A 53,019-nucleotide genomic window follows, 5' to 3' on the forward strand; every position below is an offset into this window, starting at 1 on the left:
AACCGTTCTACCGGGTTCTGCCCTCAGGTGAGGGCAGAACCCGAAGACTGATCGCAACCTCACACAGGCCCTAGGACTTCAACGCCGTTGCGTCCACCGGCGGCGGCGTGCAGCAGAACGGTGCAGCTGATCCGCTCCGTGGCCGGACCCGGCCGCCGAGCATCTGGCCGACCGGGGAGATCCTTGGTTCAGACCTCGCCGAACTCGTCACTGCGGAGAGTGGTGGCGAACGGTTCCCAGGCCTTGGCGGCAAAGATCAGGGCCGGTCCGTTCGGGTCCTTGGAATCGCGGACGGGCCTCACGTCGGGGAATCCGGGCGCCACCTCGACGCAGGTGCCCCGTTGTTGCCGTACCCGGACCTGTGCCAGCTGGCGTCGGTGCAGCGCGGATCACGTCGAGCGAAGCCACCTTGGACAGAGACTCCGTCCGGAGCTGATCGTCGTGCTGTCGGATCGGGCCGCCCACACCACTCGCTCCTGGCTCCCGCGCAGGAAGTCGGCGGGGTCGACTTCCTGCGCGGCGAGGCTGGCCGTCCCCTGGTTACGGGGTGAGTCGCAGGTGGATCGCGAGGACGCCGAGCTGCTCCTTCTCAGGTGGGTAGATCTCGCGGCAGGCGGCGAGGAGTTCGGTCCGGCTCATCCCCTCGGAGCCGATCGCCTCCGGGTCCTCGGCGTCGAGCATGGCGTCGAAGCTCGGGTACTCCGCGACGCTGGTGACGAGGGTGCGGCAGTGGGCGTCGCCGGATTCGAAGACGAGGGTCTGTCCCGGATGGATCCTGCGCATGCTGGTGTAGCCGACGCGTACCTCGATGGTCTTGGTGCCGGCGGCGATCAGGTCGAGGTAGGGGCGGCGGATCCGGATGACGCGTTCCTGGTCGGGCACGGGATGGTGTTCCTCTTCTATGCCGTGGAAGGGAGGGGAAAGACGGCGAGGCGCTCATGCAGTTCGCCGACGGCACCATGACGGGGGTATCGGCGGGCGAGGTAGCCGGTGAGGTCGGTGGCGCGGGCGCGTACGGAGTCGACGACGCGCTCGGAATCCAGCGCCTGGTTGCCGAGGGCTACAGCGTTGTCGGGGTCGCCGAGCTGGGCGTGGGCGAGGGCCAGATCAATGCGGGCGATGGCCTCGCGGCTGGGCGAACGGGAAGCCGCCGGGGCGGACTCGTACACGGAGAGCGCGTGTTCTGCATGGCGACGGGCATCCTCGGCCTTGCCGAGCAGGATGCAGGCGGTGGCCGGGTAGGACGTGAGGGCATAGTCGGCGAGTGGCAGTGGGTCGAGGCCGAAACGGCGGGGGATCCGGGCGGGCAGGAACTGGTGGGCGTCCTGGGCGGCGCGCAGGGAGGACACGAAGCCCTCGGGATCGCCGTCTGCGGCCGAGGCGCGGGCGGCCTGGGCGTGGAGACGGACGGCGAGGGGGTGCGTGGCGGGTGCCTGGGTCAGGCCCTGACGAGCGGCAGCCAGTGCCCGATCAGGGCGGTGCTCGTAGAGGTTGATGGAGGCGGCGGCGTCCATGGCCCATCCGCACAGCTCACCGTGGCCGGCCTGCCTGCCGTGTACGAAGGCGTCGTTGGCGAAGGCGAGGCCTGCTCGAGGGCTACCGAGGTCATGGGCCAGCCAGGCAAGGAGTTCGGAGAGCCATCCTGCGTAGGCGAGGAGTTCGCGGCCCTGCTCGTGGGTGTGCTTCGCCTTCAACAGGGCATCCACCTTGCGGCGGTAGTCGAGCGTTTCAGCGAACACCTGTTGCGGCGGCATCACGGAGTAGGCGTCGTTGAAGTCGGTGACCGCTAGCTCCAGGTGGTCGAGTGACCCGACGCCCAGCGAGCTGGCCTCAGCCTGACGCGTGAACTCCATGGCTTCGGCAGCAGCCTGGTCGAGAACCTGGGCGGCTGAGGTCGGGGCCGCGATCGTAAGCCCCGTCAGCATGAGCGCGGTTCGACGCTTCGTGGCCGCCACCTCCTCCAGTTCCGCCCCCGCATGCGTGGAGGTGGTTCCTTCTGGGAGTGTCGCACCTTCCGGGCCGTCGGCTCGGAATGCCACGGGTGTGTAGTCGGCGGCCAAGCCCAGCTGGACGGGACTGGTCTGGAAGAGGCGGCAGAGCAGGTCCTGGTACTCAGGACTCGGCGCCTTGCCGGCCTCCCAGTCCTTCCAGGACCGTTCGGTGAGTCCGATCTTGCGTAGGCGTTCCCGGTCGACCAGATCGTGAGCTTCCTGAACCGCCTCGGTGACAGTCCAGCCCACTGCCAGTCGGAAGGCCTTGAGGCGACGGTGCCCACAATGCGCCTCGATCTCCTTGACGATCAGCTCGACCAAGTCGTACGGCACCTGTTCGGGGTTCCCGGCCTGACCGATCATCCGTTCTCTCATCCGGCGCCCGCACACGGCTGCGTGCGGGCCACCTTGTGATGCTGCGGCGACAGTCATGGGAGACATTTCCTTGCGTGGTGATTCCTGTGCGTCGGTGCGGCGTCATGCATGTCCGGACTCATTTGCTGCTGGTTGGTCGAACCATGACCTCGTGCGATGGGTCTCTTCCTGCCGGAACCGGGCGATGGCCTCGCCCGATCGGGGCGGCGATCTCTCACTACCTGCGATCAAGCTGTAACGCCAGGCTACTGGGTGGCGCTGCATTGGGTGTACACAGCGTGATGTCGCGCCCCTTCTCGCATGTCCCCTCCCCGCTCCCTTCGAGGTCCACCATGCTCAAAGCCCGCCGGCCCCGCGCATTCGTCGCGTGCCTCGACTCCCGCATCGAATCCGCGCCTCTGGCGCGGTACTTGCTCCGGGCCTACCTCTCCGGGCTGCCGTCCGGTGACCGCTACGCCGACACGGCCGAGCTGCTCCTCGGGGAGCTGTTCGCCAATGCCGTCCAGCACTCCGACGGGCCGGACGACTGCCACATCGAGGTTCGCTTCGCCCTCGTCAACTCCCGGCTGCGGCTGGAGGTGCACGACGCCGGTAGTGGCCGTCCGTCCCTCCGTGTCGTTACGCCGTCTGACGAGCGCGGGCGTGGGATGTTCCTCGTCAACGAGCTTGCGGAGCGCTGGGGTTGCTCCTCCCGGCCGGGTGGGATCGGCAAGTTCGTGTGGGTGCTCGTCGCCCCGATCCCCGCGCCCGTCCTCGTCAACGCCTGAGAGTCCGACTGCTGATGAACCTCACGACCCTGGCGCGGCACGCCCTCTCCCGTGGCCGCACGCCCGCCGATACGTACGCGCTCCTCGCCCGCCGTACCGGCAAGCCGCTCTCCTCCGCCCGCGCGGTGTGCCTCGCCCTCGACATCCCGCTCGCGGAGACCGGCCGCCGCCTGGACGAGTGCTACGACGCCCTGCTCTCGGACCCCCGGCCGGACTCCGAGACGGACACCGGCGAACTCCTCGAGGCCCTCGGGGTCTTCGACGTCCCCAAGTCGCTCACCGACACCGAACTCGCCGTCGTCGGCCTGTTCCTGGCCGCCGTCGACGCCATGGGCGGCATCCGTGCCGGCCACCAGCACGGCCTGACCCGCTGGTTCACCACCGGCAACCTGACCACCGCGTACCTCTCGCTTGCCGCCGCCCGGCCCATGCCTCGCACCGGCGATCCCGTCCGCTACTGGTCCACCCTCGTCGCCGCCGGCGAACTCCTCACCACCACCGCCCACTCCGAGATCCGCGTCAAGTACGCCCTCGCCCACTGCCGCACCCAAGCCGCCCGCGCCTGACTCCCGTGCAGAGCGGCCGGATCGGCCGAGCGCGTCCGCTGCCGTAGGCCTGCGAGCAGGGCGAAGGGCAGTTCCGGGCGGAGTCGGCAGACGGCACGAGGGCAGACCGAAGGCGGGTGCCGCCGTGGTCGGCGGCACCCGCGGGGATGGTGGTGCGGGCTCTGGTCAGGCCTTGACGAGGGCGTAGGTGCCGGTGCCGTCGGCCTTGCCCATGCTGTACTGGCGCAGGGGCTGGCCGTCGGCGTTGCGGTCGTGGCCGACCATGTGGCCGGTGTACTTGTTCTGGACGCCGATCTTGTCGCTGCCGGGGACGTCGCGGTAGAAGTAGAACCGCTGCAGGTCGTCGACCTTGCAGTCGGCCTGCTGCAGGATGGTGCCCTCGGTGGCGGCGGTCGCCTCCGGGACGGCCAGGCACTTGTTGGTCGAGCGGTTGATCAGGATCTGCTCCGCGATGCCGTTCGCCGTCGGGCCGCTGCACAGCTGCCACTGGTCCTGGCCCTGCGGCCAGCCCTGGGCGGCGGGCCGCAGCTGGATGTTGTTGCTGCCCCAGTCCAGGAAGCCGGGCGCGGACCAGAACAGCGCGCGGTCGGGTGTGGCGAGCTTGTAGTTGGCCGTGTCGCAGGTGAAGCCGGGCGGTGCGGTGGTGCCGGGGAATCCGGGCCAGTCCTGCTTGATCCCCGCAGTGGTGGCCGCAGCCTTGGCCGGAGCAGCCGGAGCGGCCGCATCGGTGCGGAGCGGGGCGGTGCAGCCCAGGATGTCCTGCGCCCGGCGCATGATGCTGTTCGCCGGTACGGCGTCCTCGCAGCGCACCGCGCCCTCTTCCAGGGTGGTGAAGGTGGTGTAGCTGCCCCCGCCCGGGCCCTCGACCCACTTGGTGGCGTACGTGCCGTTGCCCGCGTCGACGCGGTTGCAGTTCAGGCTGCCGTACTGGCCGGTGACCTTCCGCGTTCCCTCGTACAGGGCGTAGTAGCCGGGCTTCTGGAAGTTCCAGGTGATCGACTTCGACTCGGTGCTGGTCGTGGAGGACTCCAGCTTGACGCTCAGTTTCGCGCTCGCCTCGACCTTGGCGAGGGTCGCGATCTCGAAGTTGCCCGTGATGGAGGCGTCGAGGCCGACCGAGACCGTCACCACCGACTGGGTGGTGGCCGTCACCGTCTGGGAGCCCGTCGCGCCGTCGGTGACGTACCAGCCCTTGAAGTGGGTGATCGTCGGGACGACCTGGAGGGACTTGATGAACGGGTAGCGCTTGCCGAGGTCCGCGGCCGTACAGGTGTCGCCGAGCGCGGGGTCCCCGGCCACGGCGGCGGCCGTCCGCGCCGGGGTGGCGGCCGCGGCCGGGGCCATGGCCGCCATGGTGCCGAGCGCGGAGACCGCGGCGAGGGCGACCAGCCCCGCGCGCCGGCGTCCGGATGAGCGTGAGTGACGCATCGTTGTTCCCCCCTGGCGCCCGGACTCCGCGTCAGGACAGGCGGGAGCCCGGGTGGTGGTGTGGTCGGTGTGGTGGTGCCGGTCGCAAACGAACATAGCTGCGGGATTGTTGACGGGACCATGCCAGAACAGGTCAACGGGCCGCCGGTCCGGGACGGGTCGGAATGGCCGGTTCCCCGATCGCGCGGGCGGCGCCCGACCGCCACCACCGCGGCCGTGCGGTGCGGGACGCGGGCACGCCGGCCGGGCCGGGGACGGACGCGGCGGCCGGGCGGCCAGCCCTGATCCGACGCAGTGGCACATTCGCCCGCCGAAGGTGCACTTGCCTCCGATCCGGGGCCGGGCCGTCCCCGCCTGCGCGCCGACGCCCCGGGGCGGAGGGATATCCGGTCACCCCGGCCTGGCCGATGTCCTCCCCTCCGCGCACCACGACGGCCCGGCGCCCCGCGCTGCGGCGGGGTGCCGGGCCGAGGGGACGCCGGACGCCCCGCGCTACCCCCGGCCGCTGCTGCGGGTGCGGCGGGTGAGGGAGTCGAGGACGACGGCGGCCAGCAGCACGGCGCCGGTGATCATGTACTGGATGGCCTGGGCGGCGTGGACCATGTCCAGCCCGGTGGTGATGGACTGGATGACCAGGATGCCCAGCAGCGCCGACCAGGTCTTGCCGCGGCCGCCGAAGAGGCTGGTGCCGCCGATGACGGCCGCCGCGATCGCGCTCATCAGGACGTTGCCGCCGCCGAGTTGCTTGTCGGCGGAGCCCTGCTGGGAGGCGTAGAACAGGCCGCCGAGGCCGGCCAGGAACGCGGAGAGGACGAACACGGAGATCCGGACCCGGGCGACGTTGACACCCGCGCGCCGGGCCGCCTCGACGCCGCCGCCGACCGCGAAGACCTGCCGCCCGTAGCGGGTGCGGCGCAGCACGAAGTCGGTGGCGAGGACGGCGCCGAGCAGCACGACCAGGGACAGCGGCAGGCCGCGGTCCTGGTTGAGGGCGTAGGCGGTGGCCAGGGTGAGGACGGCCAGGGCGCCGGCCCGGATCGCGCTGTCGGCGGCCGGCGCGGCGGTGAGGCCGGCGGCGCGGCGGCGGCGGGCGGTGTGCAGGCGGGCGGCCAGGTAGAGGACGGGGGCGAGGAGTGCCAGGCCCCAGGCGTAGGCGATGTCGCCGTCGCCGAGGAAGGTGGTGTCCAGGCTCGCGACGACGCCGTCGTGGCGGTTGTTGACGGTGCCGGCGTCGCCGAGCACGTACTCCTGCAGGCCGCTCCAGGCGAGCATCCCGGCGAGGGTGACCACGAAGGCGGGCACCCCGACGCGGGCGAAGAACAGGCCGTGCAGCAGCCCCATGACGCAGGCCGCGCCGAGGGCGGCGGCGATGGCGAGCCACTCGTTCCAGCCCTGGCGCACGGCGAGCACCGCCGCGATCGCGGCGCTCGCGCCGGCCACCGAGCCGAGGGAGAGGTCGATCTCGCCGAGGATCAGCACGAACACGACGCCGACCGCGATCAGGCCGGGGCCGGCGATGAAGCGGGTGATGTTGGTGAGGTTGTCGGCCTGCAGGAAGTGGTGGGTGACGGACTGGAAGACGATCGCGATGACGACCAGGCCGACGACGACCGGCAGCGAGCCGAGCTCGCCGGAGCCCAGGCGGCGCCGGGCGGCCCGCGCGAGTCCCGCCCAGCCCTGCGCGGGCGGGTGGAGCCGCGGATCGGCGGGCGAGGGGGTGGCGGGTGCGTCGGGGGTGCTCATACGGCCTCGGCCTCCTCGGCCTGCTCGGTGCGGCGGGCCCGGCGGCGGGCGTGGGCGTTGTCGGTGGCGCCGGTGATCGCGGCGACGATCTGCTCCTGGGTGGTGCCGGCCACCGGGAAGACCCCGTTGTTGCGGCCCAGGCGCAGCACGGCGACGGTGTCGGCCACCGCCCGTACGTCGGCCATGTTGTGGCTGACCAGCACGACCGCCAGGCCGCGCTCGCGCAGCCGCTCCACCAGGTCCAGGACCTGGGCGGTCTGCTCGACGCCGAGGGCCGCGGTGGGCTCGTCCAGCACCACCAGGGCCGGCTCGCCGACCAGGGCGCGGGCGATGGCCACCACCTGGCGCTGCCCGCCGGACAGCGCGGCCACCGGGGCGCGCACGTCGGGGATGCGGATGGCGAGGGTGTCCAGGAGGCGGCGGGCGTGCTGCTCCATGGCGACCTCGTCGAGCAGGGCGGGGCCGAGCAGGGCGCGGCGGCGCTTCTCGCGGCCGAGGAAGAGGTTGGCGATGACGTCGAGGTTGTCGCAGAGCGCGAGGTCCTGGTAGACGGTCGCGATGCCGAGGGCGGCGGCGTCCTGGGGGCGGGCCAGGCGGACCGGCTCGCCGTGCCAGGTGAGGGTGCCCTCGTCCACGGGGTGGACGCCGGCGATGGTCTTGACGAGGGTGGACTTGCCGGCGCCGTTGTCGCCGACGAGGGCGAGCACCTCGCCGGCGTGGACGTCGAGGTCGACGTCGGTGAGGGCCTGGACGGCACCGAAGCGCTTGGAGACCGAGCGCAGCTGCAGGACGGGTGCGCCTGTCACGGGAACCACCTTGGGGGAGGGGGTACTTGAAGACCTGGTCGAAGGGTTCTGGTGCGGGGCGGGCTATTTGAGGCTGGCCGCTTTGGTCCCGGCCGCCGGGGGCCGGGCTACTTGAGCCCGGCGGCGGCGCACGCGGCGGCGTAGTCGGCGGTGCAGATGTCGGAGGCCTTGTAGGTGCCGTCGGCCAGGACGGTGGAGGCGATGGTGTCCTTGGTGACGATCTTGGCGTCCAGCAGTTTGGTCGGGATGTTCTTGGCGGTGGCGCTGTCGACGCTCGCGGTGGCGATGGTCTTCACGTCCTTGCCCTGCAGCAGGGCGACGGCCAGTTCGGCGGCGGCCTCGGCCTGCGGGCGGTAGGCCTTGTAGATGGTGTACGCCTGGTCGCCGGCCACGATGCGCTGGATGGCGTCCAGGGAGGCGTCCTGGCCGCCGACGGGGACCTTGATGCCGGCGCCCTTGAGCTGGGTGATGATGGCGGCGGCCATGCCGTCGTTGGCGGAGTAGACGGCCTGGAAGCCGTTCTTGCCGAACTCGGTGACGGCGGCGGAGATCTTCTGCCCGGCGACGACGGGGTCCCACTGCCCGGACTGCTCGTAGACGACCTTCTTGACCTTGCCGTCGAGGACCTTGTGCGCGCCGGTCTTGAAGTCCGCGGCGTTCGGGTCGGCCTCGTCGCCGTCGATCATGACGATGTCGGCGTCGGCGGCCTGCGCGCCGAGCGCGTCCAGCAGGGCCCGGCCCTGGAGTTCGCCGACCTTCTCGTTGTCGAAGGAGGTGTACGCGGCGATCGGGCCGGCCGCCAGGCGGTCGTAGGCGATGACCTTGACGCCCTTGGCGGCGGCCTCCTGGACCCAGTCCTGGGTGGACTTGGCGTTGTACGGGTCCAGGACGATCACCTTGACGCCCTGGGCGAGCAGGGTGTCGAACTGCTGCTTCTGCTTGGCGGCGCTGCCCTCGGCGTTGTTGTACAGCACCTTGCACTGCGCGCACAGGGCCTTGACCTTGGCCTCGATGTACGGGCGGTCGAAGGACTCGTAGCGCACGGAGGAGGCGTTCTCGGGCAGCAGCAGGCCGATGGCGTTCGGGTCGCCGGCGGCGGAGGAGGAGTCGCTCTTGGCGCCGGCGGCCTTGCCGCAGGCGGCGGTCATGGACAGGGTCAGGACGAGGCCCACGGCGGAGACGAGGGCGCGGCGCAGTGCGGCGTTCATCGGATACCTCTCCCTGGGGGTCGCCGCGGCTTCGCGGCGGGGTGGGGGGAGTTAAACCTGGGCGCGTACATGACGTCAATAAGTAAAACCAGACTGCCGGGAATCCACCACTACTCGTTATGTTCGTGAACACGCCTCAGGGGGCACGACGCGCGACAGCGGCAGTGCCCGCCGCTCCCCTCGCGCGGCGGGCACTGCCTGGTGGGAACTGAGTGACTGTCAGGGGCGGTCGAGGGTGATCGAGTTGATCGGCCCCAGGTCGTAGTAGACGCCCTTCGGCGAGGAGAGGTCGTAGACGCAGTCGGCGCCGCCCGAACCGCGGCACAGGCGGGCGTGTGCGCCGCCGGTCTGGTTGTTGAGCACCCAGTGCATGCCGTACTGGCCGCTCAGGTTGTGCGCGCCGTAGCTCCAGTAGACGTCGCTGGGGCTGACCGCCGGGTCCTGGTCCTGCGGGTAGACGCAGACCGCGCCCGACGGGCAGCCCGCCCACGCCCCGTCCGCGGCACCGGCGCCGCCGGCCTCCACGGTGGTCAGGGCGGCGGCGGCCAGGGCCAGGGCGGCGACGGTACGGGTGATCCTGCGCATGGGTGGTTCTCCCTTGGCTGGTACGAGGACGGACGACCGTTGCGTCCGGTGCCCGTCAGCCTAGGAATCCGGTGCCCGCGGCGGTCCCTGACATCTGACAGGGGCGCGCCTCCTTGCCCCCGCAGCCGCAGCCGCAGCCGCAGTCGCAGTCGGAACCGGGGCCCGCCACGGAGCTACGGCAGCGGGAGTGAGGCCGCCCCGGCGACCAGCGCCGGCAGCTCCCGCATGTCCGCGAAGGTCCGGGTGCCGGGCCCCGCCAGCCACGCCTCGGGCGTCAGGCCGCCGTGGAAGCCGAGCGACCGCATCCCCGCCGCCCGCGCCGCCGCCACCCCGTACTTGCTGTCCTCGACCACCAGGCACGCCGCCGGCTCGACGCCCATCGTGGCGGCCGCGTGCAGGAACAGGTCCGGGGCGGGCTTGCCGCGCTCCACGTCCTCGGAGCTGAAGACCCGCCCGGCGAAACGCGGCAGCAGCCCGGTCCGCCCGAGCGTGGAGCGCAGCCGCGCATGGCTGCTGGAGGACGCCACGCAGTCCGCCACCCCGGCCCGCTCCAGGGCCGCCAGCGCCGCCACCACCCCCTCCACGGGGGCGAGTTCGGCGGCGAACACCTCGTCGTACAGGTGCTGGAAGCGCTTGTCCCAGCCCGGCTCCAGCGGCACGCTCGCGTGCGCCTCGATCTCGGCGGTCATGAACGCGTGCGAACGGCCCAGGAACCGCTCGACGATCTCCTCCTGCGACAGCGGCCACCCCACCTCCGCGAGCACCCGCTCGTCCACCCGCACGGCCAGCCGCTCACTGTCGAGCAGCACACCGTCGCAGTCGAAGACCACCAGCTCCACGGGAAGGGACATGCCGCCACCCTACGGGGCGCCCGCGGCGGGGCGGCGGGCGCGTCCGCAGCGGCGTCGCCGGGGGCCCGGCGGGCTCAGTGCGGGTGGCCCAGGTACGGGAAGGCGGGCAGCAGGTCGGTGTGCGGGCCGATGTGGTCGCCGGGCACCTTGCCGTCGGTGAGCATCGTCAGCCGCGCCGAGGTGACGTCGTCGCTCAGCGTGCGACCGTTCGGGTAGCCGGCCGGGCGGGCGCGGTCGTAGCGCAGGATGTCCGGCAGGACGATCCGCAGCTGGGCCTCGGCCGCGTCCGTGGTGTACCCGCCGAAGTGCTGCAGCTTCGCCGTCCACGGCTCCCGGTAGTTCTCCCAGTCGTCCACCGGATCCCCGGCGTTGTACGCCTCCTTGGCGTCCTCCTCGTTGAAGTACGCCGTCAGCGACGGGTGCGCACCGCGGTCCACCGACACCAGGTGCCCGTCCTTGCGCACGCTCACCCGCGCCCACACCCCGATCTCCGGCGCCGGCCCGAACTGCGCGTCCGGCGCCTCCAGCACGATCCCGAACACGTTCTTGTCCGCGCCCCAGTCCACCCCCGTCCACTGGAAGTCCTTCACGATCCCGTCCAGGTCCGCGAAGAACGGGTCGCTGCGCAGCCCCGCGCTGACCCGGTGCGCCCCCGCCTCCACCACCGCGGGCGTGCCCGTGAAGCTCACCGGCGCGTCCGCCACCAGCACCTCGCCGACCGCCTCCAGCCCGCGCGCCCCCTCGCCGGTGGCCCGCCGCACCGTCATGGTCTGCGCCCCGTCCCGCGGCTCGGAGAAGGTGAAGCTGTACGCGAGGTCGGCCCGCCGGTCCCCGTCGGTGTCGATGTCGATCCGGTACACCGCCTGCGGGTGGAAGGCCTGCCCGCCGGACGGCGCGACCGGGTTGACGTTCATGATCAGCACCGTCCGGCCCGGCTCCGGCGCGGCGAAGGCGAACAGGTCGGTCAGGTCCAGGCGCGCGTCACCCTCGGGTGAGCGCAGGTTCGGTCCGCTGAGGTGGTGCGACAAGACGGCCTCCGAGGTCGGGCGGGCTGCGCGGGGACACCCCCCGACCCCCTCGGCCATTGCTAGCACGCCCGCCCGCCCCCGGCCCGCCCCGCTGCGCCACCCGGGCGGGCGCGGGCGGGGGCGCGGCCCGGTGGCGGCGGGCGGGGCGTCAGCTCGCGGGCAGCCGCGCGGTGAAGGGGTCCGCCCCGGTCCTGGCGTCCGGGGCGCCGTAGCCGAAGAGCCAGGTGGTGCCGTCCGGGCCGGTGGTGAACACGCCCGGTTGGGTGAAGGCGAACGGGGCGGGGGCCACCGCCCAGGAGGACCCGGTCCACCGCTGGACGGGGGAGTCTCCGCCGTAGCCCACGCCCCAGACCTCCGTGCCGCGCAGGGACAGCCCGAGGAAGTAGTGCGGGTCGGTGGCCGGCGGCGTGCGGGTGCCGTTCCAGGCGGTGCCGTCCCAGCGGGTGGCGAAGGCGTTCCGGAGGCCGGACTGGCTGTACCGGCCGGTGCCGCCGGCCAGCCACACCTCGGAGGGGCCCGCGACCAGCAGGTCGAGCACCCGCACGTCGAGGTTCGGGTACGACGGCGCGGCCACCTGGGACCAGGCGCTGCCGTCCCAGTGCACGACGAACGGCCGGTACAGCGCGCCGGAGGACGCCTGGTAGTCGCCGGCCGCCCAGACGTCGCCGGGCCCGGCGACCCGCACCGCGGTGAGCTGGGAGGTGCCGGGCGGCAGCGGGAGGGCGGCGCCCTCCCAGGACGAGCCGTTCCACCGCGCGGCGGCAGCGGACGAGCCGGCCCGGCCCACCGCCCAGACGGCGCTCCCGGCCCCGGCCACGGCGAAGCCGGAGAACGCGCCGCCGGCGGTGCCGGGCACCGTGCTCCGGCTCCAGCCCTGCCCGTCCCAGTGGACGGCCAGCCCGCTGTCGCCCACGGCCCACACGTCGGCCGGGCCGGCCGCGGTGGCGGCGTACAGCCGGCCGCTGGCCCCGGTGACCGCGCCCTCGACCTCCGTCCACCGGGCTCCGTCCCAGCTCCACACCGCGGGCACGTCGTACGGGACCGGCCCCCAGAAGGCGACCTGGTACCCGACGGCGAAGCCGGCCGCGGCGCCGGTCATCGCCAGGCCGCTGACGCCGAAGTCGTTCCGCAGCGGGAACGGCGTCACCTGCCACTGCGGCGTCGCCTGTTCCCGCGGTGCCGACCGCTCCCGGGCGGTGGCCGCCGCCGCCCCGGTGGGCGCCGCCGCGCCCCACGCGAGGGCGGGAACGGCGGCCGCGGCGGTCCGCAGCACGGACCTGCGGCTGATGCTCATGCCTCGTCTCCTCTTCCTGTCCCGTCGTCCTGTCCCGGCCGTGCGCTCTCGCCGGCTCACCGGCCATGCTGTCCGGGCGCGCTGACACCGTGCTGACCGACCGACCGGCCCGCGCCGTCCGGACGCCGGAGGGTCACGCCCGCAGGCGGCCCGCCTCGTGGACCAGCGGCGGCGCCACCGCGTCCGCGGCGCGCTCGAACAGGGCGCCGCTGCGGCTGCCGGCCGCGGTGCGCACCCAACGCCAGCCCCGTGCGCGGTAGTAGGCGTGCAGGGCAGCGTTGTCGCTCCACACGTTCGCCCGCAGCAGGGCGGCGCCCGCCCGCGCGGCGCGCCAGGAGGCCCAGTCGCCCAGGCGGGTGCCGATGCCGTGTCCGGCGTACCGGCGGTCCACCGTGAAGGAGCTCACGTAGCGGGCCGGGAGGGCGAGTTCCTCGCCGGTCCACAGCCGGGGGCTGCCGGTGGGGCGCAGCGTGAGGGTGGCGACGGCCTCGCCGTGCGGCGACAGCGCGGCGACCACGGTCAGGCCGAGGGCGATCAGCGCCAGGCCGCGCTGGGCGTCGTACGGGTCCGACCACTGGGCCGAGCCGTGCTCCAGGGCGATCCACGCGGCGGCCTCCGCGCGCAGGGCGGCCAGCCGGGGCAGGTCGGCGGGCACCGCGGTGCGGACGTACAGCGGGTCGGACCGCGGGTCGGGGCGCGGGTTCACCACGGCGCGCGGGGGGCGGCGGCGGAGGGACCCGCGGAGGCGGAGGGGACGGCGGCGGGGCCGGAGGGCCCGGGCAGGCCGTACAGTTCGAGGGGTTCGAGGACGAAGCCCGCGCGCAGCGCGTCCAGCAGCTTGCGTCCTGGTGCGGTGAGCGCGGTGCCGTCGGGGGTGGTCAGCGGATGCCGGGCGACGATCCGGGCGAGCGGCACACCCGGGTGCAACACCATGCCGGGGGAGGGGAGTTGCAGCAGCACGCAGTCGTCGGGCCCGCACTCCAGCAGGCCGAACCCGGCACCGCAGTACCGCAGCCGCCCGTCCTTGAGCCGGTGCAGGCCGCCGGCGGGCGCCGCCGCCACCCGCACCGGGGCGCCGGTGTGCCGCACCACCAGCTGCACGGCGCCCGCCGCGTCCGTACGCGGCTCGCCGCCGGTGGCGTGGCCGTAGAGCTCCAGCACGTGCCGCAGCGCGGACGGCAGCGCGCGCTCCGCCAGCTCCAGCTCGCCCAGCAGCCAGGTCGAGCCCTGCATACGGCAGTTGAGCTCCAGCAGCAGCGGACGCTCGCCGTCCAGGACGAAGTCGGCGCCGAACAGGCCCCGGTAGCCGAGCGCGGCCAGCGCCTCGCCGACGCGCCGCGCCGCGTCGGCGGCCCGGGCCAGGGCGAGCGGCGCCAGCAGGGCGGGGGCCGCGAAGTCGCAGCCGGAGTAGGCGCCGAAGGGCGCGCCGACACCCTCGATACGGGTCAGCTGGACGGACGGGCGCAGCACCCGCACCGTGCTGTCCGCCGACACCAGCACGTGCACGTTGAGCGCGACGCCCTCGACGTAGCCGCTCACCAGCCAGGGCCCGCCGCCGACTTGGCGGATCGGCTGCAGGTCCGCCTCGTCGACGACCAGGTGGGTGCCCTTGCCGCTCGAGCCCACCGGCGTCTGCACCACGTAGGGGGAGCCGAAGCGGCGGCGCAGCTCCCGGTGGTCGAGCGCCGGGACCACCGCGTCCGCCGGGGTCGCGGCCCCCACCGACCGCAGCCACGCGCGCTGCGCCCGCTTGTCGCTCAGCATCGGCAGAGCCGCGAGCGAGGGCGGCTCCAGCAGGCGGGTGCCGAGCGCGCCGAGTGCCGTGCGCCACTCGGGTTTCATCGCCGAGTAGGGCAGCAGCGCCAGTTCCCGGCCCCGCCAGCCGCCACCCGCCGCGCCCGCGCCCCCGTCCGCGCCCCCGTCCTCGTCGAAGGTGCCGGCGAGCGCGCGGAGCACCGTGTGGACCCCGGCCCCCGCCGGGGTGTGGTCGCGCACCCCCCGCTCCGGTTCCAGCGCGTGGAAGGAGGCCCCGAACTCGCCCGCCCAGCCCGTGTCCGGGCCCTCCACGCTCACCACCGCGGACAGGCAGCCGGTGCGCAGCAGCGGCAGCACGTTCAGGGGACGGGCACAGCACGACAGTCCGGGCAGGGCCCGCAGCCGGGCCACCGCTTCGTCACAGGATGTGATCACCCACGCGATTATGGAGAGCCCGGGACGGCGCTCGCCGCCACCGCACGCCCCGCCCCGCCCCGCACGAGGCACGCCCCGCCCCCGCCCTCACCCGAACGAAGGAGCCCCCCGTGTTGACGGCCCGTCGGGCCCGCTGTCGGCACCCGGCAGTACCGTGCACGAATGACCAGCAGCACCGCCCCCGACCCGAACCGCCCCGCCGAACACGCCGCCACCCGCACCGCCGCACCCACCTGGCGGGTCACCGAGACCGCCGGCCTGGAGACCTCCTGGATCGACCTCGGCCCCACCTCCCTGACCGCCCACGGCCGCGCCGCCGCCGCCGCCGAGCCCGCCCCGTACTGGCTCGACTACCGGCTCGACACCGGCGACGGCTTCACCACCCGCCGCATGCACGTCACCGCCCGCACCCCCGACACCACCCGCACCCTCGACCTGCGCCGCGACGAGACCACCGGCCACTGGACCGTCGACGGCACCCCCCGACCCGACCTCGACGGCGCCCTCGACTGCGACCTCGGCCTGTCCCCGCTCACCAACACCCCGCCCGTGCTGCGCCACGGCCTCCACCTGGGCCCCGGCGAGCACCACTTCCTGATGGCCTGGATCCGCGTGCCCGAGCTGGTCGTCGTGCCCTCCCGCCAGACCTACACCCACCTGCGCCGCCACGAGGACGGCCGCGCCACCGTCCGCTACGCCTCCGGCGACTACCGGGCGGACCTGCTGCTGGACGCGGACGGCCTGGTCGCCGAGTACCCGGGCCTGGCCCACCGCATCGCCTGACGGGCCCGGGCCCCGGGGCCTGAGGCCGGGGGGTGTTCAGACCGCGGTGCGCCCGCCGTCCACCGGCAGGAGGGCGCCGTGGACGAAGCCCGCCGCGTCGCCGGCCAGGAAGACGACCGCGGCGGCGATCTCCTCGGCCTCGGCGGGCCGGCCCGCCGGCGCCTCGGCCGCCAGGTCGCCGAGGCCCTCGCCCATGACCGCCGTGCCCTCGGTGCGGGTGGGCCCCGCGCCGACGGCGTTGACCCGCACGCCGCGCGGCCCGTACTCGGCCGCCCAGGTGCGGGTCAGCAGGTTGACCGCCGCCTTGCTGGAGCCGTACAGGGACGTGTCCGGCGCGCCGTGCGAGGCGGCCTGGGTGCTGATGTTGACGATCGCCCCGGCGCCGCGCGCGGCCATCGCCGGGGCCAGCTCGGCCACCAGGAAGTAGGGCGCCCGCACGTTGAGCGCGTAGACGGCGTCGAACTCCTCCTCGGTCGTCTCCTCGGTCGGCCCGAACGGGTAGACGCCGGCGTTGTTGACCAGGATGTCCACCCGGCCGCCGCCCAGCGCCGTGGCCGTACGGGCGAGGCGCCGCACCGCGGCGACGTCGCGCAGCTCGGCGGCGACGAAGTCGGCCCTGCCGCCGCCCGCCCGGATCGCGGCCACCACCGCCTCGCCGCGCGCCGCGTCGCGGCCCGCGACCAGCACGTGCGCGCCCTGCTCGGCCAGCGCGGTCGCGGTGGCCGCGCCGATGCCGCTCGTCGCGCCGGTCACCAGCGCGACCCTGCCCGCGAGGGAGGAGGAGATCATGACCACGGCCCTTCGGAGAACGGGGTGCTTCGCAGCGGGGGCGGGCGGGCGCTCGGCGCCCGCCCCTCCAGCGAACCACGCCCGGCCGCGCGGCGCCCCGTCGTCCAGGCGGCGCGGCACGGGCGCACGCGCCCGCCGCCCGGGTGCCCCGGCCCCGGGGCTCAAGTGCCGTGGGCGTGCGGGAAGACGTCCACCGCCTCGGCGGCCACCTCCCGCACGTCCGCGTCCGGCCGGTGCTCCAGCGGCCCGGTGAGCGGGGCGAGGAGGTGCCCGGCGGCGGCGCGGTCGGGGTCGCGGGGGCGGGCCGGGGCGGGCCGTTCCGACCATCCCCGTGAAGGCCTCACGCGTACGAGTGAACGAGCTGGACCGGACGCCTTTCGACCACGTACAACTGCGCCCACAGGGCCTCCCGTTGAGCGATCCGCCTCCCTCCGGCCCTGCCGCCCCACGCACCCCGAGGAGGGCCCGATGGCCGCCGAGATCACCTACGAGGAACTCGCCACCCTGGTCAGGACCCGCGCCGGCGTCCAGGTCACCGCCGAGGAACTCGCCGAACCGGGCCGCATGTTCCTCGACCTCGGCGTCGACTCGCTCGGCGTGCTGGGCGTCCTCGCCGACGTGGAGAACCGTTACGGCGTCTCCGTCGACAGCGCGGAGCTGCTCGGGCGTCCCGTCGCCGAGTTCCTCAAGGACGTCAACGCCCAGGTGGCGTCCGGCTCCTGAACGGCCCGGAGCGGGGAGTCGGCCCGGCCGTCCGGGCACCGGCCCGTACGACTCGACCGCCTCGGCGGCGCCCGGCGTCGTGATCATGGAGAACGGCAGCAACTTCCAGCAGGTCCGGGACCCGCAGGGCGGCCAGTGCTACCCCGGCCTCGGCGCCGACACCGCCATCGCCAACCGGACCGGCGGCACCATCCTGCTCTTCCCCGACGGCAACTGTCAGACGAGAATCCTCAACCCCCTGGGGCCGGGCGAGTTCCGGCCGGACGAGAACGTCGGCAGCTTCCTGGCCCTGGACTGACCTCGCGCCACCCCCGTCCGTCCGCCCGCCCTCCGGCCCGAACACCGGAGGGCGGGCGGACGGGCGCGTCCGGCCCCGCGCGCGTGCCTCAGATCGCGAGCGGGTCCGCGCACACCGCCAGGTCGTGGACCGTCGTCGCGAAGCGGGGCGCCACCGTGCCGGGGCCGAGGACGTCACGGGCCGCCGTCAGCAGCGCGTTGCGCAGCCGCCCGTGCGCGGCGAGGTAGCCGAGCTGGGTGAGCGCCGCCGACTGCAGCGCCCGCGCCCGCCGCTCCACCGGCGCCGGGACGGCCGACGGGATCGCGCAGGCGCCGACCACCGGGTCCAGCAGCAGCACCGCCCGCGCGTAGTCCGGCACCGCGCCCCCGCCGCCACCGCCCCCGCCGTCGTACGCGCGCTGCGCCGCGTCCACCGCCCGCCGCGCGCCGTCCTGTTCGGAGCCGTACCGTTCCGTGCCGTCCCGGTGCGCGCCGTCCGCGGCCGCGAGCTGCGCCCGGGCGGTGACGGCCGGCCGGGCGGCGCCCAGGGCGGTGCCGGTCAGGCGCGCCCACACCTCGCGCACGGTGCGGGAGGGGGTGTCCAGGTGGCCGGGGGCGGCGAGCAGCGGGGCGACGGCGCCGGCGTCGGGCAGGGTGCCGGCGGCGGCGCGGTGGGCGGCCAGCCACGCGGACACGTACGGGGCGCCCCACACCGGGTGCCCGTAGGCGCCGAGTCCGACCTCGGCCGGGGTGCCGAAGGCGGCGGCGGTGGCGTCCAGCAGTTCGGCGCGGGCCGGGCCGGGGGCGCCGAGCAGTCCGGCGCCGGCCAGGTACACGGCGCGGTGCGCGGGCAGGTAGAGGTTCAGTTCGGCGGGGGAGGCGTGCCCGCCCGCGGGCCGCAGGACCATCCGCACCCCGGCGGCCTCGACCGCGTACAGGCCCTCCTGCCAGGGGATCCCGGTCCAGGCGGGCCAGTGGGCCCGGGGCGTCGGGGCGGACAGCGGGCCGCCGACGGTGTCGGTGGGGGCGAGGAAGTCCGGCCGGCCGGTGGAGACGGTGCGGCCGAGGTCGGAGCCGGCCAGGGCGAGCGGGCCGATGCCGAGCCGGGTGCCGTAGGCGTAGTCGACGAGGCGGGCCTGCCGGGCGCCCTCGGTGACCTGGCGCAGCACCGCGTCGGCGAGGAACCCGTCGGGCGCGTACACCGCGAGGTCGGCGGGCGGTCCGGCGGGCGGGCCGGTGCGGGATCCGGTGAACAGCCCGCGCACGCCGCCGAAGTGGTCCACCCCGCTCTGGGTGTGGACCACGGCCCGCACCGGGCGGGTGTCCCCGGTGGTGGAGCGGTACAGGGCCAGGGCGGCGCGGGCCGTCTCGTACGAGCCGAGCGGGTCGATCACCAGCAGGGCGCGGGGGCCGGTGACGACGGTCAGGTTGGCGAGGTCGAAGCCGCGTACCTGGTAGAGGCCGTCGGCGACCCGGAACAGGCCCGAGGGGAGAGCGAGCCGGCCCTGGCGGCGCAGCGCAGCCGCCACCGGGGAGTCGGCGTCGGCGGGGGTGTCGGAGGTGTGGAAGTCGAAGGCGTGGAAGTGCCAGACCGCCTCCTCGCCGTCCAGGGACGGCAGGGCCCGGTAGGGCGGGGCGGCGAGCAGGCCGCGCTGGGCGTTCTCGAAGTCGGCCGGGGCGTCGGGGAGTTCCTTGGCGCCGGCCAGGTTCCGTCGCGTGACGTACGCGGTCGGCTCCATGGGCACGAAGGTGTCGGCCACGGGCTTGCCCTCCTCAAGGCGTGACGGTCTCCGCGCGCTGCCCCGCGCGCGGAGACCGCCGACACTAGGGGTGACGGGCCGTATACACAACGGCAGGGGTGTGTGGAATGCGTGCGGGGTCGCGGCCGGTGCCGGGCTGCGGGGGTCCATCACCCGTTCGGGTGGCCGCGTGGCGGCTTCCGGTGCGGGCGGCGGGCGCGTGGGTAGCGTCGGGCCATGATCGCGGACTCGTCAACCGTCCTGACGTGTCGACGATTTGACTTATTGTCACATCAGTTAAGAGGCATCGTCGCATGGCAGAGAAGCGCCTGAAGTCCTGGGGCAACAACCGCTCCGGCCAGCTCGGGGACGGCACCTGGGCCGACCTCCGCACCACGGCCACCACCGTCCTCGGGCTCACCAGCACCGAGGTGGTGAAGATCGCCGCCGGCGGCGCCGGTGCGAGCCTCGGGTACGGGCTGGCCCTGCTGACGGACCGTACGGTGCAGTCCTGGGGCGTCAACGGCTCGGGCCAGCTCGGCGACGGCACCGTGTTCAGCCACAACGCCCCCGGCCAGGTGGTCGACGTCTCCGACGCCACCGACATCGCGGCCGGCGGCGCGCACAGCCTCGCCCTGCTCGCCGACGGCACCGTGGTGGCCTGGGGGCAGAACACCCACGGCCAGCTCGGCAACGGGACGAACTCCGACAGCGGCGTCCCGGTCCGGGTCGAGGGCCTGCACAAGGTCGTCGCCATCGCCGCCGGCCTCCACCACAGCCTGGCGCTGCGCGAGGACGGCACCGTGTGGGCCTGGGGCTACAACGGCAACGGCCAGCTGGGCGACGGGACGTCGGCGAGCCGCGGCCTCCCGGCGCCGGTCAGCGGCCTGACCGGCGTGAGCCGGATCGCCGCCGGGGCCGGCCACAACCTCGTCCTGGTCGGCAAGCCGGGCGCCGGCGCCTCGGTGAAGGCCTGGGGCTACAACGCCACCGGCCAGCTCGGCGACAACACCACCATCAACCGCTTCACCCCGGTCGCCACCCGGCCGACCTGGTCGGGCGGCGTCTCGCAGATCGCGGCCGGCTGCAACCACAGCATGGCCGTGGTCGACGACGACAGCCGCCTCAAGGCCTGGGGCCAGAACACCGCCGGCCAGCTCGGCGACGGCACCACCGTCTTCCGCGTCCTGCCCGTCACCGTCCCCGGCCTGACGGACGTCCGGCTGGTGGCCGCCGGCCGGGAGCACACCGTGGCGCTGTCCGGCACCAGCACCGTGCACTCCTGGGGCAGCAACGGCTCCGGCCAGCTCGGCGACGGCACCACCACCGACAGCAGCACCCCGGTGCCCACCCTCACCGCGCTCACCGGCATCGACAAGATCGCCGCACCGGTGGGCGGCGACTTCAGCCTCGCCAACTGAGGCCCCGGGCGGGCGGCGTGGCGGGTTGTGCGCTCAGAGCGGGATGACGTCGACGGCCTGCGGCCCCTTGGGCCCCTGCTCCACCTGGTACTCCACCCGCTCGCCCTCCGTCAGGCTCCGGAACCCGCCCCCGATGATGCTCGAGTAGTGGACGAAGACGTCCGGGCCGGGGATGTCCGGCGTGATGAAGCCGAACCCCTTCTCGGCGTTGAACCACTTCACGGTGCCGAAGTTGACCAGGGCCCGGCGGCCCTGCGCCGCCACCGGCCCGGGCGCGGCCCGGTTCGCGCTCGCCTGCGCCGCGGTCGCCTGCGCCGGGGCGCAGAGTGCGATCAGGGCCGCGAGGGCGAGGAGCGGCACGCACACCACGGCCGTCACGCGGCCGCGGACAAGGGAGAGAGGGGACATCGCGCACTTCCTGACGGGACGTAGTCGATCGCCCACTCACAGTGCGGGCGGGGGCCCTTCTCCCGCAAGCGCCCGGAGCGGGAAGTCGGCCCGGCCGACTTCCCGCGTCCCGGCGCCACGACGGGAACCTCAGCAGCCCCGGCCGCCCCTCCTGCCACAATGCGCGGTGAGCGTTCTCGTAGCCGCCACCATGCAGACAGTGAGGTCATCATGTCGAAGGTCAAACTGAGTACCAACCACGGCGACATCGTCCTGCGCCTCGACGCGGAGAAGGCCCCGGCGACGGTGGAGAACTTCCTCCGGTACGTCACGGACGGCTTCTACGACGGGACGGTCTTCCACCGGGTCATCGACAACTTCATGGTCCAGGGCGGCGGGATGGAGCCCGGACTGAAGCGGAAGGAGACCCGCGCGCCCATCGAGAACGAGGCCGACAACGGCCTGAAGAACGTCAAGTACTCGGTGGCGATGGCCCGCACGGGGGACCCGCACTCGGCCACCGCCCAGTTCTTCATCAACGTCGCCGACAACGACTTCCTCAACCACAGCGGCAAGAACCCCCAGGGCTGGGGCTACGCCGTCTTCGGCGAGGTGGTCGAGGGCCAGGAGGTCGTGGACGCCATCAAGGCCGTCGCCACGGGCTCCAGGGCCGGCCACCAGGACGTCCCCAAGGAGGACGTGGTCCTGGTGAAGGCCGAGGTCGTCGAGTAGGGCGGACGAGCGGGCGGGGAGCGGTCGGGAGTGGGAAGTCGGCCCGGCCGACTTCCCACTCCGCGCGGCGCGCCGGAGCAGGGCCGGGAAAGCCCGGAGGCCGGAACGCGGAAATCCGGATGACCGCGGCCGCCACCGCCCCCGACAATGGCGCATGCTGACCGACCACTGGCCGCTGCTGGGCCTGCGCCTGCGCACCCCCCGCCTCGAACTGCGCCTGCCCGCCGACGACGAACTCGCCGCCCTGGCCGACCTCGCCGCCCAAGGCGTCCACGAACCGGACCGGATGCCCTTCATCGTCCCGTGGACCGACCTCCCCCCGGCCCAGCGAGCCCGCTCCGTGGTCCAGCACCACTGGCTGCGCCTGGGCAACTGGTCCCCGGACGACTGGGCGCTGAACCTGGCCGTCTTCGAGAACGGCCGGGTCGTCGGCCTGCAGACCGTCGCCGCCCGCGACTTCGCCGTCCTGCGGCAGGCCTCCACCGGCTCCTGGCTCGGCGTGCGGCACCAGCGGCAGGGCATCGGCACCGAGATGCGCGCCGCCGTCCTGCACCTGGCCTTCGCGGGCCTGGGCGCGACGGAGGCGGTGTCGGGCGCCTTCGAGGACAACCCCTCCTCGTACGCCGTGTCGCGCAAGCACGGCTACGAACCCGACGGCGTCGACCGCCACCTGGTCCGCGGGCGCGGCGTGACGGAGCGGCGGCTGAGGCTTACCCGGGAGCGCTGGCAGGCGCGGCGCGAGGTCCCCGTCACCGTCGACGGACTGGCGCCCTGCCTGCCGCTGTTCGGCCTGCCGGGCGGCTGCGGCGAGGGCATTTCAGACCCCGCGTGAGTGGGAAGCCGGCCCGGCCGACTTCCCACTCACACCGAGCCTTTGGGACGGTACGGTCAGGGGACGTACACGCTGCCGCCGAACCGCACGATCACCCGCGGCTGTCCGTTCACTCGTCCGTGAGCACCGGAAAGCGGCGCCGAGGCCTGGCAGACTCGACCGCATGCCCGAACAGACCCCCGTCCCGGCAGCGGACGAGGGCGACGCCCTGCGCCCCTACGCGGCCCACTACCCCGACGTGGCGCGGGCCGGGTCGCTGCTGAACGCCCTTCGGGCACAAGCCGATCGGGCGGGGCTCCGGCTCGGGGGCGAGCCGGCCGCCGAGCCGGGCCGGCGCCGGACGGCGGCCCGGGTGACCACCGGGGACCGGTTGACACGGGTCGGGATGACGGCGAGGGAGCGCAGCTTCGACGTCAGCTGCTGGGTGGGCGGAGTCCACCTGGCCACCGGCAGCACCGGCGACCTCGCCGAGGCCGCCGGGGCGGTGGCCACCTGGCAGGCGGGGGCCCGCCTCGCCGAACTCCTCGCGCGGTGGCCCTTCCTGCGGACCTGGGGACTGGCCGAGGCCCACGAACGGGGCGACGCCGTGCCGGTCCGGTGGCGCCGACTGCGCGAGTCCGCCACGCACGAGCGCCGGCACGAAACCGGCCTGCGGGAACTCGTCGAGGCGGCCCACGCGCAGCCACGCCTGCGAGCCCTGTCGCCGGGCCGGAGCATGTACTGGCTCACCTTCAGCCGCCGGGCGGCGCCGCCGATCTCCTACGACCTGCCGAGGGTCGCGCCACTCGGCGACGGCCGCTACCGGGTGCGGTTCGACGACGGGCGGCTGCAGGATGTCGACGGCGCGGAGGCGGCCGTCGCGGCGGTCGTCGACGCCCTGCCCGACGACGCCGTCCCCTCCTGAGCCGCCGAACGCTACGAGTTCCTGGCCACCTGCCGCGCCACTGCGGTCCCCTGGCCGCCCGCGAGCGCCGTCGTCAACTACCGGGCCGGGCCGTCTGCCCCGCCCCGCGTGCTGCGGCCAGGCGGGCGCGCGGCCTCCCGGGTGCGCGAACACCATGTGCGTCGACAAACGATGAACCGCACATGTCACGGCGTTCACCGCGCCGTCCACCGTTCGTTGACCGGCCGGCCGGATCGTTCACCACGGCGCGGAACACAGCCCGCGCAACCCACCCACGACCCACGGAATCGAGGGAGACCATGCGTATCTCCGCACGTACCGCCGCGCTGGCCGCGGTGACCGCCATCGGGCTCGGCACCATCGCCACCGGCACCGCCCAGGCCGCCCCGGCCCCCGCCCAGGCCGCCCTCTCGGCCGCCCGCAGCACCACGGTCCACCTGCACAACGGCACCGGCTGCACGCTCAACCGGACCGACTACTCGCTGTCCCACGGCATCTGGACGCAGGGCCAGGAGCCGCCGCAGTGGCTGGGCAACACCGGGGACGCCGTCTTCCAGTCGGAGAGCAACGGCTTCATGACCGGCACCGAGGGCTCGGTGACGTTCCAGGCGTCCAACTGCGAGGAGGGCTGGCGCAACGGCGCAACCGTCAGGCTGCACTGGAACAACCCCTACACCGGCTCCAACGGCTACGACGACAACGGCACCACCCAGGGCATGTTCCGCACGACCCGCGACAGCGGCTCCGGCAACAACGCCGACGTCTACTGGGGCGCCTGGAAGGCCTGACCGGGCCCCCGGGCACCGCCGGCCGACTCAGGAACCGACCCCCCTCCGCCCGTGCCGGATGAACGGTGCCCCGCGACTGGATGCCGAACGGCCCGGACAGCCCGGGCCGTTCGGCACCCGGAGCGACGGTCGGGTGCCCCGGTGCCCCGGCGCCCTGGGGAAGGGAAGCGTTCCAGGACTTCCCCGCCGAGCACTGGGTCCACCCGCGGACCACGAACCCCGTAGGGTCGACCTTCGCCGCCGTGCGCCCGCGCACCGGGGTGGCCAAGGGGGCCCGGCTGCCGGACCGCCGGGTCGGCCGTAGTCTTCAAGTCGATCGAGTCGGCTCGGATCTCGTTGAAAGGCAGGACCAGGTCGCATGACGGGCACCGAGGACAACGACTACTGCGCGGTCTTCGTGCAGGGCGCGAGCCGACAGGACGTGACCGGGCTCGTGGCAGCAGTGCTGGGCGTCCCGGCCGACGAGTACACGGTCCGGTTCGGTGACCTGGAGCTCGACATCCAGCCCAACCCCGACGCCGGACTGGCCGACGACTTCGTCGGCTGGCCGCTCAAGATCGACGTGGAGGGGCGGCGGGCCACCATGGTGGATGCCGTCTCCCGATTCCTCACAGCGGCGTGGGACGCCGGATACCAGGCCGTTGCCGCCTGCGACTTCGAGAGCGAGCTCCCCGAACTGGGCGGATACCCCCGCTACCGCGCCTGACCGGATCAGCTGATCCACAGGTACCGACGGCTGCTCCCGGCCGGGCCCTCGCCCACCTGCTGGCGGCCTCGGAACGCCGTCCGGTGACCGCCCCGCACGGCCCGGCCGCGGAGGTGTTCCAACGCGCCCTCGACGCCCTGCTGCCCGCGGGCCCGTCGCCGCTGCGCGCCGTCCTGGCCGGACCGGGACTGCCCGCCCCCGACAGCGGGGCCGACATCCTCCTCGTCCCGACCCACCCCCGGACGGGAGAAGCCTGGGCCCCGCCCGCTCAGGCCTCCCACGCGTACCCGGTGCCGCTGCCGGTCGGGGTGTGGCGGTGGCTGGCCTTCCCCGAGCCGCACCTGCCCGTCCCCGCGTCGGGCGGCATGCCCGACAGCGTCCTGCGCGACGACCCGCCCGCTCCGCGCGCCCGTTACCCCTTCCGGGCCGACGAGGGCGTGTTCCGGCACACCCTGGCCCGGCTGCCAGCCGTCCGGTACCCGTGGTTGCGGGAGATCCTGGAGAACCTTGACCGGTACGTGTGCGCGGGCCTCTTCTGATGTAGGCCCCGGGCCCGAACGGACCCTCGTGTCGATGAGCGCGAGGGTCCGTCATCCCACTCCGGGCCCGCGGCGAGGCTGCCTGTTGCCCACCGGTATCCGACGGAGCACCCCGCCCCGTGCTCGGAACAACGAGCGGGGCACGCTGCTGCCGTCCCGCTCGGAGTGACGTGCCGTCACCACGCCACGGGAGGCGCGGGAAGTCGGCCCGGCCGACTTCCTGTGCCGGAGCGCCGCTCAGCGGCGCGCGCGTTCGTGGTGGACGAGGCCGGCGCTCGTGCAGGTGGGGGTGAAGCCGGCCTTGGCGAGGACCCGGCCGGAGGCGGGGTTGGCCTCCCGGTGGACGGCGAGCACCCGGGCGGGCAGGCCGTCGCCGGTGAGGAACTGCCGTACGGCGGCGGTGGCGTGGCCGCTGCCCCGGGCGTCCTCGCGCACGACGTAGCTGAGCCGGCCGGTGCCGCGGCCGGGGTCGAGCCGGAGCCGGACGACGCCGAGCAGGTCCCCGCCCACCTCGATGCCGCGGACGAGGAGCCCGGGGTCCGTGGCGGCCTCGCGGACGTAGGCGAGGGCCTGGACGCCGGTCATCGCGCCGAACCACACATCCGTGGCGGACCCGTCGGCATGGATGCGGCGAACCGACTCGGCGTCGCCGTCGGCCAGTTCACGCAGCCGCAGCACCGGAGCGGGCCGCCGTATCAGGCGAAGACGAGGCGGAAGACCTGGTTGTAGATGAAGAAGCCGCCCGGCTGGCCGGGGATCGGCTGCAGGTTGAAGGTCTCGGTGAACTGCATCGGCTTGTCGAAGGCGTTGTCGACGGCGAGGTGGCCGGTCACCAGGACCAGGACGCCGCCGCCCGGGGCGGGCTGGGCGTCGGAGGAGGTGACGCTGTGCTTGACGACGGCGAGTTCGGGCTTGTTGATCGTCTCGATGATGCCCGCCTGTCCCTGGACCTGCTTGCCCTCCCAGGTGAGCATCGACTCGGGGCGGTAGAGGCTCGCCAGGTTGTTGCGGGTGGCGCTGCCGCCGTCGAAGGTCGCGTAGTAGTGCTGGACGAACGAGTTCGCGATGCTGGTGAAGTCCATGGGCCGGAACGTAGCAACGCGATCGTGCCGAGCACCCGCAGTGGACCGTTCTTGTCGTGCTCCGGTCGCCTGTGTGGTAGCGAGTGGGAAGTCGGCGTGGCCGACTTCCCACTCCGGCGCGGCCGTTCTAGCAGGGGCTGAGCCAGTAGACCCAGCCCCAGGGGGCCGCGCGGTCCTCGCTGTAGCCGCCGGGCGAGGTCCAGCCGACGTTGCCGTCGGCGCCGTAGAACCTGGCGTACAGCGTGGACCGCTGGTTGTTGATCCACGATCCGGTCCCGGTCCAGTAGATGCGGACCGGGTAGTTGCAGGTGAACAGGCGCAGTTCCTCGCCCGTGAAGTTCGTGCCGCTGTACGCGCACACGTAGGTGTACGGGCAGCCCGAGGACAGGGCGGGGGAGTCGCCCTTGGCGGCGAGGTCGCGGGCCCGCTCCTCCCCGGGCAGGGGGAGCAGCAGCTCGCCGCCGGGCAGGGCGATCTTGTTGACGGCCACCTGGCTCGCCCCGGGGGTCTTGGCGAGGTAGTCGTCGACCCGGTCCTGCAGGCTCCTGGCCTGGGCACCGCTCAGCCCCAGGTCCCGGGCCTGCGCCGAGAAGCCGGCCTGGCCGGCGCCCGAGCCGCCAGCGCCGGTGGCGGCGGACGCGGCCGGGGCGACGCACACCGCCAGGGCGGCCGCGACGGCGAAGGGCACCGCGAGCAGACGCTTCTTCATGGTTCCCGCTTTCAGGCGTTTCAGCATGAAACCTCCTTGTAGGGGTCCTTCGGAAGCCCATCCTGTCCGGGCGCGGAAGCGGCGGTCTTGTAGGAATGCGTACGGCCGCTTGGCACCGGGGCGCGTGGAGCCGTGATCACGTGGCCGGGGAAAAGGGTTGGACGGGACGAGGCCCGGGCTTGTAGCTTGCAGTCGACCGTGACACCGCCCGAGGAGGTGAGACCCATGACCGCAGTACCGATATGGGTGCTCCCCTTGGGGTTCACGGCCGGCGACTGACGCAGGGTGTCGCCGGGAGCGCCGCGATGAGCAGGCAACTCCCGAAAGGCCACACCGATGCACTCTTCCCAGCCCCTTCACTTCACCGCCGAGTCCACGGCGGACGGCATGACCGAACGCGACTTCACCGTGGGCGGCGTCCCCGGCGTGCTCTGGTCACCCGCCTCCCCTGCCACCGGCACCGGTCGCGCACCCCTGGTCCTGATGGGCCACGGCGGCGGCGCCCACAAGAAGCACCCCTCCATGGCGGGCCGGGCGCGACTCCTGACGGCCGACTGCGGCTTCCACGTCGCCGTCCTCGACGCACCCGGGCACGGCGACCGGCCGCGCAGCGCGCAGGACGAGGCGGACATCGCCGAACTGCGCGCGGCGCAGGCGGCGGGCGAGCCGGAGGGCCCGGTCGTCGTCCGCTACAACGCCCGCCTGGCCGAGCTCGCCGTACCCGAGTGGCAGGCGGCCCTGGACGCCCTCCAGGAGCTGCCGGAGATCGGCGCCGACGGGCCGGTGGGCTACGTCGGCATCGCCATGGGCACCGCGCTCGGCGTGCCGCTGGTGGCGGCCGAGCCCAGGATCACGGCCGCGGTCTTCGGGCTGATGTGGCCCGACGCCCTGGTCGAGCAGGCGCGGCGGATCACCGTCCCGATCGAGTTCGCCATGCAGTGGGACGACGAGCGCATCCCGCGCGAGGCCGCCCTCGCACTGTTCGACGCCTTCGCCTCGACGGAGAAGACACTGCACGCCAACGCGGGCAAGCACTTCGACTTCCCCAGGTCCGAGGCCGACAGCGCGGCCCGCTTCCTCACCCGGCACCTCGGCCGGACGGCCACCTCGCCGGCGTGACGTGCGCGGTCGCGGCGCCCGGCGTGCCGGCCGGGCGCCGCGACCCCCGGCAGCATCGCCCCGAGGGACGGCTCGGACGCTCCCGGGGCGGTCCGACCTCCGAGAGCCAACAAGCAGTGCCGGAACGGCTGAAACCGCACTCTGACGACGACCTCCCTGTGAGCTCGCCCGCCATGAGGGCTACTGCGCCCACTTCGACGAGGGCGGCGAGTCCCGCGCAGGCGTGGCGGGGGTTCTACGCGGAGGACGCGCTGCTCACCTTCGAAGGCCAGCAGGTCCAGGGACGACAGGCCATCGAGGCGAAGCTTCGGGACCTGAGCAACGTCGACAGCCAGCGGCTGTCCGACGGGGGCGTGCTCACCGTTGTCGTCGGCAAGCTCGGATTCGACGACTCGGCCGTCGACTTCACCGAGACCTTCGTGCAGACGCTCACCGGCAACCACCTCTCCCTCAGCCGCCACGTCTTCCGGCTGGCTTTCTCGCCCGCCTGGCGGAGGTGGCTCTGGAGCCGAGCCGCACCTGGGCGCGGACGGCCGCTGCCGCCCGCTGCCCCCGGCCGTCACGCCGCGACTGCGGGCGGACCGCCCGCAGTTGGAGCCCGTGGGGGAGAAGACCCGCCTCCCGCGAATCGAACCGGGCCCCGGCCCCGCACAGGAGCGGGGAGGGCCCGGCCGGAGGGGTGGCTTGGAGTCGTGCACGGGCGCGAGGCCGGGGACGCCGTCGGCGACCGGACTGCCGAGAGGGGTCCGTAAGGGCGCGCGCGGGCTCTGGCCATGGACGGCGGAGCGGGAAGTCGGCGGGGCCGACTTCTCACGCGAGGCGTTCGGGGGCGGTTGTGAGGTGCCGGCCGCCGTGGGACCGGACGCGGGCGGGGCCGGGGTGCAGGGCGTCGAGGACGCGGACGGCGTAGACCTCGGCCATGCGGTCGGCGACCTCCTCGGGGGTCAGCCAGGCGATGGCGGTGGACTCGGAGGAGAGCCGTTCGGCGCCGCCGGTGGGGTGGCAGCGGAAGACCAGGGCGACGACGCCACGGGCCATGTTCTTGTAGACGCCCGTGAGTTGGTCGACGGCGACCTCGATGCCGGTCTCCTCTCGGATCTCGCGGCACAGGCCGTCCTCGACGGTCTCGGCGAGTTCGAGGACGCCGCCCGGCGGCTCCCAGGTGCCGTTGTCGGCCCGCCGGATCGCCAGCACGCGCCCGTCCTCGCGGACGACCACTCCCGCGACGGACACGGAGTGGAGCGCTGCGGGGGAGGAATCGGCGGCGAAGTTCCCGCAGCCGTTCCGGCCGCCGCTGTTCATGGTGGTGCCCTCCTGGTTGAGCGGTGGAGCAGGAAGTCGGCGGGGCCGACTTCCTGTGCGCAGGCCGGGACGGCGGCGCGAGGGAAGCCGATCGGGCACGGGCATCCGGCAGTTCGGCGGGCGATGCGCCGTACCGACCGAGGATTTCGTCGTGAACGAGCATTGCCGGCTGGTGCCGATTCGCCGGTGCGGATGGAGCAGGAAGTCGGCGGGGCCGACTTCCTATGCGCGGGCCGGGTCGGTGGGGATGGTGTTGCCCCGGGACCAGAGTTCCTCGATGTGCTCGGCGAAGCGGTCGAACATGCCGTTCTCCTCGCTGCGCCGCAGGTGCATCAGCGGGGAGTCGTGGCCGACGGTGCGGGCCAGGTGCGGGGTGACCAGGGCGTGTTCGTCGAAGCGGAAGACGGACAGGCCGATGTGGTTCGGGCCGTCCTCCGGGGAGCTGAAGCGCGCCTCGACGCCCTGGCTGCCGGAGAGCTTGGCCAGGTGCTCCAGCGTGACCCGGATCCGGGTGGACACGGTGAGGGCCACGTCCTCGATCCGCTCGCGCCGGCGCGTCGTCCCGGACTCGGGATCGCCGAGGAGGAAGCGGATGCGGCAGCCGCTCTCGGCCTTGCGCCGCAGAGTCTGGAGGAGGGCGGGCTGCTCCAGCCAGACGAAGTAGTTGGTGTACCCGGCGAGGAAGACCTCGGACCGCGCCTCGGCGATCAGCTGCGCCCAGACCGACTGAGGGCAGGCCGACCGGTGCGGATAGACGGCGAACACCTCCCGGTCGTGCCCGGTCTTGACGTTCGCCCGGACGCTGTTGGGCCAGATCACCCGTTCATCAACCCCTGAAGCCGCGCAGACATCGATACGGTTCCGCTGATGCGGCACCAGCGCCGCATCGGAGAGCCGGCGTTCCACTGTCCCAGGCGTAAGAAGCCGTTGGTGGGTCTCCTGGAGGAGCGGGAGCCGGCCGCGCGCGAGCGCGTGGAGGGGCTTCGGGAGGCGGCGGACCGGGTACTCGCTGAGCTCGCCGAAGCGGAGACGGCCCGGACAGGCAGGTGAAGCCGGCCCGGAAGCCGGTGATTCCTCCGGGCCGGTGCCCGCGACGAACGTTCCCGCAGGAGTCTCCCTGCCGAGGGCCCGCGCGATCGGGCTCGATCGTCCCGGTGTGGCGTCCCGCGCTTTCCACGGACGCGCTCGCTCCCCACCGCCAGCGCGTCCTCGCCACGCTCACCGGGCAAGCATCCGGCGGGAAGCCGGTGATGTCCTGTCAGAAGATCAACTTCCGTACTCGGACTGGAGCAGGTTCCGGCTAGTGTGGAAGGAGTTCGATCGAGGATGAAGCGGCCGGCCGACCGGGGGTGGGCCGACGAGCCCGCCCCGGGACGGTTCACGCTCGCCGCCGGGCCGGCCGGCGGCTCATGGGCCTCGTCATCGGCCACGGCACCATCCGCTCATGCCCGGCGGGGCAGCGAATCGTCTCGTCCTCGCGTGATCGCCAACGAAAGAGCAACCGATGCAACCGATTGTCCTGTTCGACCTGGACGGCCTCTTGATCGACTCCGAGCCGGTCTGGGACGCGGCAAAGCGTGACGTGTTCGGTCCGCTTGGCCTGCACCTCACAACGGAGATGCAGGCGGCGACGCGCGGGCTGCGGCAACGGGACATGGTGGCCTACTGGTTCGATCGGGCCACGATTCAAGCCGACCCCGACGACGTCGAGCGGCAGATCGTGGCCGCCGTGTGCCGCAGGTTGGAGGGAGTGGCGCTGAAACCCGGCGCCGAACACGCCGTCGCGGCGTGCGCGCGTGCATCGAGGGCGATGGCCGTCGTGTCGTCTTCGCCGGAGTCGGTGATTCGGCATGCGCTCGCGAGCACCGGCCTTGACCGATCCTTCGATGCCGTGTTCTCGGCCGAAGACGACGAACACGGCAAGCCCCACCCGGGTGCCTATCTCCGCGCAGCCGCCGCCCTCGGCGCGTCACCCGACGAATGCGTCGTGATCGAGGACTCGCTCAACGGCGTCCTCGCCGGCGTGTCAGCCCAGATGACGGTCGTCGCCGTTCCCGAGGCCGCTGATCGCCGCGATCCTCGCTTCGCGATTGCCACGCTGGTACTGGAGTCCCTCGAGGATCTCGACACCTCTGTATTCGGCGCGTATGTGTCCGGGGGGAGCCGGGGCGCCACGTGGGCATCGCGTGCTGTGGATCCTCAACCGTTCCGCGAACCGGATCGTGCTGTATGACGCCCTCGATCGTGGGTTCGGGCCTTCACGGGTGAAGGCCCGAACCCGCCCCGGGACGGTTCACGCTCGCCGCCGCTTCACCCGGTTGTGGGCGCCTCCTTGGGGGTGATCGGGGTGGCGGCCGACGGCCTGGCAGGATGACGGCATGGAACGAGTGCTCGGCATCGGCGGATACTTCCTGCGGGCCGCCGACCCGGCGGCGCTGGGCGCCTGGTACCGCGACTGCCTGGGGCTGGACGCCGACGAGCACGGCCTGTGGCAGCAGGAAGCCGGGCCGACGGTGTTCGCGACGTTCGCGTCCGGGACCGACTACTTCGGGCCCCGTGGCCAGCAGACCATGCTCAACTTCCGCGTCCGCGACCTGGAGGCGATGCTCGCCCAGCTGCGCGCCGAGGGTGCCGAAGTCGCCGAGGAGACGCAGGAGATGGACGGCGTCGGCCGGTTCGGCTGGGTCACCGACCCCGAGGGCAACCGCATCGAGCTCTGGCAGCCCGCCTGACCGCGCCGCCGCGGGCATGCCTCCGGCCCGGCGCGGAGTCCCGCGCCGGGCCGGAGGCATGCCTGCCGCCCCTGCGGCTACTTCGGGGTGTACCAGCTGAACTCGAGGATGGTGTCGTTGTAGTCGGCGTCGTCGCCGTTCTCGGCGACGAGCACCATCAGGTTGTAGGCGCCGATCTCGTACGGGCCACCGGAGTTGAGCCTGCTCGGCTTGAAGACGCCGTCGCCCTCGCTGAACTCGAAGACGGCGGTGAGGCCGGCCTGCCCGGTGATGGTCTCCTGGCCGATGACGGTGTTGCGCTCACCGGCCCCGACGAACTCCAGGCCCACGGTGCCGTCCTGGCTGGTGAGCCGCACCTTCTGGGCGCTGGACGAGTTGGTCTTGGCCTTGACGGTGACCTGGGCGCCGGCGGGCAGGCTGATCTCGGCGGTGTTGCCCTTGACGAGGACATAGGCGTCGGACATGGGATTCCTTCGTTCCGTGGGGAGTTCTCGTGGTGATCGCCGTTCACGCTAGCTGCGCCGCGATCGATTCCAAGGAACTCCGTTCCGGAATAACACTTTCGAGGGAACGATCTTGACATCGGGCGCCAAGTGCCAACCCCCGTAAGGGAGGTGGGGTTCTCTGGGGGTTCCTCTCGGGGGCAACCCGGATGTCGGCCCGGGCCGACAGGCCCGACACTCGGTCCATGCGCATCACACGGGCCGGTTGGGCCGTCATGACGGTGCTCGCCACTCTCATCGCCGTGGTCTCCGCCAAGTACTTCAGCTTCGACCCCGCGGGGTTCTTCGAGCAGCAGCGGGCCACCTACCTGAGCCACGAAGTCCCGCTCTACATCCACATCTTCGGCGCGATCACCGCACTCGCGGTCGGGCCCTGGCAGTTCTCCGCCCGCCTGCGCGAGCGCCGGCCGCGCCTGCACCGCCGGATCGGCGTCGTCTACCTGCTCGGCTGCCTGGTCGGCGGGGTGGGCGCGCTGCTGCTGGCGCCCGTCGCGTACGGGGGAGCGGTCGCGAGGCTCGGCTTCGTCGGCCTGGCCGTGGCCTGGCTGGTGACCGGCAACGCCGGGCTGCGGGCGATCCTCGACGGCCGGGTGGCCGACCACCGCAGCTGGATGATCCGCAGCTTCGCGCTCACCTTCGCCGCCGTCACGCTGCGCCTGATGCTGGTCGCCGCGACGGCCGCGCACCTGGACTTCCGCGCCTCCTACACCGCCATCGCCTGGCTGTGCTGGGTGCCCAACCTGCTGCTCGCCTGCTGGTTCACCCGCCCCCGCCGCGCCGTCGCGGAGGTGGTGACAGGTCAGTAGGGGTGCTTGTCGGGCCTGGCCCTCCACGCGTCGTACGCGGGCTTGCCGAGTTCGGGGCAGAACTGCACCATGCGGATGCTCCGCTCCTCGATGGGCTTCTTGAAGTCGTCGTACTGGTACTCGTCGCTGAACCCGATCTCCGCGGTCTCCGCCAGGTTCCGGCTGAAGTAGACGGCGTCGAACCGGGACCAGTAGATGGCGCTCATACACATCGGGCACGGCTGGCCGCTGGTGTAGATCTCGCAGCCCTTGAGCATCCGGGCGCGGAACGGCTCCTTGTCCGACGGCTCGCTCGGGATGAGTTCCAGCGTGCTCTCCCGCTCGGCGACGGTGGGCTTCCCGGTGTCGGGGACCGGGGTGGCGGGCGCAGGGGAGCCGGCGGCGGGGGAGTCGGAGCAGGCGGCGACCAGGCGGATCCCGGCGCCGAGTGCGAGGCGGCGCGGGGCGCTGCGCCGGCCGATGACGCGGGCCGCGGCGATGAAGTGCCGGAACGTGCCGAGGTGACGGTTGCCCGTGTTTCCCCCGTGGACGGCTTCCTTGATCGAACCGGGGGATGCCGGCCCCGGCTAGCCCGGTCGGGCAGCGGTGTTCCCCCGCCCGGGTAGCCGGTACGGCGGGCCTCCGCGCCGGAGTCGGGGGTTCGGGTACGGATCGGGCTCGACGCGGGGAACGGCCCCGCGTCGACGCACCCCGAGCCGCAACCCTCAGGAGCCCCCGTGGCCCGTATGAAGCCCCTCGTCCTGACCGCCCTCGCCGTCGCCGTCACCGGTGTCCTGGCCACGGGCACCGTGGCCGCCGTCGCCGACGGCAAGCCCAGCCACAAGCCCGTCGGAGAGCCCGTCGGCGAGCCGGCGGGCAAGCCCGTGGGCAAGCCCAACGTCAAGCCGACCGTCGTCGTCCCGCACGGCCCGGCCGCCGTCAGCCCCGCACTGATGGCCGCGCACGACCAGGTCGTCGGCGACTGGATCGACGTGGCCCCCGGGGACAACGGGGTCGCCATCGTCAGCTGTCCGTCCGGGGAGGTGCCCACCGGCGGTGGCGGCCAGACCAGCGCCTTCCGGATCTTCGTCACCGACTCCTACGCGACCGACAACTCCTGGGTCGTGCGCGGCACCAACACCGGCACCGGGACCGAGTCCATCCGCGCGACCGCCGTCTGCACCGCGCTCTGACCCTCCGGCCGGCCCTCCGGCCGCACCCGTACGACGAACGGCCCGGGCCCGGGCGGTGGTTGCCAGGGCCCGGGCCGTTGCGTCGCCCGGCTACTTCGGCGCCGGCAGCAGCCCCAGGCCCGAGACCGGCCCGAGGTGGGCGAGCTTGTCGGGGTTGGACACGGCGTGGACGGCCCGCACCGCGCCGTCGGCGTCGATGTCCAGCTCGATGACGCCGGCCACACGCTGCTCCGCGTCGTACACCACCGCGCCCGGGCGGCCGTTGACCCGGGCCGGGACGAGGCGCGCGCCCAGGCGGCGGACCCGGCGCAGGCCGCCGACGAGCAGCTGGGCGACGCGGCGCGGGTCGGTGAGGGAGTGGGCCAGCGCGCGGGCCTTGCCGCCGCCGTCGCCCTGGAACACCACGTCGGGGGCGAGCATGCCGAGCAGGGCGTCCAGGTCTCCGCCCTCGGCGACCTCGAAGAAGCGGCGGGCCAGCTCCTCGCCCTCCGCGCGGCGGGCCGGGGCCGGGGCGACGGCCTCGTCCTCGCGCGCCGCGGGCGCCAGGCGCTTCCTGGCGCGGGCGAGGATCTGACGGCAGTTCGCCTCGCTCTTCCCCACCATCTCCGCGACCTCCGGGTAGCCGTACCCGAAGGCCTCGCGCAGCGTGAACACCGCGCGCTCGACCGGCGAGAGGGCCTCCATCAGCACCAGGAACGCCATCGACAGGGTGTCCGCCAGCTCGGCGTGCTCGGCCGGGCCGGGCCGCTCGGCGGTGGTGACGACGGGCTCGGGCAGCCACTCGCCGACGTAGGCCTCGCGGCGCACCCGGGCGGAGGTGAGGTGGTTGATGCCCAGGCGGGTGACGGCCGTGGTCAGGTACGCCTTGGGGTCGGCGATCGCGGTGCCGGCCCGGTCGGCGCGGGTGAAGCCGAGGAAGGCGTCCTGGACGAGGTCCTCGGCGTCGCCGACCGAACCCGTCATCCCGTACGCGATGGAGAACAGCAGCGGACGGTACCCGGCCGCGCCCGCCACATCCGCCGTACCTGCCGAACCCGTCATGTGGACCCCCCCGCCTGCCCCCCGACCGTGGCCAGCAGGCTATCCGAGGCCCACCGGATCCCACCGGCGGGTGGTGTGGCGCAGGTCACGGAGCCCGGGCGGCCGGGGGATGTCACAGAACGGCGGGCCGTCCTGTCTCAAGGGGCAGCAAACGGAACAGCGACCGAGGAGCACGCCATGGAACCCCGCCTCAACCCCTTCGCCAGCCCCGTCATCGGCAAGGTCCTCAAGCACCTCATCGCGGCCAACAAGCCCATCGCCGAGTCGGCCCTGCCGTACACCGTCCAGGAGTTGGTGCGGCTGCGCGCCAGCCAGATCAACGGTTGCGGCGCCTGCATCGACATGCACTTCAAGGAGGCCGTGCACGCCGGCGAGGACCCGGTGCGCCTCAACCTGGTCGCCGCCTGGCGCGAGGCCACCGTCTTCACCGAGGCCGAGCGCGCCGCGCTGGAACTCGCCGAGCAGGGCACCCGGCTCGCCGACGCGGCCGGCGGGGTGAGCGACGAGGCGTGGGCGAACGCCGCCAAGCACTACGACGAGGAGCAGCTCGCGGCGCTGGTCTGCGTGATCGCGCTGATCAACGCCTTCAACCGGGCCAACGTGATGATCCGCCAGCCCGGCGGCGGCTACGAGGTCGGCATGTACCACCACTGACCGGCGCGGCTCCGGGCCCCGCTCCTTCCCCAACCGGCCCGCCGGGTACGGCCGGTGGGGAGGCCGGGGCCCGGGCGGTGCGCCGCCCGGACGGGGCGGCGCACCCGTCGCGTTCCACCCGACGGACCGTCAGTACGGACTGTTACGATCTTGGTCCGGGTGAACCGCCCGTTCCGGGAACCGAGGGAGACGTCCATGTCCGAGGAATCGACGCGCCGGATCGTCGTGCTGCGCCACTCCAAGGCCGAGCACCCCGACGTGGACGACCACGAGCGCCCGCTCGCCGAGCGGGGCCGCGAGGACGCGCCGGCGGCCGGACGCTGGATCGCCGGCGCCGGCATCACCCCCGACCTCGCGCTGGTCTCCACCGCCGTGCGGACCCGTGAGACCTGGAGGCTCGCGGCCGCCGAGCTCCCGGTGGTGCCGAAGACCGTCGCCGAGGAGCGCGTGTACGAGGCGAGCCTCGGGGAGCTGATCGCGCTCCTCAACGAGCAGTCCGACGAGGTGCGGGACCTGGTCCTGGTCGGCCACAACCCCGGCGTCCACGCGCTGGCCGACGCCCTGGCGGGCGAGGCCGAGGGGGACCTGCTGGCGCGGATGAACCGCTCCGGCTTCCCGACCTCGGCCATCGCGGTCCTGGAGTTCCAGGGCAGCTGGAAGGCCGTCGAGCACGGCGTCGGCCGGCTCACCGCCTTCTGGACGCCGCACGCCTGACACCCGCACCGCCCAAACGCCCGAACACGGCTGCGCCGCCCGGCAGTTCACCGGGCGGCCCCGCCGCGTTCGGGCCGTCGTGCGGGGCGGCCGGGGTCAGCGGCGCGGCCCGGCGACGTGGTCGCTCAGCCGGATGACGGTGATCTCCACCTGGCCGTGCCCGTCCTCCCACCCCGCGACCGGTTCGCAGCCCTCGTCGTCCAGGCCGAAGGCCGTGGTGTCGGCGGACACGGGCATCAGGCCCGTCTCCCCGTCGGTGCAGAAGTAGCCGAGGTGGGTGCGCAGTTCGGGGTTCCCGATCACGGAAAGCTCCTCCTCCCACTCCTCCTCGGGCTCCGCCGTGAAGGGCATCAGCTCCCCGGGGGTGCGGCCGGTGGCGAAGGCCGTGCACAGGGCGTCCAGGAGGGTGCCGTCGGAGACGAGCAGGGGAGCGTAGACCTCCCAGGTACCGGCCAGGGCCGGGTCGGTGAGGTCGACGCCGTACCGTTCCAGCAGCGGGGCGAGGTCGGCGCCCCGCAGCAGTCCGGGGCTGAAGCAGGCGGCCTCGACGGCGGTGGTAAAGCCCTCGGGGAGATGCGCCCCGGCGTCGGACGGCCGGAACTCGAAGACCGAGCGGCTCGGGTCGAAGACCGGCGTCCCCTCGGCCTCGTCGAACAGGTGGAGCCGGGAGGCGAACGGCTCCTCGCCGCGCAGCGCCGCCGGGCGCACCCAGGCGTGCTCGCGCCGGAAGCCGGTCTCGTACAGCAGGTTGCCGGTGACGCAGGCGGCGTAGACCGCGTCGGGGTCGTACTCCGCGAGGGGGCGGCCGAGCAAGGCGGCGAAGGCGTCGGCGAGTTGGCGGTCCCAGTCGGCATCCGCGGGCGCGGTGGGGTGGTAGGTCATGGCGGCACGGTAGCGGCGCCCGCCGACAGCGGCCGGGCCCGGGTCCGGTGCGCGGGCCACGGCCGCGCCTACAGCAGCAGCGCCGCCACCTCCGCCGGTGTCCAGTGCCCGGCCGCGCCCGGGCGGGTGGCGAGGTAGCCGGCCGTGCGCCAGGGGCCCCAGCCGTGGGACTCGGCCAGGCCCGCCGCCAGGGTGCGCAGGTAGGGCGGGGTGGGGGCGTTGAGCTCGGCGCCGGCCACGCCCCCGGCGGCGGTGAAGGTCAGCAGCGGGCGGCCGTCCGACTCGCCGACGTGCAGCAGGGTTTCGTAGCGGCCCGGGCCCAGTTCGGCGCGCCCGGCGGCGAGCACCGGGGCGAGGTCGAGGTCGGTGCCGGGGGAGCGGCGCATCTCCTGGGCGGCGATGTCACTGAACTGACCGACCGTCACCAGGTAGGCCCGGCAGGGGACTTCGCCGGGAAGGGCCGGGTCGTAGAAGGCCGAGCCGCCGCCCCAGGTGAGCGAGTGGTTGGCGAAGTAGAGCACGCCCGGCAGTACGGTGGCCACCGCCCGGCGCGGCGGGCGCGGGTCGCGGCTGCCGGGGTGGGTCTGCGCCCCGCCGTCGGGGCGGCCGCCGCGCAGGTAGCGGGCGAGGCGGGCGGCGTGCAGGTTCGAGCCGTACGCCACGTACCAGACGAGCACCTCCCCGCCGCTCTCCCCGCTGCTCTCCGTACCGCCCTGCCCGTCACGGTCCCGGTCCCGGTTCCGGTCTCGCCCAGCCGAATCCCAGTCGGGCGCGCCGCTGCCCAGCCCGCTCACAGGAAGGAGCCGCGGTGTGGGCTGCGAAAGACTCCCACAGGAATATGTGAAAACCGTGAACACGCCAGTGATCCGACCAGAACCCCCCGATTCGGCAGCGGCCCCTTCACTACTGGTAGCGAATCGGTCGCCATGGTGTTCATCACTCTTCTCGCTCCCGTCGCACCGCTCCGGTATTCGGCGATTACTCTTCACCAGCGAAAACGATCGGAAACCAGCGAAATAGCATTCGATTCATACCGTTGCTGCCCTCGCGTGGCATCGATGATGAGAATTTTCTTTGATCGATTCCTCACTGCATCCAGCCGACTCCCAGCGGAGTCATGGTGAGTGGGCGCACCCAGCAGGTGACAAAGGCGTCACCCCGCGTGATACCCGTACGCGCCCCCAGGACCCCGGAGCCAAGGAACCCATCCATGGACGCACGCCACGAAACGGCCGGCCCCGGCACGCTGCACCGCCCGAACCCGGGCCCCGTGGCGGGCTGGCCGGCGGCCCAGCCCGCCCACCCCCGCAGCCTGCTCGACATCATCGCCGCCACCGCGCAGGCGCACCCCGGCGCGCCCGCGCTCGACACCGGCGACACCGTCCTCGACTACCGCGCCCTGCTGCACGAGGTCGAGACCCTCGCCGGGCAGCTGGCCGGCCACGGCATCGGCCGCGGCGACCGCGTCGGGGTCCGCATCCCCTCCGGCACCGCCGACCTCTACATCGCGATCCTCGCCGTCATGCGCTGCGGCGCCGCCTACGTGCCCGTCGACGCCGACGACCCCGACGAGCGCGCCGAGATGATCTGGCAGGACGCCGCCGTCTGCGCCGTCCTCGGCCCCGGGCGCGCCCTGCACGCCCCCACCGACGCCCGCCCCTCGGGCCGTCCGGCCTGGCCCGCCCCGGCCGACGACGCGTGGATCATCTTCACCTCCGGCACCACCGGCCGCCCCAAGGGCGTCGCCGTCACCCACCGCAGCGCCGCCGCCTTCGTCGACGCCGAGGCCCGCCTCTTCCTCCCGCAGCAGCCGCTCGCCCCCGGCGACCGCGTCCTGGCCGGCCTGTCCGTCGCCTTCGACGCCTCCTGCGAGGAGATGTGGCTCGCCTGGCGCCACGGCGCCTGCCTGGTGCCCGCCCCCCGCTCCCTCGTCAAGGCCGGCACCGACCTCGGCCCCTGGCTCGTCAGCCGGCGCATCACCGCCGTCTCCACCGTCCCCACCCTGCTCGCCCTGTGGCCGCAGGAGTGCCTGGACGCCGTCCGCCTGATCATCGTCGGCGGCGAGGCCTGCCCCGCCGAACTCGTCGACCGCCTCGCCACCGGCGGCCGCGAGTTCTGGAACACCTACGGCCCCACCGAGACCACCGTCGTCGCCACCGCCGCCCGCATGCTCCCCGGCCAGCCGGTGCGCATCGGCGCCCCCCTCGACGGCTGGGAGATCGCCGTCGTCGACCAGGCCGGCCACCCCGTCCCCTGGTACGAGACCGGCGAACTGCTCATCACCGGCGTCGGCACCGCCCGCTACCTCGACCCCGCCAAGGACGCCGAGAAGTTCAGCGCCCACCCCGCCCTCGCCTCGCCCCGCGTCTACCGCAGCGGCGACCTCGTGCGCAACGAACCCGAAGGCCTGATCTTCCTCGGCCGCGCCGACGACCAGGTCAAACTCGGCGGCCGCCGCATCGAACTCGGCGAGATCGACGCCGCCCTCCAGGCCCTGCCCGACGTGCGCGCCGCCGCCGCGGCCGTCCGCAGGACCCCCGCCGGCGCCGACCTGCTCGTCGGCTACCTCGTCGCCCGGCCCGGCACCACCCCCGACCTCGCCACCGCCCGCCGCCGGCTGCTGGAGCGCCTGCCCGCCCCGCTGGTGCCCGTCCTCGCCCTCGTCGACTCCCTGCCCACCCGCACCTCCGGCAAGGTCGACCGCAACGCCCTGCCCTGGCCGCTCGCCACCACCGGCACCGCCCCCGCCGCCCGGGCCCTGGACGGCACCGCCGGCCGGCTCGCCGCCCACTGGGAGCGCCTGCTCGGCACCGCCCCCGGCCCCGACGACGACTTCTTCGCCCTCGGCGGCTCCAGCCTCACCGCCGCCCGCCTCGTCTCCGAACTGCGCACCCGGCACAACGGCGTCTCCGTCGCCGACCTGTACGCCCACCCCGTCCTCGCCGACCTCGCCGGCTACCTCGACACCCTCGCCCCGGCCGCCGCCCCCGAGGAGACCGTCCTCGACGACGCCGCCTCCTCCGCCGTCCGCGGCCGCACCGTGCGCCGCACCCCCCGCAGCGCCGGCCTGTGGCAGACCCTCCTGCTCCTCGGCATGTTCTCCCTCGCCGGACTGCGCTGGATCCTCCTCCTGATGGCCCTCGACAACCTCACCGGCAGCCACCTCGCCTGGGCCCCCCACAGCTCCTGGTGGCCCGTCGGCGCCGGCCTGCTCCTCCTCTACAGCGCCCCCGGCCGCACCCTGCTCGCCGCCGCCGGCGCCCGCCTGCTCACCGCCCGCATCCGCCCCGGCAGCCACCCCCGCGGCGGCCACGTCCACCTGCGCCTGTGGGCCGCCGAACGCTACACCGCCATGTTCGGCACCGCCGCCCTCGCCGGCACCCCCTGGGCCCCCCGCTACGCCCGCGCCCTGGGCTGCCGCGTCGGCCCCGGCGTCCAGCTCCACACCCTGCCCCCCGTCACCGGCCTCGCCCGCATCGGCGCCCACGCCTCCGTCGAACCCGAAGCCGACCTCGCCGGCTGGTGGCTCGACGGCGACACCCTCCACCTCGGCCGCATCGACATCGGCGACGGCGCCCGCATCGGCCACCGCGCCACCCTCATGCCCGGCGCCCGCATCGGTGCCGGCGCCGAGATCGCCCCCGGCTCCTGCGTCACCGCCACCACCGCCGTCCCGCCCGGCGAACACTGGACCGGCTCCCCGGCCCGCCCCGACACCACCGCCCCCGCCGACTGGCCCACCGCCCCCGCCCCCGCCCCGCGCGGCTGGAACCTCGCCTACGGCGCCGCCTTCGCCCTCTTCGGCCTCGTCCCGATCCTCGCCGCGCTGCCCGCCCTGGCCATCGTCTACCCGATGATCGACAGCGACGCCACCCTGCTCGGCGCCCTCGTCCAGCTCCTGCCCGCCACCATCCCGCTGGCCGCCCTCACCGTCGTCTGCTACGCCACCCTCATAGCGCTCCTCGTGCGCCTGCTGTCCCTCCCGCTGCGCCCCGGCCACCACCCCGCCACCGGCCGCGTCGCCTTCTGCGCCTGGGCCGTCAGCCGCCTCAGCGACACCGCCCGGCGCACCCTCTTCCCCTTCTACGCCAGCCTCTTCACCCCGGTGTGGCTGCGCCTGCTCGGCGCCCGCGTCGGACGGCGCGTCGAAGCCTCCACCGTGCTCGCCCTGCCCGGCCTGATGCGCGTCGACGACGGCGCCTTCCTCGCCGACGACACCCTCGTCGCCCCGTACGAGCTGCGCGGCGGCTGGCTCCGCCTCGGCCCCGCCCACGTCGGACGCCGCTCCTTCGTCGGCAACTCCGGCATCGTCGGCCCCGGCCGCCACCTGCCCGACAACTCCCTCGTCGGCGTCCTGTCCGACACCCCCGCCCACGCCCCCGAAGGCTCCTCCTGGCTCGGCCGCCCCGCCTTCGCGCTGCCCCGTGTCGCCGACACCGGCGCCGACGCCCGCACCTACAACCCGCCCCGGCGCCTGATGTGGGCGCGCGCCGGCGTCGAACTCTGCCGGCTGCTGCCGATCGTCCTCGCCGCCCTGCTCGGCGACCTCGTCCTCGCCACCCTGCAGGAACTGCGCGACGACTACGGCCTGGCCGTCGCCCTCGGAACCGCCGGACTCGTGCTCACCGCCGCCGCCGTCGTCGCCTGCGCCGTCACCACCGCCGCCAAGTGGCTGCTCGTCGGACGCTTCCGCGTCGCCGAACACCCCCTGTGGTCCTCCTTCGTGTGGCGCAACGAGCTCTACGACACCTTCGTCGAGGAACTCGCCATGCCCTTCGGCGGCCACACCATCACCGGCACCCCCTACCTGAACGTGTGGCTGCGCAGCCTCGGCGCCCGCATCGGCCGCGGCGTGTGGTGCGAGACCCACTGGCTGCCCGAGACCGACCTGGTCACCGTCGAGGCCGGCGCCAGCGTCAACCGCGGCACCGTCCTGCAGACCCACCTCTTCCACGACCGCGTCATGCGCCTGGGCCCCGTCCACCTCGCCGCCGGCTCCACCACCGGCCCGCACTCCATCGTGCTGCTCAACGCCTCCCTCGGGGCCGGCAGCACCGTCGGCCCGGCCTCCCTGGTCATGCGCGGCGAGAACGTCCCCGGCGGCGGGCGCTGGCTCGGCAACCCCGTCGCCGCCTGGGACGCCGACCCCACCCCGCCCGCCGGCCGGCGCCGCCACCGGGCCACCGCCGGGGTGTGACGCGAATCACTCCGGTGGGGCGATGAGTTCGCGGTGCGGTCACGGTCTACCTCCGTGACCGCACCGCTTCTTCTTTCCCGCCCTCCCGAGAGGAACCGCCCATGACCGCCGCCCCCGCCGCGAAGACCGCTGCGAAGACCGCGGAGACCGCCGCGAAGGCCCCCGCCGTAAAGGGCCCCGCCTCCTATTTCCCCTCCATCGAGAAGAAGTACGGCCGCCCGGTCGAGGAGTGGAAGGACCTCATTCGCGCCTCCCCGCTCGCCAAGCACATGGAGCTCGTCGCCTGGCTCAAGACCGAGCACAACATCGGCCACGGCCACGCGAACGCCCTCGTCGCCCACACCCTTGCCGAAAAGTCCTCCTGAGAGGGCCACTTGATGCGATCATCGACGGCATGAAGGTACTCGTGATCGGAGCCTCCGGCACACTCGGCAGCGCTGTCGCCACCGCCCTGGAGAAGGAGCACCAGGTCGTACGGGCCTCGCGCAGCGGCCCGGTGACGGTCGACCTGGAGGACTCCGACTCCCTGGACGCGCTCTTCGCCGGCCTGCCCGACCTCGACGCGGTCGTCTGCTGCGCCGTGTCGGGCCCGATGGTCGACTTCGCCACGGCGACCGACGAGGAGTTCCTCGCCGGGCTGCAGGGCAAGCTGCTGGGCCAGATCGCCCTGGCCCGGCGCGCCCAGCACCACCTGCGCGACGGCGGCTCCATCACCCTCACCGGCGGCACGTTCACCACCCCGATGGTCGGTGGATCGCTGGGCGCCGTCATCAACACCGGGCTGGAGGGCTTCGTCCGCAACGCCGCCGCCGAACTGCCCCGCGACCTGCGGATCAACCTCGTCAGCCCCGGCTGGATCGCCGAGACGCTGCAGCTCCTCGGCCGGGACCCGGCCCCGGGCATCCTCGCCGTCGACGCCGCCCGCTCCTACGTCACCGCCGTGGAAGGCCGGACGAACGGGGAGACCCTGCTCCCCTGAACCGCCGAGCCCGCGCACAGGAAGTCGGCCCGGCCGACTTCCCGCGCACGGCACCCCGGAGCGGAGGGGGGTTACGGAGCGGCGGGGGTCACGGGCGCCGGGCCACGAAGACGAACTCCCGCCCGGGCCGGTCGGGAGCGTCGCGGACCTCCTCCAGCACGTAGCCGTGGGCGGCCAAGTCCCGCTCCACCTCCGCCCGTTCCCGGAAGCGCAGCGTCGAATCCGACGTCAGCACCTGCCCGTCCACCGCGAACACGTACGTCCACCGGAACGTCACCAGCGGCCCGCGCACCCCGACCAGGTCGACCCAGCTCTCGACGGCACCCGCGCCCGGGACCTCCGTCACCCGGTGGGAGCGCTCGCGCGTCCACTCCTCCCAGGCGCGGGCGCCCGGATCGCGGGTCTCGAAGACCAGCCGCCCGCCGGGCCGCAGTGCCGCGAAGGCCCCCCGCAGCGTCCCCCGCCAGGCCCGCGGACCGGCGATCGCTTGGGCGACGTTCGCCGTCATCGTCGCCAGATCAACCCGCAGCGGCGGCAGGTCCGTCGCGTCGCCGTGGATCCACCGCACCCGCCCGGCGCCCGGCTTGGCGCGCGCGACCTCCACGGAGGCCAGGGCGGGATCGACGCCGACCACCTCGAACCCGCGGCCGGCCAGCAAGAGCGCGAACACCCCCGTGCCGCAGCCGATGTCCAGCACCCGGCGCGCCCCGAACTCCCGTGCCATCGCCAGGTAGGCGTCGAGGTCGCCGCGGTCGGGGTCGAGCGGGTCGTAGAGCGCGGCGAGCCGCGGGTGCCCGAAGCATGCGTCAGCCATGGGACGACCGTAGGCGAGGCCCCGTCCGGCAGCAGACAGGTCTACACCATTTCGTCCGGAGCTGGCCGAATCCGGCCTCCCGCCCGCCGCCCCCGCCACCCGCTCGCCCGGGTGCTCAGCAGTCCCGCGAGCGCCTGCGGCCACTCCCGCCCGGGCCGTCGGGTTCCGGCCGAAGGCCCCGGCGCCGCTTGTCCGTCGGCGAACCGACGAGGAAGAGTAGGAGCCCCGCCGGCCGGCGATCGTGTCCAACTCCCCGCACAAGAGAGGACATTGCCATGACCGACGACGTGTACGAGCCCCCGGTGATGATCGAACTCGGCGACTTCGCGGACCTCACCCGGGGCTTCGACATCGGCAACCAGTCCGACGTCCACGGCTACTACCTCGCCCCCTGAGGACCGCGCCGTGAACGGCCACCGGCGGACCTGGTTCGTGGTCCTGCCGGACACCGACGCAGCAGCCGCGGTGGCCGCGGTGTGGGGCACGGCCGAGCGCCGTGCCCTGCACCACCCCAGCGGCCGCCCCTGGATCCTCGGCCACTGGCCGGCCGACGAGGCGGTCACCGCCCGGGCCGGACCGGTCGCGCTGGCCGTGTTCGGCACCAGCGACACCGACACCCACCAGCTGCGCCGCCGCGCCGAACACCTCCGCGACCCGCGCGACGCCCTCGCCCTCACCCACACCGACGGCCCGGCCGGCAGCCACCACCTGATCGCCACCGTGCGCGGCACCGTCACCGCCCGCGGCTCGCTGTCCGGACTCCACCGCCTCCACCTGGCCGAGGTCCACGGCGTCCCCGTCCTGTCGGACCGGGCCGACGTCCTGGCCGCCGCGGCCGGCCTCACCCCGTCCACCGAACGCCTCGCCCTGCGCCTCGCCCACCCCCTGCCGCACCCCGCCGACACCCTGCCCCTGTGGCCCGGCATCACCCCCGTGCCACCGCACCACACCGCCCTGCTCGCCCCCGGCGGCCCCGCCCGCACCCTCGCCCACTGGCAGCCGCCCGCCCCCGAACGACCCCGCGCCGAAGCCGCGACGGCCCTGCGCCACGCCCTGCACCGCGCCGTCGCCGCCCGCACCCGCGACGGCGGCCTCGTCGCCGCCGACCTGTCCGGCGGCCTCGACTCCACCCCCCTGTGCTTCCTCGCCGCCACCGGCCCAGCCGACCTGCTCACCGTCACCATCGGCTCCCTCGACCCCCACCACGAGGACGCCCCCTGGGCCGACCGCGCCGCCCGCCACCTGCCCGGCACCCGGCTCGTCCTGCCCGCCGAGGACCTCCCCGCGATGTTCGCCGACACCGACACCCCCGGCCCCCAGGGCGACGAACCGTTCGCCTGGACCCGCACCAGGGCCCGCGACGAGGCCGTCGCCCGCCTCCTCGCCGCCCGCGGCGCCCGACTGCGGATCAGCGGCGAAGGCGGCGACGAAGTCCTCCAGGCCCTCCCCGCCTACCTGCGCACCCTCGCCCCGCGCCACCCCGCCACCGCCGCCCGCCACCTGCGCGGACACCGCGCCCGCCTACGCTGGAAACTGCCCGACGCCCTCGGCGCCCTCGCCGACCCCCGCCCCTACCCCGCCTGGCTCGCCCACGCCGCCGACCGCCTCACCCACCCCGCGCCGCCCACCACCCAACTCCTCGGCTGGGGAACCGAACCCCGGCTGCCGCCCTGGGCCACCCCGCACGCCGCCGCCCTGGTCCGCGACCAGCTCAAGGCCCTGCGGGACGCACGGCCCCTGGCCCCGCAGCACGCCCAGCACCAGGTCCTGCGCATGGTCCGGCACAGCGCCTCCGCCATGCGCCAGCTCGTCGACGCCACCGCCCGCGCCGGCACCCCGTACAGCACACCCTTCCTCGACGACCAGGTCCTCGACGCCTGCCTGGCCGCCGACCCCGCCACCCGGGGAACCCCCTTCGCCTACAAGCCCCTGCTCACCACCGCCCTCGCCCCGGACGTCCCCGCCGACCTCCTGCGCCGCACCGGCAAGGGCGACTTCACCCCCGACGCCCACCAGGGCCTCGCCCGCCACCGCGCCCGACTCGCCGCCCTCACCGAGGACAGCGCCCTGGCCCGCGCCGGCCTGATCGACCCCGACGCCCTGCGCCAGGCCTGCCTCGGGCTCTACCCCACCGGCACCCCCTACGCCGCCCTGGACGCCACCCTCGCCTGCGAACACTGGCTGCGCGCCCACGGCAGCCGCCACCACGCCGCCACCACCACCGGAGGGACCTGATGCCCGCCCAGCTGCGCCCCGACGTGACGCTCACCCCGACCGACGACGGCGCCGTCCTGCTCGACGAGCGCTCCGGCCGCTACTACCAGCTCAACCGCACCGCACTGCTCGTCCTGCGCTCCCTGCTGGACGGCCGCACCGCCGAGGAGACCGCCGCCGACCTCAGCGCCCGCCACCCCGTCACCGCCGACCGGGCGCGCGCCGACGTCGACCGGCTGCACGAGACCCTGCGCACCGCCGGACTGGTCACCACCGGACCGGGCACCGGCGGACAGAGCACCACCGGGCCGGGCGCCGGCGGACCGGCCGGCACGGGAGCGGGCACGGCCGGATGAGCCTGCACGCCCACGCCACCCGCGCCGGCCGCCCGCCCTGGCGCCGCCGGCCCGCCGCCCTCGCGGCGATCGGCGCGGCCCGGCTGATCGAGCGGCTCCCCCCGGCCCGCATCCGCCGGGTGATGCTCGCCCTGCGCCGCGGCGCCCGGCCCGCCGACCGCGCCGAGGCCCTCGCCGCCCGGCAGGCCGTGGTCGCCCTCAGCATGCGCTGCGCCGGCCAGGGCTGCCTCCAACGCTCCATCGCCGCAGCCCTGTTGTGCCGCACCCGGGGCGCCTGGCCGACCTGGCGCACGGGCGTGCGCACCGCCCCGTTCCGCGCCCACGCCTGGATCGAGGCCGAGGGCGGCCCCGTCGACGAGCCCGCCGAACTCGCCCACTTCCACCCGCTGATCACCATCGCCCCGGAGCCCCGGCCGGGCTGGTGACCGGCGGGGGGCCTGCCGCCGCCCGCCCGGCTTCCCGCGGGCGGCCGGGGGCGCTACCGGTGCGGGGATGGGACGCCGGCGGCGCGCAGCCGGGCCTCGGTGAGCGCGGTCAGCCGGGCCGAGACCGGGGCCTGGTCGTCGCGGTGGCGGTCGATCAGCCGGTACTGGGTGGCGGCCCTGGCCCAGGCGCGCAGGCCGGCCGGGTCGCCCAGCAGGGCGGGGTTGGCGAGGTAGTGGTCGGCCATGGCGGCGGCGAGCTCCTCGACCCTCGGATCGTCCAGCTCCCAGGCCTCGGCCTCCTGGCCGCGTCTGGTCAGCTCGACGAACCCCGGGTCGTCCAGGCGCAGTTCGAGCTGGGCGAGGAGGCCGTCGAAGCCCTCCGGCACCAGCGCCCGCGCCAGCACCAGGGCCTCGCGCTGCGCCGCCACGTAGTCGGGGCCGAAGCCGAGCCCGGGCATCCGCTCCAGGACCGCGCAGGCGCGGTCGGGCAGCAGGGCCCGGTCGCCGTCGGCGAGCCGGTGCAGGGTGTCGCGGCGCGCGGTCAGTTCCGTGATCCGCTCGGTCAGGCGCCGCTCCACGTCGGCGAGGGCGGTGGCGAACCGCTCGCCGTCGGCGTCGAGCAGCGGCCCGACCTCCGCCAGCGGCACCCCGGCGGCGGCCAGCGTCCGGACCTGCACCAGCCGCAGCAATTCGCCCGACCCGTACCGCCGGTAGCCGGAGGCGTCGCGCAGCGGCTCCTCGACCAGCCCCTGCCGGTGGTAGTGCCGCACCGTCTTCACCGTGACGCCGACGTACGCGGCCGCCTGCCCGATCGTGACTCCGTTTGCCATCCGTTCAGCCTGCCGTACGACCGGATGCCGTGGGGCCGGGCCCGGTGCCGAACACTTCGTCGACGAGCCGTCGCTGGGCGCTCTGGAACGCCGCGGCGACGGACACGTCGGCGTCGTCCACGTAGGTCAGCCCGGCGGTCAGGGTGGTGCCGCCGTCCGGCGAGCCGTACATCAGCGCGGCCGAGCCGATGGTGGCGCCGTTGTGGTGGAAGACGGTGCCCGTGTCCGTGGCCTGGGCGAAGATCCCCAGCCCGTAGCCGACCGTCGCCTCCGGCGCGCGCATCTCGGCCAGCAGGCCGGGCGGCAGCAGCCGGCCGCCCATCAGCGCGGAGAAGTACACGTGCAGGTCCCGGGTGGTCGAGATCATGTCGCCGCCGCCCGAGACCCAGGACGGGTTGTGCCGGGTGACGTCGACCGTCCGCTCCCGCCCGGCGTCCTCGTAGCGGTAGTAGCTGCGGCCGTGCGGCTCGGGCACCTCTGGCGAGGCGCCCGGGGCCACCGTCCCGGTCAGCCCCAGCGGCTCCAGGACCAGCCGCCGCAGCTCCTCGGCGAACGGCCGGCCGGTGACCCGCTCGACCACCAGCCGGGCCAGCACGTAGTTGGTGTTGGCGTAGCTCCAGCGCGCCCCCGGCGCGAACCGCGCCGGCCGGGACAGCGACAGCCGCACCAATTCCTCGGGCCGGTAGGTGCGGAAGCGGTCCTCCACCCACTCCCGGCCCCGCCACGGGACCCCCGGCACGAACGTCCCGTCCTCCTCCAGCTCGCCGGTGTGGTTGAAGATCCCGCTGGTGTGCTGGAGCAGCATCCGCACCGTGATCCGCCGGTCCAGCCCGAACCCGGGCAGGTGGTCGCCGGCCGGGTCGTCCAGGGCCAGCCGGCCCTCGGCCACCAGCATCAGCACCGAGGTCGCGATGAAGCTCTTGGTGACGCTGCCGACGCGGAAGTGCCCGTCGGCCGGCGGCCTCTCCTCGCGGCCCAGCTCGCGGGACCCGGCGGTGCCGACCCACTCGCCGTGCGCGTCGTTCACCCGCACCTGCACGCCGAGGAAGCCGGATCCGGCGATCTCCTCGACCGCCCGTCGCAGCTCCGGGCGGTCCGGGCCGTGGGTGGAGCGGTGGGTGGTGGACATGCTGCCCCCTCGTATCGCGGGGCCCGCGTCGTCGTCGGGCCCGATGGGAGGAGCCTCCACCCTGACCCAAGGTCAACCTCAACCGTGTTCCGGCTCACAGGCGCGGCCCGCCCGCGCGAGGCGGGAGGCGCGGGAGGCGGGGCGCGGCGCCGGGTGGGGTGGACGGGGGAGCCCGGAGGCCGGGGCCGCCGTCGGCACGATCGGGAAGGCGGCGGCCCCGGCCCCGGTACGGGTTTCCGTACGGGCGGGGCATCGACCGCGGGGTTGCCCGTACGGCTGCGGTCGGCACCCATTCCACGACTTCAACAGGACTTGAAGTCAAGCCCCGCCCGAGGCGAGGCCCCGCCCGAGGGTGCCGCTCCGGGGCCGGGTAGCCTCGCTCCCGGCGGGGGCCCGCGGGGGACGGACACGTACACAACGGACAAGACGGACAGGGGCGGGCGGATGACGGAGCAGCACACGTACTGGCGGGCGTCGGACGGTTCGGCGGTCAGCGCCAGCCAGGCGCACATCGTGTGGACCAGGGCGGCCTACCCGGCCCTGGTGGAGGTGGCGCGCCGCTACCACGCGGTGATCAGCTACCCGGACCTGGCCGAGGCGGTGCAGGAGGCCTCGGGGGTGCGCACCCGGATCAACCAGCGGCACTGGATGGGCAAGGTGCTGGCCCTGGTGATCCGTGAGGCGCACCGGCGCGGCGACCCACCGCTGACGGCCCTGGTGGTGCACGCCACCGACGGCAAGGTCGGGCCCGGCTACCAGGAGGTGCTGGCGGTGGCCGGACAGCCGCCGGTGGCCGCCGAGATGGACCGCGAGCAGCACGCGGCCGCCGCCCGCCTGGCCTGCTACCGGCACTTCGCCGCCGACCTGCCCGCCGACGGCGGCACGCCCGCCCTGGCCCCGCGCCTGCGGGCCTCGGTGGAGCGCAAGGCCGCCGTCGCCGCGCCGCCGCGCCCGCCGGCGATCTGTCCGAGCTGCTTCCTGGAGCTGCCCGCGACGCGGGTGTGCGACTCCTGCGGGGCGACCGTCGCGCCCTGAGCACCACCGGTGAGCGGACGTCCCGGGCGGAGGCCCCGAGCGGAGGCCCCGGGCGGACGCCACGTCACACGGCGGCGGGCAGCCGCCCGGGCATCTGCCAGCCCTCGGCGAGGCGGGAGGGGGCCAGGCGCCGCCCGTCGCCGAAGAACTCGCAGAACTTCATGATCAGCGGGTCCCAGCCGACCGGGTCGACGTAGTGGTCGCTGCCGGGCACCAGCAGGCCCTCCTCGACGTGGGCGCGCACCACCGTCACCTCGAAGGCGGTGCGCCCGCCGCCCGCCAGCGCCGTCGCCGACTCCACCCGGCACTCCAGCTGCACCGGGCACTCGGCGGCGCGCGGCGCCCGCACCAGCTCGCCGGGCACCTCGGTCAGCCCGGCGGCCTCGAACTTGCGCCGCTCGTGGCGGTAGCCCTGCCGCAGCCGGTACTCGGCGATCCGCGGCCTGGCGGTCAGCAGCGCGAGGGCGTCCACGGCGTCCACCTGCGCGGAGGACGCCAGGTTGAGCACGCACTCGCCCTCGCGCCGCAGGTTCTCGGCGGTCTGCGAGCTGTCGCCCAGGCCGAGCACGCACGACTGCCCCAGCCACCAGGCCGAGGACATCGGCATGAGGTTGGCGCTGCCGTCCTCGTTGCGCGAGCCGATCAGCACCACGGGGGTGCCGAAGTACAGGACCTTGAGATCGATGACCTTGTGCACGGGAGACTGCCGTCCTCGGGAAATGGGGAACCGTTGCCGGTCACCGACTCTGCCGCCGCCCGGACGGGGGCGCTGGCGGTGATCGGACATCGAGTTCCGGAGGATGTGACTCCGGTTTCCCGAGGACGGCGTCCCCGTCCCGGCGACGGGCGGGACGCGGCGGCCCGCCGTCAGCTCACCGGCCCCCGGGCGGAGACCAGCCGGGCCCGGCCGTCGCGCAGCCGGTAGGACAGGCCCACCACGGCCACCTTCCCCTCGGCGATCCGCGCCGCCAGCGCCTGCGAGCGCTCCACCAGCAGGTCCACGGTCTGGCGGATGTGCTCGTCCACGATCCCGTCCCGGTCCTCGATGCCCGCCGCCCTGGCGGACAGCACGCTCGGGGTCACCCGCTCCACCACGTCCCGGACGAAACCGCCCGGCAGCTGCCCCTGCTCCAGGGAGTCCAGCGCCGCCGCCACCGCACCGCAGGAGTCGTGCCCCAGCACCACCACCAGCGGGCAGTCCAGCACGCTCACCCCGTACTCGATGCTGCCCAGCGCCTCCGCGCCGGTGACGTGCCCGGCGGTGCGCACCACGAAGAGGTCGCCCAGGCCCTGGTCGAAGATGATCTCGGCGGCCAGCCGGGAGTCCGAGCAGCCGAACAGCACCGCGAAGGGCCGCTGCGCCGGGGCGAGCGCCGCGCGGCGCCCGGCGTCCTGGTTGGGGTGCTCGGGGTTGCCCGCCACGAACCGGGCGTTGCCCTGCATCATCACCCGCAGCGCCTGGGCGGGGTCGGTCAGGAAGTCGTCCGTCGGACCGTCGAGCCGGGTGGGCTCGGGGCTGGGTATCGGTGTGGGGATCATGCCTGCACCCTAGATCGCCGCAGGTGGAGCCCGCAGCCGGGGGTCAAGGGCCGGACGGCCCCATGGACGGTCCCGAACGGCCCCGTACGGCCCCGTATGGCCGTGTACAGCCCCGTACGGCCCTGTTCGGCCCGTCCCGGGCGGCTACCGGGCTACCGGGCCGGCGGTTCCGGCGGGGCCGGCGGTTCCGGGGTGGGGCGCAGGGCGAGGACGGTGACGTCGTCGCGGCTGCTCCCGCCGCTCCAGCGCCGGGCCCGCCGGTCCAGGGCCTCGGGCAGGGCGTCGGCGGGGACGGCGGCGAGGTCGGCCAGGCCCCGTTCGACCGGGTAGAACG

Annotated in this window: 61 protein-coding genes (1 of these 61 only partly in view); 28 read left to right on the forward strand and 33 right to left on the reverse strand. The window is 74.2% G+C overall.

The genetic code is table 11. The features are described 5' to 3' along the window. Positions 1 to 188 precede the first annotated feature (188 nt). The 3 genes from ACLWS4_RS17755 to ACLWS4_RS17765 form a co-directional block, all read right to left on the reverse strand. Positions 189 to 323, reverse strand: coding sequence for a DUF397 domain-containing protein (locus ACLWS4_RS17755; RefSeq protein WP_416874557.1), 135 nt, complete (start codon positions 321 to 323; stop codon positions 189 to 191). A gap of 217 nt (positions 324 to 540) precedes the next feature. Beyond that, on the reverse strand, positions 541 to 882 hold the full coding sequence (locus ACLWS4_RS17760) for an ASCH domain-containing protein (protein WP_416874558.1): 342 nt from the start codon (positions 880 to 882) through the stop codon (positions 541 to 543). A gap of 17 nt (positions 883 to 899) precedes the next feature. Continuing rightward, on the reverse strand, positions 900 to 2,354 hold the full coding sequence (locus ACLWS4_RS17765; RefSeq protein ID WP_234348460.1) for a helix-turn-helix transcriptional regulator: 1,455 nt from the start codon (positions 2,352 to 2,354) through the stop codon (positions 900 to 902). A gap of 344 nt (positions 2,355 to 2,698) precedes the next feature. On the opposite strand from ACLWS4_RS17765, the gene ACLWS4_RS17770 reads away from it, so the two are divergent. Continuing rightward, complete coding sequence (locus tag ACLWS4_RS17770; RefSeq protein ID WP_117485301.1) at positions 2,699 to 3,133, forward strand: ATP-binding protein; 435 nt, start codon at positions 2,699 to 2,701, stop codon at positions 3,131 to 3,133. Between the two features lie 14 nt (positions 3,134 to 3,147). Then, on the forward strand, positions 3,148 to 3,699 hold the full coding sequence (locus ACLWS4_RS17775) for a hypothetical protein (protein WP_387969028.1): 552 nt from the start codon (positions 3,148 to 3,150) through the stop codon (positions 3,697 to 3,699). Positions 3,700 to 3,864: 165 nt separating this feature from the next. Here ACLWS4_RS17775 and ACLWS4_RS17780 read toward each other — a convergent pair whose 3' ends face one another. The 10 genes from ACLWS4_RS17780 to ACLWS4_RS17825 all read right to left on the reverse strand — a co-directional run bounded on the left by ACLWS4_RS17780 (position 3,865) and on the right by ACLWS4_RS17825 (position 14,832). After that, complete coding sequence (locus ACLWS4_RS17780; RefSeq protein WP_416874559.1) at positions 3,865 to 5,127, reverse strand: RICIN domain-containing protein; 1,263 nt, start codon at positions 5,125 to 5,127, stop codon at positions 3,865 to 3,867. Positions 5,128 to 5,619: 492 nt separating this feature from the next. Continuing rightward, positions 5,620 to 6,870: a sugar ABC transporter permease gene (locus ACLWS4_RS17785; protein ID WP_117485295.1), complete on the reverse strand. Its 1,251-nt coding sequence runs from the start codon at positions 6,868 to 6,870 to the stop codon at positions 5,620 to 5,622. Then, positions 6,867 to 7,676 (reverse strand): ATP-binding cassette domain-containing protein, encoded by an 810-nt coding sequence (locus ACLWS4_RS17790; protein WP_387969033.1) that lies wholly within the window; start codon positions 7,674 to 7,676, stop codon positions 6,867 to 6,869. The genes ACLWS4_RS17785 and ACLWS4_RS17790 overlap by 4 nt, the downstream gene beginning before the upstream one ends. A 107-nt stretch (positions 7,677 to 7,783) precedes the next feature. Further along, positions 7,784 to 8,884 carry a substrate-binding domain-containing protein gene (locus ACLWS4_RS17795; RefSeq protein WP_049653672.1) on the reverse strand — a complete coding sequence of 367 codons (1,101 nt, stop codon included), beginning with the start codon at positions 8,882 to 8,884 and terminating at the stop codon, positions 7,784 to 7,786. A gap of 219 nt (positions 8,885 to 9,103) precedes the next feature. Continuing rightward, entirely contained in the window at positions 9,104 to 9,469 is a 366-nt protein-coding gene (locus ACLWS4_RS17800; RefSeq protein WP_049653674.1) for a hypothetical protein, read from the reverse strand. Positions 9,470 to 9,642: 173 nt separating this feature from the next. Beyond that, positions 9,643 to 10,320 (reverse strand): HAD family hydrolase, encoded by a 678-nt coding sequence (locus ACLWS4_RS17805; RefSeq protein ID WP_388048890.1) that lies wholly within the window; start codon positions 10,318 to 10,320, stop codon positions 9,643 to 9,645. A 74-nt stretch (positions 10,321 to 10,394) separates the two neighbouring features. Next, positions 10,395 to 11,348: a DUF4331 family protein gene (locus ACLWS4_RS17810; protein ID WP_416874560.1), complete on the reverse strand. Its 954-nt coding sequence runs from the start codon at positions 11,346 to 11,348 to the stop codon at positions 10,395 to 10,397. A 148-nt stretch (positions 11,349 to 11,496) separates the two neighbouring features. After that, on the reverse strand, positions 11,497 to 12,642 hold the full coding sequence (locus ACLWS4_RS17815; RefSeq protein ID WP_375874288.1) for a hypothetical protein: 1,146 nt from the start codon (positions 12,640 to 12,642) through the stop codon (positions 11,497 to 11,499). A gap of 133 nt (positions 12,643 to 12,775) precedes the next feature. After that, a complete protein-coding gene (locus tag ACLWS4_RS17820) occupies positions 12,776 to 13,351 on the reverse strand; it encodes a GNAT family N-acetyltransferase (RefSeq protein WP_387820882.1) in 576 nt (191 codons plus the stop codon). Beyond that, positions 13,345 to 14,832 (reverse strand): ATP-grasp domain-containing protein, encoded by a 1,488-nt coding sequence (locus ACLWS4_RS17825; protein WP_416874561.1) that lies wholly within the window; start codon positions 14,830 to 14,832, stop codon positions 13,345 to 13,347. Before ACLWS4_RS17825 ends, ACLWS4_RS17820 begins: the two co-directional genes overlap by 7 nt. 162 nt (positions 14,833 to 14,994) lie before the next feature. Between ACLWS4_RS17825 and ACLWS4_RS17830 the strand changes: the two genes are divergently transcribed. Continuing rightward, positions 14,995 to 15,615, forward strand: coding sequence for a putative glycolipid-binding domain-containing protein (locus tag ACLWS4_RS17830; RefSeq protein WP_416874562.1), 621 nt, complete (start codon positions 14,995 to 14,997; stop codon positions 15,613 to 15,615). A 36-nt stretch (positions 15,616 to 15,651) separates the two neighbouring features. On the opposite strand, the gene ACLWS4_RS17835 is transcribed toward ACLWS4_RS17830, so the two are convergent. Together ACLWS4_RS17835 and ACLWS4_RS17840 are read right to left on the reverse strand one after the other, a co-directional pair. Beyond that, positions 15,652 to 16,404 (reverse strand): SDR family NAD(P)-dependent oxidoreductase, encoded by a 753-nt coding sequence (locus tag ACLWS4_RS17835; RefSeq protein WP_416874563.1) that lies wholly within the window; start codon positions 16,402 to 16,404, stop codon positions 15,652 to 15,654. A 161-nt stretch (positions 16,405 to 16,565) separates the two neighbouring features. Then, a complete protein-coding gene (locus ACLWS4_RS17840; RefSeq protein WP_416874564.1) occupies positions 16,566 to 16,748 on the reverse strand; it encodes a hypothetical protein in 183 nt (60 codons plus the stop codon). 124 nt (positions 16,749 to 16,872) lie between these two features. On the opposite strand from ACLWS4_RS17840, the gene ACLWS4_RS17845 reads away from it, so the two are divergent. Both ACLWS4_RS17845 and ACLWS4_RS17850 read left to right on the forward strand, forming a co-directional pair. Further along, positions 16,873 to 17,127, forward strand: a complete 255-nt coding sequence (locus ACLWS4_RS17845; RefSeq protein WP_049661285.1) for an acyl carrier protein — start codon at positions 16,873 to 16,875, stop codon at positions 17,125 to 17,127. 85 nt (positions 17,128 to 17,212) lie between these two features. Further along, positions 17,213 to 17,425 carry a hypothetical protein gene (locus ACLWS4_RS17850; protein ID WP_380779898.1) on the forward strand — a complete coding sequence of 71 codons (213 nt, stop codon included), beginning with the start codon at positions 17,213 to 17,215 and terminating at the stop codon, positions 17,423 to 17,425. 88 nt (positions 17,426 to 17,513) lie between these two features. Here the strand turns inward: ACLWS4_RS17850 and ACLWS4_RS17855 are convergent, their stop codons facing one another. Beyond that, positions 17,514 to 19,163 carry a hypothetical protein gene (locus ACLWS4_RS17855; protein WP_416874565.1) on the reverse strand — a complete coding sequence of 550 codons (1,650 nt, stop codon included), beginning with the start codon at positions 19,161 to 19,163 and terminating at the stop codon, positions 17,514 to 17,516. A gap of 293 nt (positions 19,164 to 19,456) precedes the next feature. On the opposite strand from ACLWS4_RS17855, the gene ACLWS4_RS17860 reads away from it, so the two are divergent. After that, complete coding sequence (locus ACLWS4_RS17860) at positions 19,457 to 20,563, forward strand: RCC1 domain-containing protein (RefSeq protein ID WP_416874566.1); 1,107 nt, start codon at positions 19,457 to 19,459, stop codon at positions 20,561 to 20,563. Positions 20,564 to 20,596: 33 nt separating this feature from the next. Here the strand turns inward: ACLWS4_RS17860 and ACLWS4_RS17865 are convergent, their stop codons facing one another. After that, positions 20,597 to 20,803: a cold-shock protein gene (locus ACLWS4_RS17865; RefSeq protein WP_074001228.1), complete on the reverse strand. Its 207-nt coding sequence runs from the start codon at positions 20,801 to 20,803 to the stop codon at positions 20,597 to 20,599. Positions 20,804 to 21,181: 378 nt separating this feature from the next. Here ACLWS4_RS17865 and ACLWS4_RS17870 point away from each other — a divergent pair, with 378 nt between their 5' ends. The 6 genes from ACLWS4_RS17870 to ACLWS4_RS17895 all read left to right on the forward strand — a co-directional run bounded on the left by ACLWS4_RS17870 (position 21,182) and on the right by ACLWS4_RS17895 (position 25,451). Then, entirely contained in the window at positions 21,182 to 21,682 is a 501-nt protein-coding gene (locus ACLWS4_RS17870; protein ID WP_416874567.1) for a peptidylprolyl isomerase, read from the forward strand. A gap of 154 nt (positions 21,683 to 21,836) precedes the next feature. Then, positions 21,837 to 22,514, forward strand: coding sequence for a GNAT family N-acetyltransferase (locus ACLWS4_RS17875; protein WP_416874568.1), 678 nt, complete (start codon positions 21,837 to 21,839; stop codon positions 22,512 to 22,514). Positions 22,515 to 22,677: 163 nt separating this feature from the next. Then, complete coding sequence (locus ACLWS4_RS17880) at positions 22,678 to 23,418, forward strand: DUF6193 family natural product biosynthesis protein (RefSeq protein WP_416874569.1); 741 nt, start codon at positions 22,678 to 22,680, stop codon at positions 23,416 to 23,418. A 299-nt stretch (positions 23,419 to 23,717) separates the two neighbouring features. Further along, positions 23,718 to 24,206, forward strand: a complete 489-nt coding sequence (locus ACLWS4_RS17885; protein ID WP_079271797.1) for a hypothetical protein — start codon at positions 23,718 to 23,720, stop codon at positions 24,204 to 24,206. Between the two features lie 358 nt (positions 24,207 to 24,564). Further along, on the forward strand, positions 24,565 to 24,912 hold the full coding sequence (locus tag ACLWS4_RS17890; protein WP_416874570.1) for a hypothetical protein: 348 nt from the start codon (positions 24,565 to 24,567) through the stop codon (positions 24,910 to 24,912). A gap of 83 nt (positions 24,913 to 24,995) precedes the next feature. Beyond that, a complete protein-coding gene (locus ACLWS4_RS17895; RefSeq protein ID WP_416874571.1) occupies positions 24,996 to 25,451 on the forward strand; it encodes a hypothetical protein in 456 nt (151 codons plus the stop codon). Between the two features lie 237 nt (positions 25,452 to 25,688). On the opposite strand, the gene ACLWS4_RS17900 is transcribed toward ACLWS4_RS17895, so the two are convergent. The 3 genes from ACLWS4_RS17900 to ACLWS4_RS17910 form a co-directional block, all read right to left on the reverse strand. Continuing rightward, on the reverse strand, positions 25,689 to 26,129 hold the full coding sequence (locus tag ACLWS4_RS17900; RefSeq protein ID WP_049650889.1) for a GNAT family N-acetyltransferase: 441 nt from the start codon (positions 26,127 to 26,129) through the stop codon (positions 25,689 to 25,691). A gap of 17 nt (positions 26,130 to 26,146) precedes the next feature. Then, on the reverse strand, positions 26,147 to 26,533 hold the full coding sequence (locus ACLWS4_RS17905; RefSeq protein ID WP_416874572.1) for a nuclear transport factor 2 family protein: 387 nt from the start codon (positions 26,531 to 26,533) through the stop codon (positions 26,147 to 26,149). Between the two features lie 127 nt (positions 26,534 to 26,660). Next, on the reverse strand, positions 26,661 to 27,269 hold the full coding sequence (locus ACLWS4_RS17910) for a peptidase inhibitor family I36 protein (RefSeq protein ID WP_375874300.1): 609 nt from the start codon (positions 27,267 to 27,269) through the stop codon (positions 26,661 to 26,663). Between the two features lie 309 nt (positions 27,270 to 27,578). Here ACLWS4_RS17910 and ACLWS4_RS17915 point away from each other — a divergent pair, with 309 nt between their 5' ends. Both ACLWS4_RS17915 and ACLWS4_RS17920 read left to right on the forward strand, forming a co-directional pair. Continuing rightward, positions 27,579 to 28,361, forward strand: a complete 783-nt coding sequence (locus ACLWS4_RS17915; protein WP_416874573.1) for an alpha/beta hydrolase — start codon at positions 27,579 to 27,581, stop codon at positions 28,359 to 28,361. Between the two features lie 173 nt (positions 28,362 to 28,534). Then, entirely contained in the window at positions 28,535 to 29,113 is a 579-nt protein-coding gene (locus ACLWS4_RS17920) for a ketosteroid isomerase family protein (protein ID WP_380745587.1), read from the forward strand. 58 nt (positions 29,114 to 29,171) lie between these two features. On the opposite strand, the gene ACLWS4_RS17925 is transcribed toward ACLWS4_RS17920, so the two are convergent. Together ACLWS4_RS17925 and ACLWS4_RS17930 are read right to left on the reverse strand one after the other, a co-directional pair. Further along, complete coding sequence (locus tag ACLWS4_RS17925) at positions 29,172 to 29,663, reverse strand: NUDIX hydrolase (RefSeq protein ID WP_416874574.1); 492 nt, start codon at positions 29,661 to 29,663, stop codon at positions 29,172 to 29,174. 222 nt (positions 29,664 to 29,885) lie between these two features. Further along, the gene (locus ACLWS4_RS17930; protein ID WP_387820933.1) at positions 29,886 to 30,482 is read right to left on the reverse strand and encodes a DUF5919 domain-containing protein; all 597 of its coding nucleotides are present in this window, start codon (positions 30,480 to 30,482) and stop codon (positions 29,886 to 29,888) included. A 685-nt stretch (positions 30,483 to 31,167) separates the two neighbouring features. Between ACLWS4_RS17930 and ACLWS4_RS17935 the strand changes: the two genes are divergently transcribed. Then, the gene (locus ACLWS4_RS17935; RefSeq protein ID WP_380745582.1) at positions 31,168 to 31,896 is read left to right on the forward strand and encodes an HAD family hydrolase; all 729 of its coding nucleotides are present in this window, start codon (positions 31,168 to 31,170) and stop codon (positions 31,894 to 31,896) included. 145 nt (positions 31,897 to 32,041) lie between these two features. Beyond that, positions 32,042 to 32,395 (forward strand): VOC family protein, encoded by a 354-nt coding sequence (locus tag ACLWS4_RS17940; RefSeq protein WP_416874575.1) that lies wholly within the window; start codon positions 32,042 to 32,044, stop codon positions 32,393 to 32,395. 77 nt (positions 32,396 to 32,472) lie between these two features. Here the strand turns inward: ACLWS4_RS17940 and ACLWS4_RS17945 are convergent, their stop codons facing one another. Further along, positions 32,473 to 32,859 (reverse strand): fucose-binding lectin II, encoded by a 387-nt coding sequence (locus ACLWS4_RS17945; protein WP_416874576.1) that lies wholly within the window; start codon positions 32,857 to 32,859, stop codon positions 32,473 to 32,475. Positions 32,860 to 33,083: 224 nt separating this feature from the next. On the opposite strand from ACLWS4_RS17945, the gene ACLWS4_RS17950 reads away from it, so the two are divergent. Continuing rightward, entirely contained in the window at positions 33,084 to 33,704 is a 621-nt protein-coding gene (locus ACLWS4_RS17950; protein ID WP_416874577.1) for a DUF2306 domain-containing protein, read from the forward strand. On the opposite strand, the gene ACLWS4_RS17955 is transcribed toward ACLWS4_RS17950, so the two are convergent. Then, a complete protein-coding gene (locus ACLWS4_RS17955; protein WP_416874578.1) occupies positions 33,698 to 33,961 on the reverse strand; it encodes a hypothetical protein in 264 nt (87 codons plus the stop codon). The two genes, ACLWS4_RS17950 and ACLWS4_RS17955, sit on opposite strands and share 7 nt — an antisense overlap. 459 nt (positions 33,962 to 34,420) lie before the next feature. On the opposite strand from ACLWS4_RS17955, the gene ACLWS4_RS17960 reads away from it, so the two are divergent. Continuing rightward, complete coding sequence (locus tag ACLWS4_RS17960; protein ID WP_143204473.1) at positions 34,421 to 34,876, forward strand: hypothetical protein; 456 nt, start codon at positions 34,421 to 34,423, stop codon at positions 34,874 to 34,876. Between the two features lie 90 nt (positions 34,877 to 34,966). On the opposite strand, the gene sigJ is transcribed toward ACLWS4_RS17960, so the two are convergent. Then, positions 34,967 to 35,917, reverse strand: coding sequence for an RNA polymerase sigma factor SigJ (gene sigJ, locus ACLWS4_RS17965; RefSeq protein WP_416874579.1), 951 nt, complete (start codon positions 35,915 to 35,917; stop codon positions 34,967 to 34,969). Positions 35,918 to 36,094: 177 nt separating this feature from the next. On the opposite strand from sigJ, the gene ACLWS4_RS17970 reads away from it, so the two are divergent. Beyond that, on the forward strand, positions 36,095 to 36,571 hold the full coding sequence (locus ACLWS4_RS17970) for a carboxymuconolactone decarboxylase family protein (RefSeq protein WP_074001102.1): 477 nt from the start codon (positions 36,095 to 36,097) through the stop codon (positions 36,569 to 36,571). A 195-nt stretch (positions 36,572 to 36,766) separates the two neighbouring features. Continuing rightward, positions 36,767 to 37,285 carry a SixA phosphatase family protein gene (locus ACLWS4_RS17975; RefSeq protein ID WP_380741820.1) on the forward strand — a complete coding sequence of 173 codons (519 nt, stop codon included), beginning with the start codon at positions 36,767 to 36,769 and terminating at the stop codon, positions 37,283 to 37,285. Between the two features lie 96 nt (positions 37,286 to 37,381). On the opposite strand, the gene ACLWS4_RS17980 is transcribed toward ACLWS4_RS17975, so the two are convergent. After that, a complete protein-coding gene (locus ACLWS4_RS17980) occupies positions 37,382 to 38,167 on the reverse strand; it encodes a hypothetical protein (RefSeq protein ID WP_416874580.1) in 786 nt (261 codons plus the stop codon). A gap of 68 nt (positions 38,168 to 38,235) precedes the next feature. Continuing rightward, the gene (locus tag ACLWS4_RS17985; protein WP_416874581.1) at positions 38,236 to 38,844 is read right to left on the reverse strand and encodes a histone deacetylase; all 609 of its coding nucleotides are present in this window, start codon (positions 38,842 to 38,844) and stop codon (positions 38,236 to 38,238) included. Positions 38,845 to 39,377: 533 nt separating this feature from the next. On the opposite strand from ACLWS4_RS17985, the gene ACLWS4_RS17990 reads away from it, so the two are divergent. The 3 genes from ACLWS4_RS17990 (at position 39,378) to ACLWS4_RS18000 (ending at position 44,343) form a co-directional block, all read left to right on the forward strand. Then, positions 39,378 to 43,364 (forward strand): Pls/PosA family non-ribosomal peptide synthetase, encoded by a 3,987-nt coding sequence (locus ACLWS4_RS17990; RefSeq protein WP_416874582.1) that lies wholly within the window; start codon positions 39,378 to 39,380, stop codon positions 43,362 to 43,364. 101 nt (positions 43,365 to 43,465) lie between these two features. Further along, a complete protein-coding gene (locus tag ACLWS4_RS17995) occupies positions 43,466 to 43,729 on the forward strand; it encodes a DUF4287 domain-containing protein (RefSeq protein WP_416874583.1) in 264 nt (87 codons plus the stop codon). Between the two features lie 29 nt (positions 43,730 to 43,758). Continuing rightward, positions 43,759 to 44,343 carry a short chain dehydrogenase gene (locus tag ACLWS4_RS18000; RefSeq protein ID WP_049658590.1) on the forward strand — a complete coding sequence of 195 codons (585 nt, stop codon included), beginning with the start codon at positions 43,759 to 43,761 and terminating at the stop codon, positions 44,341 to 44,343. Positions 44,344 to 44,431: 88 nt separating this feature from the next. Here the strand turns inward: ACLWS4_RS18000 and ACLWS4_RS18005 are convergent, their stop codons facing one another. After that, positions 44,432 to 45,157, reverse strand: a complete 726-nt coding sequence (locus ACLWS4_RS18005) for a class I SAM-dependent methyltransferase (RefSeq protein ID WP_388048970.1) — start codon at positions 45,155 to 45,157, stop codon at positions 44,432 to 44,434. Between the two features lie 275 nt (positions 45,158 to 45,432). Between ACLWS4_RS18005 and ACLWS4_RS18010 the strand changes: the two genes are divergently transcribed. From ACLWS4_RS18010 to ACLWS4_RS18025, 4 genes are read left to right on the forward strand one after another with little or no spacing between them, the layout of a single operon-like run. Beyond that, entirely contained in the window at positions 45,433 to 45,552 is a 120-nt protein-coding gene (locus tag ACLWS4_RS18010; protein WP_107086612.1) for a lasso RiPP family leader peptide-containing protein, read from the forward strand. Positions 45,553 to 45,562: 10 nt separating this feature from the next. Then, positions 45,563 to 47,392, forward strand: coding sequence for an asparagine synthase-related protein (locus ACLWS4_RS18015; protein ID WP_416874584.1), 1,830 nt, complete (start codon positions 45,563 to 45,565; stop codon positions 47,390 to 47,392). Further along, the gene (locus ACLWS4_RS18020; RefSeq protein ID WP_416874585.1) at positions 47,392 to 47,727 is read left to right on the forward strand and encodes a lasso peptide biosynthesis PqqD family chaperone; all 336 of its coding nucleotides are present in this window, start codon (positions 47,392 to 47,394) and stop codon (positions 47,725 to 47,727) included. The genes ACLWS4_RS18015 and ACLWS4_RS18020 overlap by 1 nt, the downstream gene beginning before the upstream one ends. Beyond that, on the forward strand, positions 47,724 to 48,152 hold the full coding sequence (locus ACLWS4_RS18025) for a lasso peptide biosynthesis B2 protein (RefSeq protein WP_416874586.1): 429 nt from the start codon (positions 47,724 to 47,726) through the stop codon (positions 48,150 to 48,152). The genes ACLWS4_RS18020 and ACLWS4_RS18025 overlap by 4 nt, the downstream gene beginning before the upstream one ends. A gap of 53 nt (positions 48,153 to 48,205) precedes the next feature. Here ACLWS4_RS18025 and ACLWS4_RS18030 read toward each other — a convergent pair whose 3' ends face one another. Next, positions 48,206 to 48,982, reverse strand: coding sequence for a MerR family transcriptional regulator (locus ACLWS4_RS18030; protein ID WP_416874587.1), 777 nt, complete (start codon positions 48,980 to 48,982; stop codon positions 48,206 to 48,208). 4 nt (positions 48,983 to 48,986) lie between these two features. Next, a complete protein-coding gene (locus ACLWS4_RS18035; RefSeq protein ID WP_375874319.1) occupies positions 48,987 to 50,111 on the reverse strand; it encodes a serine hydrolase domain-containing protein in 1,125 nt (374 codons plus the stop codon). Between the two features lie 444 nt (positions 50,112 to 50,555). Here ACLWS4_RS18035 and ACLWS4_RS18040 point away from each other — a divergent pair, with 444 nt between their 5' ends. Next, positions 50,556 to 51,146 (forward strand): hypothetical protein, encoded by a 591-nt coding sequence (locus ACLWS4_RS18040; protein WP_388048978.1) that lies wholly within the window; start codon positions 50,556 to 50,558, stop codon positions 51,144 to 51,146. A gap of 64 nt (positions 51,147 to 51,210) precedes the next feature. Here ACLWS4_RS18040 and ACLWS4_RS18045 read toward each other — a convergent pair whose 3' ends face one another. The 3 genes from ACLWS4_RS18045 to ACLWS4_RS18055 form a co-directional block, all read right to left on the reverse strand. Next, the gene (locus ACLWS4_RS18045) at positions 51,211 to 51,843 is read right to left on the reverse strand and encodes a flavin reductase family protein (RefSeq protein WP_416874588.1); all 633 of its coding nucleotides are present in this window, start codon (positions 51,841 to 51,843) and stop codon (positions 51,211 to 51,213) included. 170 nt (positions 51,844 to 52,013) lie between these two features. Continuing rightward, a complete protein-coding gene (locus ACLWS4_RS18050; protein WP_416874686.1) occupies positions 52,014 to 52,592 on the reverse strand; it encodes a carbonic anhydrase in 579 nt (192 codons plus the stop codon). A gap of 245 nt (positions 52,593 to 52,837) precedes the next feature. Next, positions 52,838 to 53,019, reverse strand: the final stretch of a protein-coding gene (locus tag ACLWS4_RS18055) for a PP2C family protein-serine/threonine phosphatase (protein WP_416874589.1). The gene runs 991 nt beyond the window's last position; 182 of the gene's 1,173 nt are visible here — the last part of the coding sequence; the start codon falls outside the window, past its right edge; its stop codon occupies positions 52,838 to 52,840.

Origin of the sequence: Kitasatospora sp. SC0581, assembly GCF_048159585.1 — a bacterium.
Lineage (GTDB): Bacteria > Actinomycetota > Actinomycetes > Streptomycetales > Streptomycetaceae > Kitasatospora.

Excerpts from the sequence above, each read along its gene's own strand:
- ACLWS4_RS17765 (WP_234348460.1), bottom strand. The coding sequence starts at position 2,354 with ATGATCGGTCAGGCCGGGAACCCCGAACAGGTGCCGTACGACTTGGTC.
- ACLWS4_RS17770 (WP_117485301.1), top strand. The coding sequence starts at position 2,699 with ATGCTCAAAGCCCGCCGGCCCCGCGCATTCGTCGCGTGCCTCGACTCC.
- ACLWS4_RS17775 (WP_387969028.1), top strand. The coding sequence starts at position 3,148 with ATGAACCTCACGACCCTGGCGCGGCACGCCCTCTCCCGTGGCCGCACG.
- ACLWS4_RS17780 (WP_416874559.1), bottom strand. The coding sequence starts at position 5,127 with ATGCGTCACTCACGCTCATCCGGACGCCGGCGCGCGGGGCTGGTCGCC.
- ACLWS4_RS17785 (WP_117485295.1), bottom strand. The coding sequence starts at position 6,870 with ATGAGCACCCCCGACGCACCCGCCACCCCCTCGCCCGCCGATCCGCGG.
- ACLWS4_RS17795 (WP_049653672.1), bottom strand. The coding sequence starts at position 8,884 with ATGAACGCCGCACTGCGCCGCGCCCTCGTCTCCGCCGTGGGCCTCGTC.
- ACLWS4_RS17800 (WP_049653674.1), bottom strand. The coding sequence starts at position 9,469 with ATGCGCAGGATCACCCGTACCGTCGCCGCCCTGGCCCTGGCCGCCGCC.
- ACLWS4_RS17805 (WP_388048890.1), bottom strand. The coding sequence starts at position 10,320 with ATGTCCCTTCCCGTGGAGCTGGTGGTCTTCGACTGCGACGGTGTGCTG.
- ACLWS4_RS17815 (WP_375874288.1), bottom strand. The coding sequence starts at position 12,642 with ATGAGCATCAGCCGCAGGTCCGTGCTGCGGACCGCCGCGGCCGCCGTT.
- ACLWS4_RS17830 (WP_416874562.1), top strand. The coding sequence starts at position 14,995 with ATGACCAGCAGCACCGCCCCCGACCCGAACCGCCCCGCCGAACACGCC.
- ACLWS4_RS17835 (WP_416874563.1), bottom strand. The coding sequence starts at position 16,404 with ATGATCTCCTCCTCCCTCGCGGGCAGGGTCGCGCTGGTGACCGGCGCG.
- ACLWS4_RS17845 (WP_049661285.1), top strand. The coding sequence starts at position 16,873 with ATGGCCGCCGAGATCACCTACGAGGAACTCGCCACCCTGGTCAGGACC.
- ACLWS4_RS17850 (WP_380779898.1), top strand. The coding sequence starts at position 17,213 with ATGGAGAACGGCAGCAACTTCCAGCAGGTCCGGGACCCGCAGGGCGGC.
- ACLWS4_RS17860 (WP_416874566.1), top strand. The coding sequence starts at position 19,457 with ATGGCAGAGAAGCGCCTGAAGTCCTGGGGCAACAACCGCTCCGGCCAG.
- ACLWS4_RS17870 (WP_416874567.1), top strand. The coding sequence starts at position 21,182 with ATGTCGAAGGTCAAACTGAGTACCAACCACGGCGACATCGTCCTGCGC.
- ACLWS4_RS17875 (WP_416874568.1), top strand. The coding sequence starts at position 21,837 with ATGCTGACCGACCACTGGCCGCTGCTGGGCCTGCGCCTGCGCACCCCC.
- ACLWS4_RS17880 (WP_416874569.1), top strand. The coding sequence starts at position 22,678 with ATGCCCGAACAGACCCCCGTCCCGGCAGCGGACGAGGGCGACGCCCTG.
- ACLWS4_RS17885 (WP_079271797.1), top strand. The coding sequence starts at position 23,718 with ATGCGTATCTCCGCACGTACCGCCGCGCTGGCCGCGGTGACCGCCATC.
- ACLWS4_RS17890 (WP_416874570.1), top strand. The coding sequence starts at position 24,565 with ATGACGGGCACCGAGGACAACGACTACTGCGCGGTCTTCGTGCAGGGC.
- ACLWS4_RS17905 (WP_416874572.1), bottom strand. The coding sequence starts at position 26,533 with ATGGACTTCACCAGCATCGCGAACTCGTTCGTCCAGCACTACTACGCG.
- ACLWS4_RS17910 (WP_375874300.1), bottom strand. The coding sequence starts at position 27,269 with ATGCTGAAACGCCTGAAAGCGGGAACCATGAAGAAGCGTCTGCTCGCG.
- ACLWS4_RS17915 (WP_416874573.1), top strand. The coding sequence starts at position 27,579 with ATGCACTCTTCCCAGCCCCTTCACTTCACCGCCGAGTCCACGGCGGAC.
- ACLWS4_RS17920 (WP_380745587.1), top strand. The coding sequence starts at position 28,535 with ATGAGGGCTACTGCGCCCACTTCGACGAGGGCGGCGAGTCCCGCGCAG.
- ACLWS4_RS17925 (WP_416874574.1), bottom strand. The coding sequence starts at position 29,663 with ATGAACAGCGGCGGCCGGAACGGCTGCGGGAACTTCGCCGCCGATTCC.
- ACLWS4_RS17935 (WP_380745582.1), top strand. The coding sequence starts at position 31,168 with ATGCAACCGATTGTCCTGTTCGACCTGGACGGCCTCTTGATCGACTCC.
- ACLWS4_RS17940 (WP_416874575.1), top strand. The coding sequence starts at position 32,042 with ATGGAACGAGTGCTCGGCATCGGCGGATACTTCCTGCGGGCCGCCGAC.
- ACLWS4_RS17945 (WP_416874576.1), bottom strand. The coding sequence starts at position 32,859 with ATGTCCGACGCCTATGTCCTCGTCAAGGGCAACACCGCCGAGATCAGC.
- ACLWS4_RS17950 (WP_416874577.1), top strand. The coding sequence starts at position 33,084 with ATGCGCATCACACGGGCCGGTTGGGCCGTCATGACGGTGCTCGCCACT.
- ACLWS4_RS17955 (WP_416874578.1), bottom strand. The coding sequence starts at position 33,961 with ATGCTCAAGGGCTGCGAGATCTACACCAGCGGCCAGCCGTGCCCGATG.
- sigJ (WP_416874579.1), bottom strand. The coding sequence starts at position 35,917 with ATGACGGGTTCGGCAGGTACGGCGGATGTGGCGGGCGCGGCCGGGTAC.
- ACLWS4_RS17970 (WP_074001102.1), top strand. The coding sequence starts at position 36,095 with ATGGAACCCCGCCTCAACCCCTTCGCCAGCCCCGTCATCGGCAAGGTC.
- ACLWS4_RS17975 (WP_380741820.1), top strand. The coding sequence starts at position 36,767 with ATGTCCGAGGAATCGACGCGCCGGATCGTCGTGCTGCGCCACTCCAAG.
- ACLWS4_RS17980 (WP_416874580.1), bottom strand. The coding sequence starts at position 38,167 with ATGACCTACCACCCCACCGCGCCCGCGGATGCCGACTGGGACCGCCAA.
- ACLWS4_RS17990 (WP_416874582.1), top strand. The coding sequence starts at position 39,378 with ATGGACGCACGCCACGAAACGGCCGGCCCCGGCACGCTGCACCGCCCG.
- ACLWS4_RS17995 (WP_416874583.1), top strand. The coding sequence starts at position 43,466 with ATGACCGCCGCCCCCGCCGCGAAGACCGCTGCGAAGACCGCGGAGACC.
- ACLWS4_RS18000 (WP_049658590.1), top strand. The coding sequence starts at position 43,759 with ATGAAGGTACTCGTGATCGGAGCCTCCGGCACACTCGGCAGCGCTGTC.
- ACLWS4_RS18005 (WP_388048970.1), bottom strand. The coding sequence starts at position 45,157 with ATGGCTGACGCATGCTTCGGGCACCCGCGGCTCGCCGCGCTCTACGAC.
- ACLWS4_RS18010 (WP_107086612.1), top strand. The coding sequence starts at position 45,433 with ATGACCGACGACGTGTACGAGCCCCCGGTGATGATCGAACTCGGCGAC.
- ACLWS4_RS18020 (WP_416874585.1), top strand. The coding sequence starts at position 47,392 with ATGCCCGCCCAGCTGCGCCCCGACGTGACGCTCACCCCGACCGACGAC.
- ACLWS4_RS18025 (WP_416874586.1), top strand. The coding sequence starts at position 47,724 with ATGAGCCTGCACGCCCACGCCACCCGCGCCGGCCGCCCGCCCTGGCGC.
- ACLWS4_RS18030 (WP_416874587.1), bottom strand. The coding sequence starts at position 48,982 with ATGGCAAACGGAGTCACGATCGGGCAGGCGGCCGCGTACGTCGGCGTC.
- ACLWS4_RS18035 (WP_375874319.1), bottom strand. The coding sequence starts at position 50,111 with ATGTCCACCACCCACCGCTCCACCCACGGCCCGGACCGCCCGGAGCTG.
- ACLWS4_RS18040 (WP_388048978.1), top strand. The coding sequence starts at position 50,556 with ATGACGGAGCAGCACACGTACTGGCGGGCGTCGGACGGTTCGGCGGTC.
- ACLWS4_RS18050 (WP_416874686.1), bottom strand. The coding sequence starts at position 52,592 with ATGATGCAGGGCAACGCCCGGTTCGTGGCGGGCAACCCCGAGCACCCC.